The sequence below is a fragment of the Labedaea rhizosphaerae genome (assembly GCF_004362825.1).
Classification (GTDB): domain Bacteria; phylum Actinomycetota; class Actinomycetes; order Mycobacteriales; family Pseudonocardiaceae; genus Labedaea; species Labedaea rhizosphaerae.
Genome location: NZ_SNXZ01000002.1, coordinates 1017568 through 1074925 on the forward strand (window position 1 = coordinate 1017568; position 57358 = coordinate 1074925).

General features: G+C 71.0%; 55 protein-coding genes and 1 pseudogene (2 of these 56 running past the window's edge). 29 read left to right on the plus strand and 27 right to left on the minus strand.

Translation table 11 applies throughout. The features are described from left to right. Both EV186_RS13935 and EV186_RS13940 read right to left on the minus strand, forming a co-directional pair. Positions 1-93, minus strand: partial view of a class I SAM-dependent methyltransferase gene (locus tag EV186_RS13935; protein WP_133849638.1) — the 5' portion only. The gene continues 483 nt to the left of window position 1, outside the view; the window shows 93 of its 576 coding nt (coding positions 1-93); it begins with the start codon at positions 91-93; the stop codon falls past the left edge of the window. Further along, entirely contained in the window at positions 90-491 is a 402-nt protein-coding gene (locus EV186_RS13940) for a DUF6069 family protein (protein WP_133849639.1), read from the minus strand. Before EV186_RS13940 ends, EV186_RS13935 begins: the two co-directional genes overlap by 4 nt. A 159-nt stretch (positions 492-650) precedes the next feature. Between EV186_RS13940 and EV186_RS13945 the strand changes: the two genes are divergently transcribed. Beyond that, positions 651-1262 (plus strand): hypothetical protein, encoded by a 612-nt coding sequence (locus EV186_RS13945; RefSeq protein WP_133849640.1) that lies wholly within the window; start codon positions 651-653, stop codon positions 1260-1262. A gap of 7 nt (positions 1263-1269) precedes the next feature. On the opposite strand, the gene EV186_RS38895 is transcribed toward EV186_RS13945, so the two are convergent. Further along, positions 1270-1443, minus strand: a complete 174-nt coding sequence (locus EV186_RS38895) for a hypothetical protein (protein WP_166659166.1) — start codon at positions 1441-1443, stop codon at positions 1270-1272. 155 nt (positions 1444-1598) lie between these two features. Here EV186_RS38895 and EV186_RS38900 point away from each other — a divergent pair, with 155 nt between their 5' ends. Next, positions 1599-1751 (plus strand): hypothetical protein, encoded by a 153-nt coding sequence (locus tag EV186_RS38900; protein ID WP_166659167.1) that lies wholly within the window; start codon positions 1599-1601, stop codon positions 1749-1751. Positions 1752-1768: 17 nt separating this feature from the next. On the opposite strand, the gene EV186_RS13950 is transcribed toward EV186_RS38900, so the two are convergent. After that, the gene (locus EV186_RS13950; RefSeq protein WP_133849641.1) at positions 1769-4015 is read right to left on the minus strand and encodes a terpene synthase family protein; all 2247 of its coding nucleotides are present in this window, start codon (positions 4013-4015) and stop codon (positions 1769-1771) included. A gap of 200 nt (positions 4016-4215) precedes the next feature. On the opposite strand from EV186_RS13950, the gene EV186_RS13955 reads away from it, so the two are divergent. Next, positions 4216-4731, plus strand: a complete 516-nt coding sequence (locus tag EV186_RS13955) for a hypothetical protein (protein WP_133849642.1) — start codon at positions 4216-4218, stop codon at positions 4729-4731. Position 4732: 1 nt separating this feature from the next. Here EV186_RS13955 and EV186_RS13960 read toward each other — a convergent pair whose 3' ends face one another. From EV186_RS13960 to EV186_RS13975, 4 genes are all read right to left on the minus strand, one after another. Next, on the minus strand, positions 4733-5635 hold the full coding sequence (locus tag EV186_RS13960; protein ID WP_133849643.1) for an SDR family NAD(P)-dependent oxidoreductase: 903 nt from the start codon (positions 5633-5635) through the stop codon (positions 4733-4735). Positions 5636-5703: 68 nt separating this feature from the next. Further along, positions 5704-6330 carry a helix-turn-helix transcriptional regulator gene (locus tag EV186_RS13965; RefSeq protein WP_133849644.1) on the minus strand — a complete coding sequence of 209 codons (627 nt, stop codon included), beginning with the start codon at positions 6328-6330 and terminating at the stop codon, positions 5704-5706. A gap of 89 nt (positions 6331-6419) precedes the next feature. Further along, positions 6420-9281, minus strand: coding sequence for a helix-turn-helix transcriptional regulator (locus EV186_RS13970; protein WP_166659168.1), 2862 nt, complete (start codon positions 9279-9281; stop codon positions 6420-6422). An 80-nt stretch (positions 9282-9361) separates the two neighbouring features. Beyond that, complete coding sequence (locus EV186_RS13975; protein WP_133849646.1) at positions 9362-11482, minus strand: glucan 1,4-alpha-glucosidase; 2121 nt, start codon at positions 11480-11482, stop codon at positions 9362-9364. 126 nt (positions 11483-11608) lie between these two features. On the opposite strand from EV186_RS13975, the gene EV186_RS13980 reads away from it, so the two are divergent. Continuing rightward, positions 11609-12577: a zinc-binding dehydrogenase gene (locus EV186_RS13980; RefSeq protein ID WP_133849647.1), complete on the plus strand. Its 969-nt coding sequence runs from the start codon at positions 11609-11611 to the stop codon at positions 12575-12577. 9 nt (positions 12578-12586) lie between these two features. Then, positions 12587-13384, plus strand: coding sequence for a hypothetical protein (locus EV186_RS13985; protein ID WP_133849648.1), 798 nt, complete (start codon positions 12587-12589; stop codon positions 13382-13384). Here EV186_RS13985 and EV186_RS13990 read toward each other — a convergent pair. After that, complete coding sequence (locus EV186_RS13990; protein ID WP_133849649.1) at positions 13326-14159, minus strand: enoyl-CoA hydratase-related protein; 834 nt, start codon at positions 14157-14159, stop codon at positions 13326-13328. The genes EV186_RS13985 and EV186_RS13990 overlap by 59 nt on opposite strands. A gap of 184 nt (positions 14160-14343) precedes the next feature. Between EV186_RS13990 and EV186_RS13995 the strand changes: the two genes are divergently transcribed. Then, a complete protein-coding gene (locus EV186_RS13995) occupies positions 14344-15723 on the plus strand; it encodes a methionine--tRNA ligase (RefSeq protein ID WP_133849650.1) in 1380 nt (459 codons plus the stop codon). A 4-nt stretch (positions 15724-15727) separates the two neighbouring features. Here EV186_RS13995 and EV186_RS14000 read toward each other — a convergent pair whose 3' ends face one another. The 6 genes from EV186_RS14000 to EV186_RS14025 form a co-directional block, all read right to left on the minus strand. Next, the gene (locus EV186_RS14000) at positions 15728-16435 is read right to left on the minus strand and encodes a hypothetical protein (protein WP_133849651.1); all 708 of its coding nucleotides are present in this window, start codon (positions 16433-16435) and stop codon (positions 15728-15730) included. Between the two features lie 29 nt (positions 16436-16464). After that, positions 16465-16815, minus strand: coding sequence for a hypothetical protein (locus EV186_RS14005; RefSeq protein ID WP_133849652.1), 351 nt, complete (start codon positions 16813-16815; stop codon positions 16465-16467). 27 nt (positions 16816-16842) lie between these two features. Continuing rightward, positions 16843-17154 (minus strand): YbaB/EbfC family nucleoid-associated protein, encoded by a 312-nt coding sequence (locus EV186_RS14010; protein WP_133849653.1) that lies wholly within the window; start codon positions 17152-17154, stop codon positions 16843-16845. After that, entirely contained in the window at positions 17151-17678 is a 528-nt protein-coding gene (locus EV186_RS14015) for a YbaB/EbfC family nucleoid-associated protein (protein ID WP_133849654.1), read from the minus strand. Before EV186_RS14015 ends, EV186_RS14010 begins: the two co-directional genes overlap by 4 nt. Positions 17679-17769: 91 nt before the next feature. Beyond that, on the minus strand, positions 17770-20154 hold the full coding sequence (locus EV186_RS14020) for a helix-turn-helix transcriptional regulator (RefSeq protein ID WP_133849655.1): 2385 nt from the start codon (positions 20152-20154) through the stop codon (positions 17770-17772). After that, positions 20151-21788, minus strand: a complete 1638-nt coding sequence (locus EV186_RS14025; protein WP_133849656.1) for an Hsp70 family protein — start codon at positions 21786-21788, stop codon at positions 20151-20153. Before EV186_RS14025 ends, EV186_RS14020 begins: the two co-directional genes overlap by 4 nt. 214 nt (positions 21789-22002) lie before the next feature. Between EV186_RS14025 and EV186_RS14030 the strand changes: the two genes are divergently transcribed. From EV186_RS14030 to EV186_RS14050, 5 genes and pseudogenes are all read left to right on the plus strand, one after another. Next, positions 22003-24264 carry an IniB N-terminal domain-containing protein gene (locus tag EV186_RS14030; protein ID WP_133849657.1) on the plus strand — a complete coding sequence of 754 codons (2262 nt, stop codon included), beginning with the start codon at positions 22003-22005 and terminating at the stop codon, positions 24262-24264. Between the two features lie 95 nt (positions 24265-24359). Next, positions 24360-26171 (plus strand): dynamin family protein, encoded by a 1812-nt coding sequence (locus EV186_RS14035; protein ID WP_133849658.1) that lies wholly within the window; start codon positions 24360-24362, stop codon positions 26169-26171. Next, complete coding sequence (locus EV186_RS14040) at positions 26168-27574, plus strand: GTPase family protein (protein ID WP_133849659.1); 1407 nt, start codon at positions 26168-26170, stop codon at positions 27572-27574. The genes EV186_RS14035 and EV186_RS14040 overlap by 4 nt, the downstream gene beginning before the upstream one ends. Before the next feature lie 363 nt (positions 27575-27937). After that, positions 27938-28817, plus strand: a pseudogene (locus EV186_RS14045) (IS5 family transposase). Between the two features lie 99 nt (positions 28818-28916). Next, complete coding sequence (locus tag EV186_RS14050) at positions 28917-29660, plus strand: DinB family protein (RefSeq protein WP_243754089.1); 744 nt, start codon at positions 28917-28919, stop codon at positions 29658-29660. On the opposite strand, the gene EV186_RS14055 is transcribed toward EV186_RS14050, so the two are convergent. Continuing rightward, positions 29653-29802 (minus strand): hypothetical protein, encoded by a 150-nt coding sequence (locus tag EV186_RS14055; protein WP_243754090.1) that lies wholly within the window; start codon positions 29800-29802, stop codon positions 29653-29655. The two genes, EV186_RS14050 and EV186_RS14055, sit on opposite strands and share 8 nt — an antisense overlap. Before the next feature lie 48 nt (positions 29803-29850). Between EV186_RS14055 and EV186_RS14060 the strand changes: the two genes are divergently transcribed. Beyond that, positions 29851-30249, plus strand: coding sequence for an MmcQ/YjbR family DNA-binding protein (locus EV186_RS14060; RefSeq protein WP_133849660.1), 399 nt, complete (start codon positions 29851-29853; stop codon positions 30247-30249). On the opposite strand, the gene EV186_RS14065 is transcribed toward EV186_RS14060, so the two are convergent. Next, positions 30197-30628: a hypothetical protein gene (locus tag EV186_RS14065; RefSeq protein ID WP_133849661.1), complete on the minus strand. Its 432-nt coding sequence runs from the start codon at positions 30626-30628 to the stop codon at positions 30197-30199. The genes EV186_RS14060 and EV186_RS14065 overlap by 53 nt on opposite strands. 247 nt (positions 30629-30875) lie before the next feature. Beyond that, positions 30876-33152 (minus strand): AbfB domain-containing protein, encoded by a 2277-nt coding sequence (locus tag EV186_RS14075; RefSeq protein WP_133849662.1) that lies wholly within the window; start codon positions 33150-33152, stop codon positions 30876-30878. A 211-nt stretch (positions 33153-33363) separates the two neighbouring features. Here EV186_RS14075 and EV186_RS39420 point away from each other — a divergent pair, with 211 nt between their 5' ends. The 6 genes from EV186_RS39420 (at position 33364) to EV186_RS14100 (ending at position 38866) form a co-directional block, all read left to right on the plus strand. Continuing rightward, positions 33364-33654 (plus strand): DeoR family transcriptional regulator, encoded by a 291-nt coding sequence (locus EV186_RS39420; protein ID WP_208115597.1) that lies wholly within the window; start codon positions 33364-33366, stop codon positions 33652-33654. Further along, positions 33630-34148: a DeoR/GlpR family DNA-binding transcription regulator gene (locus tag EV186_RS14080; RefSeq protein WP_243754028.1), complete on the plus strand. Its 519-nt coding sequence runs from the start codon at positions 33630-33632 to the stop codon at positions 34146-34148. Before EV186_RS39420 ends, EV186_RS14080 begins: the two co-directional genes overlap by 25 nt. 121 nt (positions 34149-34269) lie before the next feature. Beyond that, positions 34270-35370: an ABC transporter substrate-binding protein gene (locus EV186_RS14085; RefSeq protein WP_133849663.1), complete on the plus strand. Its 1101-nt coding sequence runs from the start codon at positions 34270-34272 to the stop codon at positions 35368-35370. A 12-nt stretch (positions 35371-35382) separates the two neighbouring features. Further along, the gene (locus EV186_RS14090; protein ID WP_243754029.1) at positions 35383-36909 is read left to right on the plus strand and encodes a sugar ABC transporter ATP-binding protein; all 1527 of its coding nucleotides are present in this window, start codon (positions 35383-35385) and stop codon (positions 36907-36909) included. Then, entirely contained in the window at positions 36906-37853 is a 948-nt protein-coding gene (locus EV186_RS14095; RefSeq protein ID WP_133849665.1) for an ABC transporter permease, read from the plus strand. Before EV186_RS14090 ends, EV186_RS14095 begins: the two co-directional genes overlap by 4 nt. Continuing rightward, the gene (locus EV186_RS14100; protein ID WP_133849666.1) at positions 37850-38866 is read left to right on the plus strand and encodes an ABC transporter permease; all 1017 of its coding nucleotides are present in this window, start codon (positions 37850-37852) and stop codon (positions 38864-38866) included. The genes EV186_RS14095 and EV186_RS14100 overlap by 4 nt, the downstream gene beginning before the upstream one ends. A 4-nt stretch (positions 38867-38870) precedes the next feature. On the opposite strand, the gene EV186_RS14105 is transcribed toward EV186_RS14100, so the two are convergent. Next, entirely contained in the window at positions 38871-39875 is a 1005-nt protein-coding gene (locus EV186_RS14105; protein ID WP_133849667.1) for a hypothetical protein, read from the minus strand. Positions 39876-39949: 74 nt separating this feature from the next. On the opposite strand from EV186_RS14105, the gene EV186_RS14110 reads away from it, so the two are divergent. Next, positions 39950-40552, plus strand: coding sequence for a TetR/AcrR family transcriptional regulator (locus tag EV186_RS14110; RefSeq protein ID WP_133849668.1), 603 nt, complete (start codon positions 39950-39952; stop codon positions 40550-40552). A gap of 124 nt (positions 40553-40676) precedes the next feature. Next, positions 40677-42530 carry a hypothetical protein gene (locus tag EV186_RS14115; RefSeq protein WP_133849669.1) on the plus strand — a complete coding sequence of 618 codons (1854 nt, stop codon included), beginning with the start codon at positions 40677-40679 and terminating at the stop codon, positions 42528-42530. Here the strand turns inward: EV186_RS14115 and EV186_RS14120 are convergent. From EV186_RS14120 to EV186_RS14130, 3 genes are read right to left on the minus strand one after another with little or no spacing between them, the layout of a single operon-like run. Further along, entirely contained in the window at positions 42514-43698 is a 1185-nt protein-coding gene (locus tag EV186_RS14120) for an MFS transporter (RefSeq protein ID WP_166659169.1), read from the minus strand. The two genes, EV186_RS14115 and EV186_RS14120, sit on opposite strands and share 17 nt — an antisense overlap. A 9-nt stretch (positions 43699-43707) precedes the next feature. Further along, complete coding sequence (locus EV186_RS14125; protein WP_208115598.1) at positions 43708-44058, minus strand: hypothetical protein; 351 nt, start codon at positions 44056-44058, stop codon at positions 43708-43710. 9 nt (positions 44059-44067) lie between these two features. Then, positions 44068-44988, minus strand: coding sequence for an oxygenase MpaB family protein (locus tag EV186_RS14130; protein ID WP_243754030.1), 921 nt, complete (start codon positions 44986-44988; stop codon positions 44068-44070). A gap of 77 nt (positions 44989-45065) precedes the next feature. Between EV186_RS14130 and EV186_RS14135 the strand changes: the two genes are divergently transcribed. Then, positions 45066-45662: a TetR/AcrR family transcriptional regulator gene (locus tag EV186_RS14135; protein WP_133849672.1), complete on the plus strand. Its 597-nt coding sequence runs from the start codon at positions 45066-45068 to the stop codon at positions 45660-45662. Here the strand turns inward: EV186_RS14135 and EV186_RS14140 are convergent. Genes EV186_RS14140 through EV186_RS14150 form a run of 3 tightly spaced genes read right to left on the minus strand, consistent with a single transcriptional unit; the run spans position 45602 to position 48326 of the window. Next, positions 45602-46759, minus strand: coding sequence for a kynureninase/PvdN C-terminal domain-containing protein (locus EV186_RS14140; RefSeq protein WP_424982811.1), 1158 nt, complete (start codon positions 46757-46759; stop codon positions 45602-45604). The genes EV186_RS14135 and EV186_RS14140 overlap by 61 nt on opposite strands. Beyond that, positions 46759-47556: a tryptophan 2,3-dioxygenase gene (locus tag EV186_RS14145; RefSeq protein WP_133849673.1), complete on the minus strand. Its 798-nt coding sequence runs from the start codon at positions 47554-47556 to the stop codon at positions 46759-46761. Before EV186_RS14145 ends, EV186_RS14140 begins: the two co-directional genes overlap by 1 nt. Then, positions 47553-48326 carry a PaaX family transcriptional regulator gene (locus tag EV186_RS14150; protein WP_133850248.1) on the minus strand — a complete coding sequence of 258 codons (774 nt, stop codon included), beginning with the start codon at positions 48324-48326 and terminating at the stop codon, positions 47553-47555. The genes EV186_RS14145 and EV186_RS14150 overlap by 4 nt, the downstream gene beginning before the upstream one ends. Before the next feature lie 93 nt (positions 48327-48419). Here EV186_RS14150 and EV186_RS14155 point away from each other — a divergent pair, with 93 nt between their 5' ends. From EV186_RS14155 to EV186_RS14190, 8 genes are all read left to right on the plus strand, one after another. Further along, positions 48420-49229 carry an LLM class flavin-dependent oxidoreductase gene (locus tag EV186_RS14155; RefSeq protein ID WP_133849674.1) on the plus strand — a complete coding sequence of 270 codons (810 nt, stop codon included), beginning with the start codon at positions 48420-48422 and terminating at the stop codon, positions 49227-49229. After that, a complete protein-coding gene (locus tag EV186_RS14160; protein WP_243754032.1) occupies positions 49229-51283 on the plus strand; it encodes an oxidoreductase in 2055 nt (684 codons plus the stop codon). The genes EV186_RS14155 and EV186_RS14160 overlap by 1 nt, the downstream gene beginning before the upstream one ends. A 163-nt stretch (positions 51284-51446) precedes the next feature. Then, entirely contained in the window at positions 51447-52166 is a 720-nt protein-coding gene (locus EV186_RS14165) for a creatininase family protein (RefSeq protein ID WP_133849675.1), read from the plus strand. A gap of 23 nt (positions 52167-52189) precedes the next feature. Beyond that, a complete protein-coding gene (locus EV186_RS14170; protein WP_424982813.1) occupies positions 52190-53710 on the plus strand; it encodes a benzoate-CoA ligase family protein in 1521 nt (506 codons plus the stop codon). After that, positions 53707-54384 carry an SDR family NAD(P)-dependent oxidoreductase gene (locus tag EV186_RS14175; RefSeq protein WP_133849676.1) on the plus strand — a complete coding sequence of 226 codons (678 nt, stop codon included), beginning with the start codon at positions 53707-53709 and terminating at the stop codon, positions 54382-54384. Before EV186_RS14170 ends, EV186_RS14175 begins: the two co-directional genes overlap by 4 nt. Continuing rightward, the gene (locus tag EV186_RS14180) at positions 54381-55199 is read left to right on the plus strand and encodes an enoyl-CoA hydratase family protein (RefSeq protein ID WP_133849677.1); all 819 of its coding nucleotides are present in this window, start codon (positions 54381-54383) and stop codon (positions 55197-55199) included. The genes EV186_RS14175 and EV186_RS14180 overlap by 4 nt, the downstream gene beginning before the upstream one ends. After that, a complete protein-coding gene (locus EV186_RS14185) occupies positions 55196-55591 on the plus strand; it encodes a RidA family protein (protein ID WP_133849678.1) in 396 nt (131 codons plus the stop codon). Before EV186_RS14180 ends, EV186_RS14185 begins: the two co-directional genes overlap by 4 nt. Next, positions 55588-56652 (plus strand): acyl-CoA dehydrogenase family protein, encoded by a 1065-nt coding sequence (locus tag EV186_RS14190; protein WP_133849679.1) that lies wholly within the window; start codon positions 55588-55590, stop codon positions 56650-56652. The genes EV186_RS14185 and EV186_RS14190 overlap by 4 nt, the downstream gene beginning before the upstream one ends. On the opposite strand, the gene EV186_RS14195 is transcribed toward EV186_RS14190, so the two are convergent. Further along, positions 56599-57252, minus strand: coding sequence for an SMI1/KNR4 family protein (locus tag EV186_RS14195; RefSeq protein WP_133849680.1), 654 nt, complete (start codon positions 57250-57252; stop codon positions 56599-56601). The two genes, EV186_RS14190 and EV186_RS14195, sit on opposite strands and share 54 nt — an antisense overlap. A 12-nt stretch (positions 57253-57264) precedes the next feature. Next, positions 57265-57358 carry the 3' portion of an EAL domain-containing protein gene (locus tag EV186_RS14200; protein WP_133849681.1) on the minus strand. It continues 1997 nt past the right edge of the window, so the window shows 94 of its 2091 coding nt (coding positions 1998-2091); its start codon lies off the right edge, out of view; the stop codon is at positions 57265-57267.

Sequence of the window (57358 nt, forward strand, 5' to 3'; positions counted from 1 at the left end):
GGTGCCCGCGCCGATCTCGAGCACGTCCCCGCTCAGCGACCCGAGCAGCGCGGCCTTGCGGACCCGGTAGGCGTCGACGTCGTCGGGGATCATCGGGCGGCCGCGGCCACTCGGCTGGGCCGGGCCGCGCCGGCCCGGAAGCCGGCGATCAACACCGCGCCGACGACCAGGTGCATGGCGGTGAGCGACAGCTTCGCGCCCAGGGACTCGCCGCCCATCGGGCTGGCGAGCGACAGGACGAGCACGACCGCCGCGGTGCTCGTCCAGTTGCGCAAACCCTTGGCGCTGCGGCGTTCCAGCAGGGTCAGCAGCCCGAGCCCGGCCAGCCCCACCACCAGGCTGGAGACGAGCACGGCGAGCAGTGTGACGTGCATCGTGCTGCCGCCCATCGGCGTGGCCACCAAGTCGACGCCTGCCACGGGCACGGCGATCAGCCAGACCAGCACCGCCCCGGCCACGGCACCCGCGACACTCAACCATCGAACCGGCATTTCCTTCTCCCCACGTCGGACTGGAACTTGCGATGTCCCGAACGTAGGAGTCGCCGCGCGCCCGCGGCAGAGATGGATGTGTCCAGATGGGCAGGACAAATGTCCTTGGTGTGCACTGACTGGCCCACCGGTGCCCGGTCGGCCAGTACGGTCCTGGCCGTGGCAATCGTGTGGTGTCCCCTGGGGAGCAGGACGATCGACTCCGTGCTCGCCCTCGCCGAGGGCTCGTGGGCACGCGACGGCATCGACGAGACCTGGCGGGCCGCGGGCTGGCTGCAGCCGGGTCGGCCGGGTCCGGCGAAGCTGGTCTTCGACGAGATGACCTACGTGCTCGACGCGGGCGAGCGGCCGGCGACCATCGGGATGGAGTTCGACCCCGACCGGATCACCAGCATCGCCCTGTCCTTCGCCACGTTCCACGACGCCACCGACCCCGCGGACCCCGATGTGGCGGACCTCGTCGATTCGGTCTACTCCGCGCACTGGCAGGCGGATCCCGGCGCCGACCGGCGGCGCTTCGATGCCTTGTGGCGCATCGGGTACCGGGAGCTCGAGGCGCGCCTGGACGCGCCCGAGGCGGCCGGGTACCACGACGAGCAGTGGCAGTACGGCGTGTGGCGGGTGGACGACACCCTGATCACCGTCTACCAGGGTGAGGATTTCGAGTCCTACAGCACGATGGATTCCGCGTCGGTGGGACTGCTTCGCTTTCCCCGCACCGAAAAGGTGCCCGACGGCAAGTGGTTGTACGAACTGATGTGCGGCGTCTGAGAACCGGTCACTCGCGGCCGCGGACGATGTTCGGCTCGAAGTCGTCGTCCTCGGTGCTGCGCGGCTGTTGCCACGTCGACGCGCGGCCGCAGATCACCGACGGCTGCCGCTGCTCGACCCCGAACCCGAAAAACGCGAAGCCGCTGGGGCGGACGCGCTCACGAACCATTTCCTGACCCATGTTGGGGCTCCTTCCGGTTGCCTCGACCATTGCTCGACCCCAAACCAACCACTACTGACTATGAAACTCCCATCACTTTTCCTAAACCCCTAGGCGTTTGAATAGGGGTCGGCCAGGTAACCCCGTGGTGACGATCTCGAGACGAGGAGAACGCCATGGTCCAGCCTGTGCCGCCGGAGCCGGTGCCGTTCCCGACTCCGCCGCCCAACCCCGGCCCGGCGCAGCCCTCACCCGTGCCGCCGCCGCCGCAGCCCCCGCAACCGCCGGAGCCGACCCCGACGCCGGACCCGATGCCCGGGCCCCAGTAACGCTCACGAGGTAACGCTCACGAGGTCGCAGGCACCGGTTGTCCGATGTGGACTGATCCGGTGCCGAGGCCGGACGGACCGGCGAGCACCCGCGCGCCCACGCCGGGTGGGCTGTCACGCAGCGCGAGGATGTCCGCTTCCCGGTAGCGGTGGCAGCCCTCGTGCCAGACCTCGATGCCACTCATCCAGTCCTGCAATTCGACCGCGTACCCGAGGAGCTGGTCGCGTGCTTGCTCGTCGAGTCCGAAGTCGGCGAACAACGCGGGCAGGCCGACGTCCACGGCGTGTTCGAACTCCCGCATCCGGGCGTTCATGAGGTCGGCGACCACGCCGAGCGCGGCGTCGCGGTCGCAGTCGAAGAACGCCTGCACGACGCGGATCGCGTTGTGGAACTCGCCCTCGAACTGGATTTCCTTCTGGTAGGAGTGCACGTCGTTGAGCAGGCACGCCCAGTCCTGCGCGGAGTGCTCCAGCGCCTGGATCGTGCGGCTGCCGTAGACCTCTGCCGGGATGGCGGCGCCGTGCCCGAGCCGCCGCAAGCTCATCGTCAGGTCCGAGCCGAACGTCCGGCGCCGCATCTCCAGGTAGTCCACGGGATCGGGAATCCGGTTGGTGACCTGGTTGGCCAGCTCCCAGAGCCAGCTCTCGGTCATGGTGTCCACGGCCTGCTTGAGGGTCCGCCGGTCGGCCACCGCCATGGACACCGTGGTCCGGCGCCACAGGTCGACCAGACCGCGTTCCAGCGCTGACAGCGGGAGCGGCGCGGGCTCGCCGTCGACCACCATGAGCCGCGAGAGCCGCTCGGTGGCCACCTTGGCCGAGGCGAGGTCACGCGTCTGCCCGAACACGGCCGGGTAGAGGTCGTCGGCGTAGGTGCCCCACGCCAGCCAGTCCGAGGAAAGGTCCAGCTCGTCCGGGCTGGCCGACGGGTGGATGCCGGCCGCGCACAACGGCAGGTCGTAGGCGCGCAGCTTGCGTTCGTCCCAGACGCTGCCCGGGTCGAGGATGCCCACCCGGCGCGACCAGGTGACGACGTGCTCGCGGGAGCGGGCCAGGTGCGGGCTCTGCTTCGGCTTGTACGGCTGGCGCAGCTCCGGGATCGGCGTCGGACCGACCTGCTCGTACGGCACGTGCCCGAACGCCCGCGCGCGCTGCGGCATGGTCGCGAGCACCGACGTGACGATGCGGGTCGCGGCCGTGCCGAGCCCGGTCGGCCCGCCGAGCGGCTGACCGGCGTGCGTGGTCGCGGCGGCGTCGGCGGCAGCGCCGTTCATGTAGCGGCTGGAGCGCATGTGCCACTCGTGGCCGCCGGATTGCCAGTCCTGCAAGCCTTTCACGTACGCGAGCACCGAAGTCCGGCCGGCCGGACCGATCCCGTGCTCCTCCAGCACCGGCGGCAGCTCGGTCAGCGCGGTGTGCTCGAACTGGTGCAGCCGGGAGGTGAGCAGGTCGTTCACCCGGTCGGCCGCCTCCTGGGTGGGGATGCCGAGGAACTCCTCGAAGACCAGCACGCCGTTGGACAGCTCGCCCTCGTCGAGCACCTCGCGTTCGTAGGAGAACAGGTCGTTGCGCAGGTGCACGCCGTCGGCGAACGTGTCGCGCAGGACGTGCATCGGGCGCGAGTGCGCGATCTCGGCGGGCACCTCGGCGTGCGCGGCGTACTCCACCAGGTTCGCCGACCACGGCGCGCCACCCACCTTGCGGCGCATCTCGATGTACTCCACCGGGTTCGCGACGCGGCCCTCGTTGATGTTGGCCAGCTCCCACAGCGACTCGTCGAGCAGGTTCTTCGTGCTCTCGGCGAAGCGCTCGCGCCACCGCGCCGACATGCTCGGCGTGGTCCGCTGCCACAGGTCCGCCAGGCCGGCCTCGACCGGGTTGGTCGGTTCCTCGGTCACCACCGTGCTGTCGACGGGCATGAACAGCGGCAGCCGGTCGAGGTAGGCGCGGGCGCCCGCCGTGTCACGGGTGCGCTTGAACAACTCCAGGAAGTGGTCGTCGAAGTAGAAGACCCAGACGTACCAGTCGGTGACCAGGTCGAGTTCGGGGCCGCCGCAGTCGGGGTGGGTGTACGCGCAGAGCAGCGCGTAGTCGTGCCGGTCGAAGTCACGCTCGTCCCAGATCACCGTGCCGTGCTGCGGCACGTCGAGCATGTCCATGCCCCGCGCCCACGCCTTGCTGTGCGTACGGGCTGCCTCGAGGTTGCGGTTCAACCGGGCCGGGTAGGGCATGTAGAACTCGGGCAACTCGAAGGGCTGCGACATCCGGGGCGACCTTTCGCGTGGGGCTCTCCCTTGGCACACAACCAAGAGCCCGCACCGCCGCCAACCCGTGCGGCACCATTCCACACGATCGGGTCCGCCGAATCCCCCTGGCGGTCCAGCAGGCCCTACTGAGCCGAGTCGGCATACCGCCACTCGTGCGGACCGTGTAACGCCCCGCGCCGAATTGCTATTTTTCGAACGTGATCACCGACTTGCCTGCGGGCGAACACGCCTTGTGGACCGGCTCGCCGGTTCGCTACCCGTTGTTCGATCGCCAGGATGCGGTCCTCGTGCCATTCAGCCTCGTCTGGTGCGGTCTCGTCGTCTACTGGACGATCTCGGCGCTGAAGGCGTCGCACGGGTGGTTCTTCGCCGCCTGGGGCATGCTGCTCGTGGCCCTCGGCTTGTACATGGTCGTGGGTCGGCTGATCGTCCGCCAGGTCAAGCTGCGCAAGGTCGTGTACACGGTCACGAACCTGCGGGTCATCATCCGCTCGAGCGCGCGGCAGGAAGAAAGCCGCTACCTCGGCCAGTTGCCACCGCCCACCGTCACCGAGAGCAGTGACGGGAGCGGGACCATCCGGTTCGGATCGACGAGCCTGTTCCACAGTCTCCGGTCACGGCGCGGCACGGCGTGGGAGGACCAGTTCGTGCTGTACGCGATCCCCCAAGCCCGACGGGTTCGCGACCTCATCCTCACCGCGACGACCCGCTAGGTCAGCCGGCCGCGACCATTTCCTCCGAGACCTCCCAGAGTCGTTCGGCGTTCGCCGGGTCGATGGCGTAGCGCGCGACGCCGGACATGTCACCCGAACGGCGGTCGAGCACCTCGGCCTCGTTGCAGTCGACGAAGTAGCGGCCGCCGATCCCCTCCAGCAAGGGGGACGCCGCGAGCAGCACGGAGGTGGCCGCGCCCTGCTCGACGGTCTTCGCCTCCTCGGGTGGGTTCTGGAAACCACCCGAATGCCGCTGCAGCCCGGTGGCGATCGCACCGGGCATCAGCGAGTTCGCGGTGATTCCGTCGGCAGCCCAGCGCGCGCCGGCGCCGACCGCGAAGAGCACGTTGGCCGTCTTCGCCTGCGCGTACGCGAGGCCCGGGTCGTAGTGGCGGAACGCGAAGTGCAGGTCGTCGAAGATCACCGGCGAGCCCTGGTGCGCGCTGGAGCTCACCGACACGACGCGGGCCGCGCCGGCCGCGGCGAGGTAGCGGTGCAGCCCGGTCGCCAGCGCGTGGTGCCCGAGGTGGTTGACCGCGAACTGCAACTCCCAGCCCTGGGCCGTGTGCTGCTCGGGCGTGGCCATGATCCCGGCGTTGTTGACCAGGATGTCCAACGGGCCGTCCCACGCGCGGACGAACGCCCGCACCGAGTCGAGGTCGGCGAGGTCGAGCACCGCGGCCGAGGCCCGCGGCCCGATGGTGGATGCGGTGCGCTCCCCCGCGGCCAGGTCGCGCACGGCCAGGACGACCTCGGCGCCCGCGGCCGCGAGGGCCCGGGCCGTCTCGACCCCGATGCCCGACGACGCGCCGGTGACCACGGCACGCTTGCCGCTCAGGTCGACGCCGTCGAGCACCTCGGACGCGGTGGAGTGGAAACCGAATGGGGTCTTGATCGCGCTCACCGGCCCGGTCTAGCACGAATCAGCCCGGCTTGCCGCTCCGATGAGAGCCCGAGGTTGGGGCAGCACCGTCAAATGAGCCCCTCGCGCAACGCATAAGCAACAGCATGCGACCGGTTGCGCAGGCAGAAGCGGGTCGTGACGCCGTGCAGGATGTTCTTGACGGTGCGCGGCGAGTAGCTGAGCTGACCGGCGATCTCGTCGGTGTCCAGCCCGTCGGCGACCAGGCGCAGCACGCTGGTCTCCCGAGGCGTGAGCCCGACGATGGTGAGCCCGCGCGGGGCGAGCACGTTGTGCTGCAACTGCGACACCTGCTTGAGCAGCCGCGCGAGCATGTCCGAGGGCAGGGCCGCTTCCCCGTGCGCGGCCTTCACCACCAGACGTGCCAAGCGCGACGACGTCGCTTCCTGCCTGCGTACCAGGGCACACACGCCGACTTCCACGGCGGCGAGCAGCCCGGCGTCGTCCAGTGTTCCGGCGACCAGCACCGAGTGCCGGCAGCCGAGGCGGTTCAGCTCGCGCAGTTCGTGCAGCGTGTCGTCATCCATGGCGTCGGCGGCGATGACCGCGACGGTGTCCGGCCCCACCTCCTCCCGGTCGACGATCGCGAGCTGCGGCTCCTGGCGCAGCTGGGATCGCAGACCGTGCAAGGTGATCGCGTCGGATGCATGCACGTGCACGGGGATGCGTGTGCTCATCGGTCCTCCCTCATGGCGGAGTGAGTAAGGGGTCGAGCAACCGCACAAACTCTCCTTGAGAGCAGGTCCGAGCGCCCTGGGGAATGCCCCTAGGTGCTGCGGGGGCTGTCCCTAGGGACAGTCGAGTGAGGTCTTTCGGCCAACAGGTCGCGCAGTTGGCGCCTGGAGGTGATGCCGAGCTTCGCGTAGATGTTGCCCAGGTGGTATTCCACGGTCTTCGTGGTCACGTACAGCTCGGCGCCGATCTCCCGGTTGGTCAGGCTGCGGCCGACGAGGTGGGCAACTTCCCCTTCCCGGTCGGTCAGCCCCGCGAGCACGTCCGGGCGTCGCGGCGCGGGCACGCCGACCGGTTCCGGGGCGGCCTCCAGGCGCGCCAGGTCCTCGTCCACGCGTTGCTCGAACGGGAGCGCGCCGAGCCGGGCGAAGCGCTGCTTGGCCGAGCGCAGCACGCGGCCCGCCTCGCCCGGCCGGCCCACCATCAGCAGCCGGCGGCCGTGGTCGTGTTCCAGCAACCCGTCGGCGAGCGGGGTGCTCGGCCCGCGCGGACGGTCGAAGAACGCCTCGACGGCCTCGACCGCGCCCGGCACGTCGCCGCTCGCCGCCATGTGCCACGAGCTCAGGCGCATCACCGTGCTCGCCATGTAACGCACCCCGGATGCGCTGACGCGCAGCGCGGTCAGCTCGGTCTCGGCCGCGTCGAGCTCGCCCACGCCGATCAGCCCCTCGGTGAGCAGCGGGCGCCACCAGAGGCTCCACCACTCGTGCACGCCCGCGTCGTCGTGCTCGGCCGGGTCGGCCTCGGTGATGCCCGGTACCCGGGTCAGGGCGGCCACCATGCCGCGGCGATCGGCCATGGCCTGGCGCAGGATCGCCTCGGCCAGCGCGGCGTAGCGCAGGTCCTGCGGGCCGCCGATCTGCTGGGCGAACCGGGTGGCGAGGCCGGACTGCTCCGTCGCGGTCGCCCAGTCGCCGCGCCCGGCGGGCACCAGGGTCGCGGCGAAGCGGCGCAGGGTCTGGTTCTGCGCCTGTTCCTCCAGGTCCTCGAAGGACAGGGCCTGGCGGACCACAATGGACGCGTCGTCCCACTCCCCCAGCTGGTAGTGCGTCGCGGCGAGGTAGCAGTACGGCACCGTGCCGGACATCAGGTAGGTGCCCGTGCGGTGGCGCTGCACCACAGTGGACAGGTCGCGTTTGGCCTCGACGAACCGGCCGAGCATGGCGCGGATCGCGCCGCGGCAGGCGAGGCTTTCCAGGTGCTCGACCGACGCGGCGCTCGGGATGCGGGGCAGGTGGTCGAGCTCGTCCAGGGCCGCCGCCATGCCGTCGATCCGGCTGCGGGCCACGGCCATGAGCACGCGCGTGTAGTCGCGCATCAGCACGGGGATGTCGCCCGCGTCCAGCGCGTCCTTGGCCACGCGCACGGTGCGCTTCGCGTCGCCGCCCCAGGTGTAGGCGGCGGCGAGCCCGGCGGCCGCGGTGCCCCGGACCCAGCGCGGCACGTGCTCGCCGTCTTGTTCGGCCAGCCGCATGACCGTGGTGAGCGAGCGCTGCGCCGCGCCCCACTCGCCGAGCGCGAGCAGCGAGGTGAGGCCCAGGCACAGCGAACGCAGGGCCGACGGGGCGCACTGCAACACCTTCGGCCGCAACCGCAACGCCCACGCGTGATCACTGCTGAACAACACCTGTACGCAGGAGGTCTCGATGCGCCGTTCGTAGTCGGCCCGCTCCGGGGACAGATCCGCGGCCCAGCGCAGGTAGCGGGCGGCCGAGTCGTGGCGGCCGGCCTTCGACTCCTCCTCGGCTGCGGCCTCGAGCCGGTCGGCGAGGTCGGCGTCGGTCGCGGTGGCCGCCGCGACCCGGTGCCCCCACGCGCCGGCCGGGTCCACGACCTCGGCCGCCTTGGCGTGCAGGCTGCTGCGCTGCGAAGGCGGCAACGCGTTGTAGATCGCCTCGCGCTGCAGGTCGTGCGCGATCGCGACCGGGCTGGAGAGCTCGTTGGGCCACCACGTGACCAGGCCCGCGTCCAGCGCGGGCTGCAGCGCCACGCTCGGCTCACGCACCCCGGCCACCTGGGCGACCCGGGCCAGCGGGCTGCGGGTGCCGAGCACCGCCAGCCCGTCGAGCAGCCGCCGGCTCGGCTCCGGCAGGCGCTCGAGCGACGCCCGCACGGCCGTCACCACCGACCGGGGCAGCGCGAGGCGGCTGTGCCGGTCGGCGAGCTGGTCGAGCGGGACGTCGGCGAGCAGCGTGCGCAGGTGCAGCGGGTGCCCGCCGGTGTAGTCGCGCAGCCGCTCTGCGGCCGGGACCGGCAGGCGGCGCCCGGTCATCGCCAACGCCAGGCCGCTGACCTCGCCCGCGCCGAGTCCGGTCAGCTCGAGCGACACCGCGCCGCCGCCGGAGTGGTTCAGCTTGCCGAGCAGGTCCGCGGAGTGGGAGTCCTCGGCCGGGCGGGCGAGCAGCACCACGAGCACCTGGTCGGCCCAGACCCGGCGCAACACGAAACCCAGCGCGTGCGCCGAGGGCGCGTCGATCCACTGGACGTCGTCGACGACCAGCGCGACCGAGCCGCCGGCCTGGATGAGGCCGAGCAGGTCGAGCAGCCGCGCACCGACCGCGAGCGGGTTCGCCTCGTCGGGGATGCCCGACGCGAGCAGCGGCACCTGGGCGCGCTGGGGCACCCGTCGCACCAACTGGTCGACGATCCCGTACGGCACCACCGACTCGCTGGGGTCGGCGGCCGCGTGCAGCACCGCGAAGCCCGTCAGGTCGGACAGGAACCGGCGCACCATCGTCGTCTTGCCGATGCCTGCCGGGCCGTGCACCCAGATCACCTGGGGCGCGCCCGTGCGCACCTTCTCGGCCAACTCGGACAGCTTGGCCAGTTCTGCTGTACGACCGACGAACCCGTCGGCTCCGTGTCCGTCAAGTGTCTCGTTCGAACCGATTCTCACCGCGCGTCGGCCCCCTCGGTCCTGCCCCGACCCGAAGGGACAAACGCTTGAGCCACCGCGAGAGTTACGCCCGAATCGTCTCAACCGCCCACATAGCGGTGCGCGACCACTGAGGGTGTCTCGATGTCGTGACCGGCGGTGATCGAGACAGCCAGACGGACGAACTGCGCCTGGGCCCAGGCAAGGGGCGCGGCCGACCCCGTCGCCTTGCCGAAGGTGAAGCCGTTGGCCCCTTGCCGGTCCCAAACCTGTTCTGGCACAAGGCCACCGGCGTTCGCCGAGCCCCCCATCGTCACTAGGTAACCCTGCGCGGCGTCTTGGTGGCCGGTGGCGACGGCGTACTCGCCGCGCTCGCCGGTGAGCACCGGCCACAGCCTTCCCACGCCCTGCCCGGTGAACGGTGCGCCCGCCTGCGTCTCGCCGTAGCCGTCGTGGTTGTAGCGGTACCAGACGTCGCCTTCCGGGGTGGTCACGCGGATGGTCTGGTCGACCACCGCGACCGAATCGGTGATGTGCTGGTCACCCGGCGCTTTCACGCCGAGCCTTGCCAGCTCGAGGAAGCCCGCGTCGACCACGTCGCGCTCGTCCCAGCTGCCGCCACCGTTGGCGATGCCCACCTGGTGGCCGTCGTTGGGGTTGCCGTTGTCGTCGATGCGTTCGTAGTACCCGTGTCCGGCAAGGGATCCCGACGTCGTGTACACCCAATTGTCCACCTGGGACTGCCAGGAGTCGGCGGTCCGCAGGTAGAAGTCGGCGGCGCCGGGGTCGTTGTCGGCGTTCGCCAGGTCGGCGGCGCAGACCAGCGCGGCGATCTCGGCGGCGATGGTCGACGGCGAGTAGCCGCCCGCTTCCTCCCAGCGCTCCTCCGGGGTGGACGGGCCGTGGTGGGAGATGAACTCGGCCGAGGCCTTGATCTTGCCGTAGCTCGCCGGGTCGGTGCGGCCCAGCTGCCAGGCCAGGATGATCGGGAACGACACCTCGTCCATTTGCAGGCTGCCGAACACCGGCGTGCCGTCGAGCCGGGTGTTCTGCGGGTAGGAACCGTCCGAACGCCACTGGACGGTGAACAGGTAGTCCAGCGCGCGGTTCGCGGCGGCGCTGTCGCCGATGGCGATCTCGGCCGTCGCCATCTGGTAAAGATCACGCGCCCACACCGCGTGGTACCCGGCCACGCAACAGGAATCGCCGTTCTGGGCGTTGCCCCACGGCACGGAGAGCGACGCGACGAACGCGCCGCGGTAGGTCTTGTCCTCGTGCGCCTTGATCGTCATCACGGCGGTCAGGTACTGCTGGGTCAGCGCCGGGTCGGCCACGCTGGCCGGCGGCGGGTTCACCGAGCCCAGGTAGTCGTGCCAGCCCGATTGGTACGACCCGGCGACCGCGTCCCAGCCCTGGGCCAGCGACGCGCCGGCGGTGCTCGCGGCGTCGGCCCGGCTGCCGCCGAAGCCGAGCGCGAGGGTGAACGTCGTGTCGGTGCCCACCGGGACCTGGGCGGTCTGCACGAGGTTGCCCGCGGAGTCCGCGCTGTCGTAGGTGTTCGTGAGCGCGTGGTGCGCGGTCAGGTCCTGGAACCCGTCGCTCGCGGTGCCCGAGTAGCCGTTGGTCATCGCCGAGAAGCCGATGGAGCTGGCCAACGCGTCGGCCACGCCGCCGTCGCTGGCGACCAGCTTGCCGTCGGACGTGGCACCGGTGTCGCCCATCCCGCTGTTGCCCAACGAGGGGTTGTAGAGCACGTAGAGGTTCAACGGGCCGCCGGTGAGCACCTGGAACCGGGTCCGGATCAGCACGGTGGCCCGCGCCGGATCGGTGACGTAGGTCTTGGTGATCCTGTAGCGGCCGTTGGTCGCGGTGTTCACCTGCTGGTAGGTCAGCGAGCGGCTGTCGGCCAGGCGCACCTCGTGGGAGGTCGCGACCTTCTCCTCGTCGGTGAACGTGCTGCCGTCGCTGACCATGTACTGCAGGTCCTGCACGTCCGGCGTGTCGGCCTGCGGGTAGTAGACCTCGTTGAGGATGCCGCCGCCGAGGGTGTACCAGACCTTCGAGCCGGTGGTGGTCGACGTGCCGAGGCCGTCCTTGGCGCCGGACGTCCACGCCGAGTCGATGCCTGGGGCACCGGGCGCGGTCTGCGCGCTGGCCGGCATCGCGAACGCGAGGATCGCCACCACGCACGCGAGCAGGACCAGCCACCGTGAACGCCGCATGGGTCCAACCCTGGTGAGCCGCGTCCGACCCTGTCAACGGTTTGCCGACAAGTCCAGACGAAGTGTGGGGAGTTTTCCCCACACACGTCTTGACCTCCAGTTAGCTCGAAGTCGGATCGTTGGGCCATGCGGGCGATCAGGCAGTACGAGTTCGGGCCGCCGCAGCGGCTGCGCTACGAGCGGGTCGACGACCCGGCACCGGGGCCGGGGCAGGTGCGGATCGCGGTGGCCGCGGCCGGGGTGCACTTCATCGACACGGCGATCCGGGCCGGCCGGCGGTTCGGGCCGCCGCTGCCGTCGCTGCCGATGACACCGGGGCGCGAGGTCGCCGGCTTGGTCGAGTCCATTGGCGACGGCGTGGATCCCGCCTGGCTGGGCGTGGACGTGGTGGCGCACTTGGGCATGGCGAGCGGGGGCTACGCCGAGCTTGCGGTCGCCGACGTGGCGGCGCTGCACCGGCGCTCCGGCCTGGACCCGTCGGCCGCGGTCGCCATGGTCGGCACCGGGCGCACCACCATGGGCCTGCTCGGGCTGGCCGCCCTGCGACCGGACGACGTCGTGTTGGTGACCTCCGCGGCGGGCGGGATCGGGACGTTGCTCGTGCAGGCCGCGCGGGCCGTCGGGGCGACGGTGATCGGCGTGGCCGGTGGCGCGGAGAAGATCCGCCGGGTGCTGCTGAACGGGGCGTCGATCGTGGCCGACTACACCGGGAGCGGGTGGTACGGCGCGGTGCGCGAGCAGTTGTACGGGCGGCGGGTGAGCGTGGTGTTCGACGGCGTCGGCGGCTCCGTGGCGACCTCGGCGCTGCGCCTGCTCGGCGACGGCGGGCGGATGCTGACCTTCGGCTGGTCCAGCGGCGCGAGCATGGAGTACGACGCGGACGAGGTGGCGGCGCGGGGGATCAAGGTGGTGAACGCGCTCGCCGCTCCGATGCCGCCGGCGCGGGAACTGGCCGCCCAGGCCCTGGCCGAGGCGACCGCCGGCCGGTGGGTGCCCGCGGTGCAGGCCTTCCCGCTCGCTTCGGCGGCCGAGGCGCACCAGGCCCTGGAGGAGCGGCGGACCAGCGGGAAGGTCGTGCTGCTGCCCGCTCACTAGGGTGGAGCCATGACGTACGAGTCCGGGCCGTGGCGGCTGGTCCGCCAGTTGGGTGCGTGGGCGTCGGACACGCCGTGGGTCCGGTGGCTGGAGCTCGGCGGCTCGCTGGGCCGGGGCGCGGGCGACGAGATGTCCGATGTGGACGCGGGCATCGGGATCTCGCTGGCGCCCGCCGAGGCGCGTGCTGCGGCGCTGGCCGCGGCACGCGGGTTCGCGCCCGTGGCGGCTTCGTTCGTGCAACAGCTCGACGGCCTCGACCACCTCATGGTGCAGTACCGCGACGGCCGTCAGCTCAGCCTCGTGCTCGACCCGCGGCCCGACCGCGGCGGCCTGCCGCCCGGCTCGAAGGCGATGTTCGACCGCACCGGCGAGCTCGCCGCGCCGGGGCAGCCAGGCCCCCTCACCGCGTCGGCGGACGACGTGCGGGAGTGGGCGTTCCTGGCGTGGTGGGACCTGGCCGACGTCGCCAAGCACGCCAAGCGCGGCTCGGCCTGGCGCGCGATCGAGGCCCTGCACGAGGCACGCACGATGGCGTGGCGCCTGCACGCGGCGGCACTCGACCTCGACTACCCGGTGTTCGGCGCGGTCACGGTGGTCAACGCCAAGCGCCCCGCGCCCGAGGGCCTCGACCGGACCTTGGCGGGCACGCCGGAGCAGGCGCTCCCGGCCGCGATCGCGCTGGCCGACGTGCTCGACCGGCTGACCGATCGCGACGACCCGGACATCGCGGGCATCCGCGACCACGCACTCAGCTCTTTTCGTTCCACGGCAACCACTCCGGCAGGTCCGCCGACACCGTCTCGGTGAACACCGGCGGGCGCCGCTGCAAGAACGAGACGACGCCCTCGACCGCGTCACGGCTCGTCGTGCAGCCGGCGATCAGCCGCGAGTCGACCTCGTGCGCCACCGCGGGGCTGTCGAAGGCGCTCAGCCGGAAGAGCATCTGCCGGATCACCGCGACCGGGACCGGCGCCGTGGTCGCGACCAGCTCCGCCGCCAGCGCGTAGGCCGCGTCCAGCACGGCCGCCGGCTCGTGCAGGCTGTGCACCAGCCCGGCGTCCAGCGCCTCGGCGGCGTCGAACACCCGGCCGCTGACCATCCAGTCCATCGCGACGCCGAGGCCGACCAGCCGCGGCAGGAACCACGTCGAGCCGCCCTCCGGGTACAACCCGCGCCTGCTGAAGACGAACCCGAAGCGCGAGTCCGTCGCGGCCAGGCGGTAGTCGGCGGGCAGGACGATCGTCGAGCCGGCGCCGACCGCAGCGCCGCGCAGGGCCGCGATCACCGGCTTGGCGCAGGTGTAGATCGCCTTCACCACTCGGCCCGCAGGTTCCTGCCAGCCGGGCTCGGACGCCGACGCGTTGAGCGGGCCGCCGGACAGGTCCGCGCCCACGCAGAAGTCGGCGCCCCGGCCGGTCAGCACGATCACGCGCACGTCGTCGTCGACGCTGGCCGCCGTGATCGCCGCGGCCAACTCGTCGGACATCCGCTCGGTGAAGCCGTTGCGCGCCCCCGGCCGGTTCAGCGCGACCGTGGCCACGCGGTCGGCCATCGAGCACTCGATCTCCTGGTACACGGTCATCGCGCAACCGTAAGCCGAAACTCGGGTGCGTTCGCGGCGAGCCACGCCCACACTGGGCCCATGACCACGCTCGCCAGCCCGATGATGCGCCCCACCACGGGGCGCCACTGCGGCTTGCGCTGAGCAACCACCGGACCCCGCCACGTGCGGGATCCGGTGCGTGGTGGGGAGCAAAGGACCTCCCATGACCAACCGCCTCTACCTCACCACCGCACTCCCCTACGTCAACGCGGCGCCGCACCTCGGGCACGCGCTCGAACTCGTGCAAGCCGACGTGCTCGCCCGCCACCACCGGCTCCGCGGCGCCGAGGTGCGCCTGTTCACCGGCACCGACGACAACGCGGCCAAGAACGTCACCGCCGCGGCCGCCGCGGGCCAACCGGTCGCGGAGTTCGTCGCCGAGAACGCCGCCCGCTTCACCGCGCTGGCCGCCCCGCTGGACATCGCCGTCGACGTCCACGCCGCGACCAGCTCGGCCCGTCACCGCGAAGTGGTGCAACGGTTGTGGCGTGCTTGCGCCGCGGACCTCTACGCGGGTGAGTACACCGGCCGCTACTGCCCGGGCTGCGAGGCATTCGTCGCCGAGTCGTCCTGCGCCGAGCACGGGACCACCACGGAAGTGTCCGAACGCAACTGGTTCTTCCGCTTGTCGCGCTACCAGGACCAGATCCGCGACGCACTCGAGTCCGGCCGCGTGCGGGTGTTACCGGAGGCGCGGCGGGCCGAAGTGCTCGCCTTCGTCCACTCCGGACTGGCGGACTTCAGCGCCTCACGGCCCGCGGCCCGTTCGGACGGTTGGGGCGTGCCGGTGCCGGGCGACCCGGACCAGGTCGTCTACGTGTGGTGGGACGCGTTGACGGCCTACCTGGACCCGCGGTGGTGGTACGACGCCACCAGGATCCACCTGGTGGGAAAGGGAATCCTGCGCTTCCACGCCGTCCACTGGCTCGGCCTGCTGCTGTCCGCGGGCGAACCCCTGCCCGACGCCGTCTACGTGCACGACTACGTGACGGTGAACGGCGCCAAGGTGTCCAAATCGGCCGGCCCGAGCCTCGACCCGCTCGACCTGGTCACGACATACGGCGTGGACGCCCTGCGCTGGTGGGTGATCCGGGAGGTCACGCCGGTCGGCGACACGGATTTCACCACCGAGCGGCTGATCACCCGCGCCGATCACGAGCTGGCCAACGGGATCGGCAACCTCGTCGCCCGCACCTTGGGACTGCTCGACGGATACCGGCCGCGCACGGTCGAGAACCCATTGGGGCTGGGCGACTTGCCGAAGACCATCGACGACGCCGTCGACCGGTTCGACCTGCGCGCGGCCGGCGGTGCCCTGGTCGCGGCGGCCGAGACGGCGAACCGGTTCGTCGCCGAGCGGCAACCGTGGCGGCTGGCCGGCGCCGAGCGCGCGGCCGTGCTGGACATCGCCCACAGCGCGTGCCGGCTGATCGGCACCGAGCTGGCGCCGTTCTTGCCCAGTGGGGCGGCCAGGATCGAAACGGCACTGGACAGTGTCCACACAGGACACCGTCCAGCGCCGCTCTTCCCGCGCCTCCGGTAAAGGCTTACTTGTTGGGGTGCACGTGCCACTCACCCACGTGCTTGGGTGCCTCGGGCAGCGGTTCCGGGTTCTGGAACTGCTGGCCGAGGTTGGCGAACGAGATGCCCTGCGACTTGTACTGGCCGATCTGCGTGGTGGCCGACGAGATCAGCGTGGTCACGTTCTTGACGAAGCTCGACAACGCGTCGATCACCTTGTCGGCCGCGACCCCCGCGGTGATGACGTCGACGAAGGGGATCTCGATCGTGCCCGCGGCGAGCAGCACGTACAGACCCGCCTTGCCGAGGTCGGCGGCGCAGTTGCCGATGAACGTGATCGCCGAGGCGTAGGTCTGGTAGACCGTGCTGACGGACTGGCCGAGGGTGGTCGCGATGCTGCCCATCGTGGCCAGGTCCTTGTCCATCACGCCGACGGTGTTGCTCGCGTAGGAGTTGAAGGCGTTGTAGGCCGGGCCTTCCCAGTACGCGGCCAGGTTGTCCTTCGCGGTGTTGATCTCCGTCTTGGAGTCGTTCATCACCGTGTCCTGGCCCCAGTTGTTGGCGATCTGCTCGGCCTTCTCGGAGCTGCCGAACAACTGGGTCTTGATCATGTCCAGCGTCTGGATCGGCGCGTCGTAGAACACGATCTTGGCGGCCTTGCGGATCTTCTCGTCCGCGTCCTGCGGGTACGGCGGCTTGCCCTGGTGCTGCACTGGTGTGTACGGCGGAGCCATAGCGATATCCCCTGTCGATCTGGAACCGGTCAGTTGACCTGCGGCGGCGGCGGCACGTGGTCGAGGTCTTCTTCCTTGTAACCGAACGCCTCGAAGTACGCCTCGTCCTGCTTCTCGTACTCGGCGGCGACCCCGTTCAGCGCCGTGCTCGCGTCGTTCAGGCTCTGGTAACCCGTGCCGAGCTTGGTGTGGATCTGGTCGACCGAACCGTTGTAGTCACCGATGATCCCGGCCGCGCGGCCGAGCAGCCCGAGGTCACCGTCGCCCAGCTTCCAGCCCGCGACCGAGGTCTGCAGGTTCTGCCACCGGTTCGCGGTGTCGTCGAACGACTTCTGCGTGTCGCGCAACGCCTGCGGGACAACCCGCCAGCCATCACCCATGGTTCTGCTCTCCCCTGTTCGTGTCCGTCATGTCTCGCTGATCTGCTGGGTCGCGGCCGCCATCTGCTGCTGGTACCGCGTCGCGGCAAGCACTTCGGCCGCGCGCACGGCCCTGGTCACCGCCGCGCCGACGGCCGCGCCGCGGACGCCGACGATGGCCCGCGGGTCGAGGTCGACGGCGAGCAGCTTGCCGCCACCGGTCACCGTCACGGTGCCGTACCCGCCCTCGATCTCGTGGGTGAGCGGCCGGGCGAGTGCCTCGGCGTTGGCCTGGTCCATGGCGGCGACGTTCGACTCGATCTCCGACACGAGCGCGTACATCCGGTCGTAAAAACTCACCAGGAACCCCCGTCTCGATGCCCCTGGAACGGGTCGTACTCCTCTTCCTCGTCCACCGGCGCCGCCGCGCGCGGCCGCCGCGGGGGCGGTGGCGGGGCACTCGGCCCGTCGTCCTCGACGACGCCGATCCGCTGCTCTTGCACCATCTCGGCGGCCGGCGCGGGCGTGAAGGCCTGCGCAGCCGGCTCGGGGTGGATCGTGAGGTCCGGGTTCGGCAGGTCCGGATCGAGGGTCTGGGCCAGGAACTCGCCGGAGAGCTGGGCCGCCATGGTCCGCGCGGCGGTCACCGCCTCCACAATGGACCGGCCGACCGACTCGGGGTGGCCGCGGCGCAGCGCGCTGTCGTGGATGTCGATGTCCAACAGCGCCGTGTGCCCGTCCACCGTGGCCGTCACGGCGCGGTCACCGGAGGCCGCGGTGAACCTGCGCTCGGCCATGTTCTGGTCTAGTTCGGACAGGGCGGTCCGCACTCCGGGATCCGGCGGCTCGTACACCGGGATCGTGTCGAGGTCGTCGTCTGCCATAGAAGCCTCTCTCTGGAACGCGTCATTAGACGGGAGGCCACCGTAAACGGTTCCGGTTATTTTCCCCCCGGTGGTCGGGTCGCCGACCCGGTCACTTGGCGATCAGCTCGCGCAGCTGCGACAGCAGGTCGCTGCGCGAGGTCGCGCCGATCCGCTGGCGCATGCGGGCCATGTGGTGCTCGACGGTCTTGGCCGAGATGAAGAGCTGGTCGCCGACCTGCTTGTACGTCATGCCCGCGACCACGAGCTCGGCCACCTGGACCTCGCGTTCGGACAACCGCACCCCGCCCTGGCTCTGTCCCTGGGCCTGCTCCTCGGCCGGCTCGGGCCCGCCGCCCTGCAGCCCGCGCGCGCATTCCAGCAGCCGCACCATGTCCTTGCGGTCGGTGGTGCGGATCGCGGCCTGCCCGGCCAGGCGCGCCGCGTCCCAGTGCAGGCCGGTGGCGTGCAGGCCGCGCGCGGCGGTCTCCACCTCCTCGGCGTCCACCCGGCCGCCGAGCACGGCCAGCCACACGTCGGCCCCCGAGGACAACGCGGCGTGGTGCGGACCGGCCTCAGCCATGTCGCCCAAGGCATCCGCGTGCACCGCCGCCTCGTCCCGCTCCCCCGCGACGATCGCCGCGTGCAGGGCGTTCCACCGCAGCGCGCCCGACCAGAACGGCGGGTCGCCGAGGTCGGCGAGCAGGCGCCAGGCCTGGTCGAGGTGCGGGCGCACCCGCTCGCGGTCGTCGAGGCGGGCCGCCGCAACCGCGAACTCGCCCAGCGGCAGCAAGGTGAAGAGGTCGACCGGGTGCCGGATGATCACCTCACCGGCTTGACCCCAGATCCGGCGCATGGCCGCGAGGTCGCTCGCCCGGCGCGCGACACCGAGCTCGATCGCCAGCGCGAACAGCAGGTCCCGCGCTTCGAGACCGGCCAGGTCCGGCACCGTGGCCTCGCCGTGCAGCATCGTCAGCCAGTTGCCGAGCAACGTGAGCCGGGGCGTCGGGGTGGCCCGGTCCAGCAGGGCCGACGCGACCGCGGGCTCACCGCAGTGGACGGCCATGAGCACGCCGATCGCCGCCGGGTGGTCCGGCAGCACCACCGACGGCGCGACCGCGGCCGCGAGCTCCGCCGCGCTGACCACTGTGGACAGTGCGACGGTCGGCTCGCCGGTCACCGACTCCAGCAGCCCGCGTGCGGTCGAGCCCAGCGCGTCGGACAGCAACGAGTCGGTCGGCGCCTTCGCCAGCGCCGCGCGCGCCTCGTCCACCCGGCCGGTGCCCAGCAGGCCGATGGCCGCGAACGCGGTGGCGATCCCCGAGGGCGAGCGGCGCAGCAACGCCGTGGCCGCGGCGAGCTGGCCGCGCTGGGCCAGCGCGGCGGCCGCGACCTCGATGCCGGTGTCCCGTGCGGCTTGGTCGGCCGACGCCATCGCCTTGTCCGCCAAGCGGAGCGCGGCGTCCACAGCGCCGGAGCGCATGGCCGCGACGGCCCAGTCCGCCACCACGGCCTCGACCGGCCGGCCGGCCTTCACCGCGGCGTCGAAGAGCAGCACCGCCAGCGCCGGGTCGTGCCCCGCGGCCTCCCGCGCGCCGGCCTCGATCGCCTCGGCCAGCGCCTGGCCACGCACGCCGCTGGCGATCAGCGGGCTCACCAGGTCGAGCACCGGTCCGCCGCGCCCGAGCTGGGCCTCGGCCAGGCTCGAGTGCAACGCCGTGCGCCGCTGCTGGGAGATCAGCGAGTCGAGCGCGCGGGCGCCGATGGGCAACAACGTGCCGTCAGCGGCCAGGAGGCCGGTGGCCCGGGCGAGGTCGACGACCTCCTCGGGATCGCGGTCCAGCACGGCCCGCAGCAGGCCGATGTCGCGAGCCACCCCGGCCTGTGCGGCCAGCAGGTAGGCGACCGTGTCCGGGTCGGCGGTGTCGAGTTCGTGGCTGGCGGCAGCGAGCGCGGTGTCGGGCAGCTGCGCCGGGGGCGGCGCGGTGAGGTCGAGCGCGGCGGCCGTGTGGCCCACGAGTCCTGGCACGCCACCGGTTTGCTCGGCGACGAAGGCGACCAGCTCGTCGCTGGCCTTGCCGCCCAACACCTCCCGGACGCTCGCGCGATCGAGCGGGCGCAGCACGAGCTGGCCGCGCAAGGCCGCGGTCAGCTTCCCGAACCCGGCCGGCCGCGGCGCGGGGCGAGCGGTGACCACCATGCCGACCCGCGGGTCGGCGCCGAGCTTGGTCAGCTCGTCGAAGGCGGAGTCGGGCAGCTGGTGGGCGTCGTCGACGAGCAGCAGGACGGGGCCGTCCGGGACGTCGACCGCCCCGTACGGGACGGCCTTCGTGCCCGCCTCGGCGCACCGGTCCATGAGGTGGGCGAGCAGGGCCGTCTTGCCGTAGCCGGCCGGCGCGACCACGGCGAGGCGCACGACGCCGAGCCCGCCGGTGGCGATCTGCTCGCACACCCGCGCGGTCGGCTCGTCGAGCACCAACCCGGACCGGCTCGTCACGCCCCCTCCCGACCATCGCGACGGCCGCGAAGCTCACCGAGATCAAGCTCCCCGCGTTCCCGGTCCAGCAGGTCCGCGCTGTCCACCGAGCCACCCCGGTCCCGGCTCCTCCGCACGCCCCGCCCGTCGCGACGCCGGCGAAGCTCACCGAGATCGAGCTCCCCGCGTTCCCGATCCAGCAGGTCCGCGCTGTCCACCGAGCCACCCCGGTCCCGGCTCCTCCGCGCGCCTCGACGGTCCCCCATCTGCGGGCCTGCGGCGCGGCTGCCTCGGGCCGGCCGGTCGTCGTGCTCCGGGAAACCGTCGTGGTCCAGGAAGTCCTCCTCGTCCGCGAAACGGTCCTGGTCGAGCGAGTCGCCTCGGGTCGGGCGCCCGGCACGGCCCGGCCGGTCCTCCAGCTCCAGGAACTCGTCCCGGTCCAGCGAGTCCCGGTCCAGCGAGCCGGAACGGTCGAGGCGACCGTCCTCATCGGACCGGTCGCGGCGGCGGGTCGGCAGCTGCAGGCGGCGGCGCTTCGGCGGTTCCAGTGGGGTCAGCGAGATCGGCGGGCGCGGTGGCGGGTCGGCGGGGACCCGGTCGCGTGCTCGTGCGGCGCCCGCGGTGACGAGTTCGCGGCCCGGCGCGCGGTGCGGCGCGACCATCTGCACGACGCCACGGCAGATCGCGGTGGCCGGATCGGGATCGACCTCAGCCGGGCAGCCCAGCGCCGCGGCCGCCAGCTCCGCCAGCACCGGCACCCGCGCGGTGCCGCCGACCAGCTCGACCGCGACCGGACGCGGCCCCTGCGCCGCGTCGATCAGCCGGCGCAGCCGGTCGAGCACGGGCGTGAGCACCGGGCGCGCGATCCGGTCGAACTCGGCCCGGGTCAACCGGACGCCGTGCCTGCCGACCGGGACGACGACCTCCTCGTTGACCGACAACCGCTCCTTGGCCACGACACAGGCCGACCGCAGCCGCGCCGGCGACGGCGGGTCCGACACCTGCTCACGCACCCACTCGACGAGCGCGTCGTCTAGCGCCGCCCCGGCGGCACCGCGCGGACCGTCCACGTGGGCGAGCAGGTCGAACCCGTCGGGCGTGCGACGCAGCACGGTGCCATCCGCGCGCTCGCCACCGATCCGGCACACCGCGAGCAAGGCGCCGACATCAACGGGCTTGCGGGCCGCGTGGCGGTGGGCGGCCGCGATCGGCGCGGGGACCAAAGCCATCGACGGCATGCCTGCGTCGGCCAGCGCGTCGTGCAGGACGGCACGGCGGTGGGCACCCCAGCCGGGTGGGTGGGCGAGCACGATCCGGCCCGGCTCCGCACGCTCGGCCGCCGCCACCCGATCGGTGACCCAGCCCGCGAGCGCGGCCGTCAACACCTCGCCTGAGTAGCGGTCGCCACCGAGCAGGACACCGACCTCGTCGCCGACCTGGGCGACGAAGCCCGAGACGACCCCGTCCGGATCGTGCTCGACCATCGCCCGGGCGTGCTGACCAGCGGAGACGGCCGCGTCCTGGTCGAGGTAGACCACCGAGTCGACCCAGCGCGACGAACCGTCGAGCGCCACCGCCTCGGGCTCGGCATCCGGCCTGCTCACAGCCGCTTTCGTGCGAGTGGCACCGAGGTCGATGCCCAGCACGTACGACATGCAGGTAGCTCCTCGGGAACGAGACACGGCGAGTGTTCGGTCGGGTGCACCTTGGTACCAAACCCCAGGGTGAGGGAGTAAGCCCCTAATCCCCTAATCGGTGAGTCGCTGTCACACGATCAGGTTAGGTGACAACACCGGGTGTAACCCCCGATGCCCATGGGGCCCGTGATCCCTAGCTTTCTCTCGTCCGTCCCCACTACGAGGAGATCGCGTGTCTTTGGATCCGACCACCCTGCAGAGCTTCGTGACGAACCTGCTGACCGATGACGCCGCCCGCTCGGCGTTCGCCGCCGACCCGACCGCGGTCCTGCAAGGCGCCGGTCTTGGCGACATCACGCCCCAGGACGTCCAGCAGGTGATCCCCCTGGTGACCGACCAGCTCCCCGGCCTCGACGGCGGCCTGCCGACCCTGCCCGCCCTGCCCACCGAGCAGGTCAACGACGCGGTGGCCCAGCTGCAGGCGATCGCCGACGCCGCCCAGGCCAACAGCGGCCTCCCGCTCCCCCACGTCGGCTTCGCGAGCACCAGCGACCAGGGCAACCTCGCCGGCGCGGTGACCGTGACCGGCGATGGCGTCACCGGCGGCGGCGCCGCTTCCGCGGGTGTCGACGGCGTCGGTGTGACCGGCGGGGTCGACTCGGCGTACGGCACGGCCCACGGCAGCGGTGTCGTCGGCCTGGACGGCGGCGAAGGCAACCTGACCGCCGCCAGCCACCAGCTGCACACCTGGTCGGCGAGCGACGCGTCCGTCGGCCTCGACGGTGCGGCGGCCGCCACCTCGACCCACGTCTACGACAACGCCGTTTCCGGCGCGGCGACCGTCACCCCCGACGGCAACTTCACCGCTGTGGGCGGCGCGCACTCCGACCTCGGTGACGTGCACGGCGCGGTCGCCGGCGGCCTCGACGGCGTCTACGGGAACGGCGGTGTCCACACCGACGACCTGGCCACCAACACCGACTTCCACGCCACGCAGGACGGCTTCGGCGTCGTCACCAACGGCTATGGCAGCCAGCTGGGCAGCTTCCAGTCGGCCGCGGCGGGCTCCACCGACCGCGTCGCCACCCACAACGAGTTCCAGACCGCCAACGCCCAGGGCAGCAACGACTTCTCGGTCGGCAAGGACGGGCTGGCCACCAGCTCCACGCTGCAGACCGACCAGGTCAGCGCCGCGAGCGACGCGACCGTCGGCACCGACGGCACCTTCACCAGCACCACCGCCGCCGACTCGCAGTTCGGTGGCTTCAGCGCCACCGCGAGCGGCTCCACCCAGGGCTTCGCGGGGGCGACCGAGTTCCACGGCGCCGGCGTGAACGGTGGCGGCGGCGTGGCGGCCGGCCTGGACGGCGTGACCGGCAAGGCGGGCCTCGACTCGCAGTTCGGCCACGTCGACGTCGCGGGCGCGGTGTCCACCAGCGGTGGCGCGGGCGCGCTCGCCGTGGGCAACGACATGCTCGGCGTCGAGGGCGACGTCGCCGCGACGACCGACTCCGTCAGCCTGGGCGGCGACCTGCACACCCCGGCGGGCGACCTGCCGCTGACCCCGGTCAACATCCCCGTCGGCCTGCCCGGCGTGGACGGCCTCCCGGGTGTCGGCGGCCTGACCGGCGCGCTCCCCGGCGTCGGCGCTCTCCCCGGCGTCGATGGCTTGACCGGCGCCCTCCCGGGTGTCGACGGCCTGACCGGCGCGCTTCCGGTGGACGGTCTCGAGCACGGCCTGCCGGACGTTGACGGCCTGACCGGCGCCGTTCCCGGGGTCGACGGCCTCACCGGCGCCCTGCCGCTCGACGGCCTGACCAACGGCGGCTTGCCGGGTGTCGACGGCCTCACCGGCGCGCTCCCGGTGGACGCCCTGTCCGGCGCCCTCCCGCTGGCCGACCAGTTCGGCGGCCTGGGCGACCCGGCGCACATCCTCGACTCGATCGAGCCCGCCCGCGGTGGCGAGGCGGCCGTGGCCGACTACGTGTCCAACGGCGGCCAGGTGCTGACCGACGGCCTGGCGACCGGCACCAACACGCTGGGCCAGTACCTGACCGGCACCCCGGCCGCCCCGGTGGCCGACGTCGTCGAGACCGGTAGCAACACCGTGTCGGGCATCGTCTCGCAGGGCGCGGACGTCGCTTCGCACGTGCCCGCCCTCCCGGCCGTGTCGGACCTGCCGTCGCACCTGCCGGTGGGCGACCTGCCGGCCGCGTCGGATCTGCCCAACCTGTCCGATCTGCCGTCGCACCTGCCGGTGGACCTGCCCAACCTGCCGGTGGCGAACCCGCTGCCGGAGGTCACGCAGCACGTTACGGATCTGACCTCGCATGTGACGGATGTCACCAGCACGGTCGGAAACGTGACCGACGTGGTCACCCACAACCCCGTGACCGACGTCGTCAGCCACAGCCCGCTGGGCAACGTGACCGGCGGCGATCACGGCCTGCTGGGTGGCGACGGGCTGCTTCCCGACCTGCACCTCGGTCACTGACCCCTGGACCGGGATGCCCTCCTGGATGGGCCCGCCACGCGCACGGCGGGCCCATCCGCTTTCCCCCGCACGGGTTAGACGGCACACTCTTTCGGGTGACGACAGCAGCACCCTTGGTCGACGTCCTCGACGACACCATCCGTGCCTGCGCCGGTTACGGGAGACCGGATCTCGCCGACGACCTGCGCGTTCGCCGATCGGCGCTGGCCGCGTCGGCCGTGCGCGTGGTCGTCGTCGGCGGCACCAACCAGGGCAAGAGCCAGCTGATCAACGCGCTGGTGAACGCCCCCGTGTGCGCGATCGGTGACGACCTCACCACCACCGCCACCGCTCAGGTGGCGCACGCGGCCACCCCGTCGGCCGCGATCGTCACCGCGGGTGTGCGGGCCCTCGATCCGGCGGGCGACCGCACCCCGGTCCCGATCGACCGCGTGTCGGCCATGGCCAACGAACAGGCCAGGACCACCGATGTCACCGTGCGCTGCGAGATCGGCCTCCCTCGCGAACTGCTGGCGGCCGGCCTGGTCCTCGTCGACACCCCGAGCCTGGCCGACAGCGCGGATCCGGCGGTCAACGCCACCGCGCGCCAAGCCGACGCGGTGCTGCTGGCCAGCGACGCCACCCGCGCCCTCTCCCAGCAGGAACTCGACCTGCTGCGCGTGATCGTCAGCCGCTGCCCGACCGCGGCCGTGGTGCTCACCAAGATCGACATGGCGCCGCGCTGGCGGGCCGTGGCCCAGCAGGACCGCGACAAGCTCGCCGCCGCGGGCCTGTCCGCCCCGGTCATCCCGGTCTCCGCCGACCTGCGCCTCGCGGCGGCCGGCGCGGGCGACCGCCAGCTCGGCGAGGAATCCGGCTTCGGGCGGCTGATCCAGTGGCTGCGCACCGACGTGCAGGCCAACGCCGCGACCATCGTCCGCCGCTCGGTCACCGCCACCGCCGCCACCGCCGTCGACGAACTGCTCCGCCCGATGGTCGCCGAGTACACCAAGGCGCAGGCGACGCCGACCGGCGGCGCGGTCGCCCGCTGGCACGCGGCCGGGCGCCGGCTCGAAGAGCTGCAACGGGAATCGGCGCGGTGGCAGACGATGCTCTCCGACGAGGTCGCCGACCTGATCTCCGACGTCGAGTACGACCTGCGCGAGCGGACCCGGCGGATCCTGCGCGAGGTCGACGACTACTTCGAGGTCGCCGACCCGGCCAAGGACTGGGACGAGTTCACCGAGTGGTTGCAGGACAACCTGTCCGCGGTGGCCGAGGACAACTTCGGCTGGCAGCTCGACCGGTTCGAACACATCGCGCAGCAGCTGGCCGCACGGGTCGACGGGATCGTGCCCGGCGCGTTCCCGACGGCGTTCCCGGCCGAGTTCGACGACGCCCTGAAGCTGCCGGGCATCGAGAACTTCGGGGTGGCGCAGAAGATGTTCGTCGGCATGCGCGGCGGCTACAGCGGCCTGCTGATGTTCGGCCTCGCCACCACGCTGGCCGGGATGCCGCTGATCAACGCGATCTCCCTGGGCGCCGGTGCGGCGTTCGGCGCGAAGAGCGTGTTCGAGGAGCGCGGCGTGCGGCTCAAGCGCCGCCAGGCGGCGGCGAAGACCGCGGCGCAACGCCACGTCGACGACTTCTTCCTGCGCTACAGCAAGGCGAGCAAGGACGCCGCCCGCGCCATCCACCGGGTGCTGCGCGATCACTTCTCCGACCTCGCCCGCAGGCGCCAGGCCGAGATCACCGAGTCGGCCAAGGCGATCAAGCGCACCGTGGACACCGAAGCCGCCGAGCAGGCGCGGCACGCAACCGAGTTGCGCGCGCGGCTCGCCGAGCTCGGCAGCCTGCGCGAGCGGGTTCGGTTGCTGGCCCAGCAAACCGCGCAGCAATCCCTGCAGCCACGGGGGCTGACCGCGTGACCCTGGCCCGCCGCACCCGGTCGATGCTGACCGCCGCGTTGGAGCTCTACCGCGACAGCCCGCGGGCCACCGGCTGGCTGCACCGCCACCTCGCCCGCTTCGACGAACCGGTCCGCCTCGCGGTGGTCGGCGAGGCCGGCACCGGCAAGTCCACGCTCGTCAACGCCCTCGCCGGGGCCGAACTCGCGCCGCTGCTGCTCGCCGACGGGCAGAGCGTGACCTGGTACCGCGCCGGACGCGAAGTCGTCGTGCTCGGTCACCCGCCGTCGGGGCCGCCGTGGCAGCTGCCCGCGGCCGAGGCTGATGGCGGCCTGGACGTCGACGGCAGCGGCCTGGAGACCACGCAGGTCGAGCGGGTCGTCGTCGACTGGCCGAGCCGCTCGCTGCACGACCTCACCCTGATCGACACCCCGCCGCTGGAGGGGGACGCCGCGGTCGAGCGGGTCGCGATGGACGCCGACGCCGTGCTCTACCTCGTGCCGCAACCCGATCCCGGCCTGCTCGGCCCGCTGCGCGCCATGCACGACCACCCGATCGCGCTGGCCGCGCCGATCGGTTCGCTCGTGGTGCTCGCCCGCGCCGACGAACTCGGGGCCGGGCGCCCGGACGCGCTGGAGTCGGCCCGGAAGGTGGCCCAGCGGTTCCGCCAGGAGCCGGGCGTGCGGGAGCTGGCCCAGGACGTCCTGCCGGTGGCCGGGCTGCTCGGGCACGCGGCGAGCACGTTGCGGGACAACGAATACGCGGTGCTCGCCACGCTCGCCCGCGCCGAGATCGACCCGTGGCTGCGCAGCGCGGACCGGTTCACCGCCGGATCGGATCTGGCCGGCCTGACCGGGCCGGAACGCACCAAGGTCCTCGCCCGCTTCGGCCTGCACGGCGTGCGCCTCGCGGTGGCGCTCCTGCGCGAAGGGGTGAGCGGGCGGGCCGCGCTCGCCGCCGAGCTGTCGGCGCGCAGCGGCCTGGACGACCTCGCCGAGGCCATCACGCTCTACCTGGTCGCCAGGCGCCCGGTGCTCAAGGCGCGGTCGGCCATGATCGCGCTGGAAGTGTTGCTGCGCATGGAACCCCGGCCCGGCGCGGCCGGCCTGCTGGCCGACCTGGACCGGACGCTGGCCGGTGCGCACGAGTTCGCCGAGCTGCGGCTGTTGTCGTCGGTCCGATCCGGACGGACGACGTTGCCGGACGACCTGCTCGAACCCGCGCTGCGGTTGATCGGCGCACTCGGTGAGCACGGCAGCACCCGCCTCGGGCTGCCCGAGGACGCCCAGCCGACCGACGTGGGCGAGCGGGCGGCGTGGGAGTTGCGCCGCTGGCACGCCCGCGCCGAGGATCCCGCGCTGTCCACTGAGGACCGCTGGGCGGCCCGCGTGGTCCGCCGCAGCTGCGCCGCTCTGATCAGCTGACCCCCACCCACCAGGGGAGTCGCGTTTGGTTGGCCCGCAAGGGCTCCGTCGCCAGCCCGAGGCCAGGCCGCACACCACGTTGGCTGTGGGTTCGGTTTTACACGGGGCACGACGGCCCTAAACTCGCGCGGTGCGGGCGCCTCACCCCTGCCCGTTTTAGCGCACGCAAGGGCCGTCGTGGGGGTCCCCGTGTCAAACCGAACCCACCCCACTAGGCCGTGTCTCAAAGTGCTGACCGGCCAATGTGTCTGAGGTGATCGTCGTGTTGGCGTGTCGTGGATCGGGTAGGCGAGGTCTCCGGTAGATCGATCATCGACCAAGACGATCGTTGATACCGGAGACCTCGTGGCCAGCGTAGCGGCGATGGGGCGGGCAGACCTGACCGATGCGCGGTGGGCGGCGTTGGAACCGCTCCTGCCACAAGGGAAGAAGGCCGGTCGCCCGTCGATGTGGACTAAACGGCAGCTCATTGACGGGATCCGTTGGCGTGTGCGTGCGGGCACGCCGTGGCGGGATATCCCACCGGCTTACGGGTCGTGGCAGGCGATCTACGGGTTGTTTCGCCGCTGGCAGCGGGCAGGAGTCTGGTCGGTCATCTTGGCCCAGTTACAGGCCGGTGCTGATGCCGCCGGGTTGATCGGCTGGGATGTCAGTGTCGACTCGACTATCCCCCGCGCGCAGCAGCATGCCGCTGGAGCGCGAGGGACATCGGATGCCCCGAAGGAACCGCCGGGTGGGGTGGGCGAGGCGGAGCCGGCTGATCATGCTTTGGGGCGGTCCCGAGGTGGCTGGACTACCAAGCTGCATCTGGCCTGCGAGCAGATGCAAAAGCCACTCTCGCTCCTGGTCACCGCCGGCCAGCGTGGTGATTCGCCTCAGTTTCAAGTAGTGCTCGCCCGGATCCGCATCGCGCGGGTGGGCGGTGGCCGACCACGCACCCGACCAGATCGAGTCTTGGTGGATCGGGCCTACGGCTCCCGTGCTAACCGGGCCTACCTGCGCGGTCGTGGTATTCGGTGCACGATCCCACCCAAGGTTGACCAGGCGCGCCACCGCCGGGCCAGGGGCCGCTCTGGTGGCCGACCCCGGGTCTTCGACGCGGAAATCTACAAGCAACGCCACGCAGTGCGGGATCAACCGGTTCAAGCGCAACCGTGCCGTGGCCACGGGATACGACAAACTCGCCGTTCGCTACGAAGCCACGGTCATCATCGCAGCGATCAACGAATGGCTACGACTTTGAGCCACGGCCTAGCCCACTGGCTAGGCCTAGAGCTCGATTTCCGATGAATCACGCCAAGCACCCGGCCCCGGACGCCGCCGTTTAACCACGATCTTGTCGGTGCTCGGACCTAGCATGCGGAGCATGACGCGATATGTCGACGAGGACCTGCACGGTGCGGAGTTCCGCGAGTGCGACCTGACCGGGGCACGGCTGATCGGCGTTGTCATGCAGGATGCCGTGATCGACGGGCTGATCACCAACCTCGTGGTGAACGGCGTCGAGGTCACTGAATATGTCGAGGCGGAGCTCGACCGGCGTCATCCGGTGCGGGTGCTGATCCGCTCCGATGACCCTGCCGATCTGCGTGAGGCGTCGCGTCAGCTCCATGCCGGTTGGGCCGCCACGATCGAGCGGATCCGCCGCACGCCCGGCATCGAGCGCCGCAGCGTCAACGACGAGTGGTCGGCGGTGCAGACGATGCGCCACCTGGTCTTCGTGCACGACTCGTGGTTCCGCCGCTGCTGCTTGGGCTCGACGGAGCTGTTCACGCCTATGGGCATCGGGACGACCGTCGAGCCCTACCGTGAAGCGCACGGGCTTGACCTGTCGCTCGATCCGGCCATCGACGAGATCGTGAGCGTGCGTGACGCACAGGCCGCCGAGCTCGAGGCCTGGCTCGACGAGATCACCGCTGAGCGGCTCGCGGCGCCAGCGCCGGTGCCCGATGACGACGTCTGGCCGCCGTACGCCCGGGGCCGCTCGGTGCGGCAGTGCCTCGGCACGGTGCTCAACGAGACCTTCGAGCACCATGGCTTCTGCGTCCGCGACCTCGACCTGATCGAGGCACAGGAGGTTAACTAGGGCCTACCTCGGCAACCCAGACCCCCGCCAAGCCCCCGCTCCGGGCCGAATCGGCCGCCGAAGCATCGCCCGCACGATCAACCCACGTCGACCGGCGCTCAACACCCCGCGCGGGGTCCACCCGCGTCGCCAACACCGCCACCAAAGCCGCCAACTCCTCACTGTCGGGAGTCCCGGTAGCGTCCTGGGTGTGACCGAACGAGGGGATGTGCCACCGGAGATCCTGGACCGGCTCCGGCCGGTCTGCCTCGGCCTGCCCGAGACCTACGAGGAACCCGCGTGGGTGGGGGTGCGCTGGCGGATCCGTCAGCGCACGTTCGCCCACGTGCTCACCGTCGACCCCGACCACCATCTGGCCTACGCGCGCGCCACCGCCTCCGACGACCCGCTGTGCCTGATCACGTTCCGCTCGCCCGGCGACGAGATCAAAGGCCTGCTCGCCGGCGGCCACCCGTTCTACAAGGCCGACTGGGGCGGCAACGTGGTGATCATGGTGTTCGAGGCCGACGTGGACTGGGACGAGGTGGCCGAGCTGCTCACCGAGAGCTACCGGCTGATGGCGCCGAAGAAGCTCGCAGCTCAGATCTGACCCCGGTGAACTCCAGGCTGTCGATCATCTGGTCGGTCAGCTGGGCGAGAATTCCGTCCAGCGCCAGGTCGGGCGTGGTCACTGTCAGCACGGCCAGCCAGTCGGTGCCCGGAAACGGCGCGAAGCACTGCGTGATCGCGACCATCTGCGGGCGCGGGGTCATCGCCGCCTGCCGGGTGCGCAGCCGCACCGCCTTGCCCTGTGGGGTTTCGCGCAGGCCCACCCGTCGGGCGGTCAGGTCCTCCCCGGGATCGACCTCGGCCCGCGCGTAGAACTCGGCCAGCAGCTCCACTGCCCCTGCGCGCAGTGGCAGCTCCTGCCAGGCCAGGGTCATGCTGCCGGTCAGGATGGTGGCCGGGGTGGCGCCCAGCCCGGGCATCGCGGCACTAACGCCACGCAGTGGAGTGCGGGATCAACCGGCTCAAGCGCAACCGTGCCGTGGCCACGGGATACGACAAACTCGCCGTTCGCTACGAAGCCACGGCCATCATCGCAGCGATCAACGAATGGCTACGACTTTGAGACACGGCCTAGTTGGCCCCAACGTCGAACACACCCGCGCCCAACGTGGGACACACCCGACGCGAACGTGGGACACACCCGGTTGGGCTAGCAGGGGTGGACGGTTAGGAGGCCCAGGGGGCGGCGACCATCCACGTGACGTCGGGCCCGAACGACGTATGCGACTCGTAGGCGTGGGTTCCGCCGTCGGCCGCGAGCCACAGCTCCGAGTTGTAGTGGCGCAGGTACTTGCCCGGGAAGTCCAGTGCTTCCAACGAAATCCCGGCGCTCGTCACGCTCGGCCGGCTGCACCACGTCGCGTCCCGGTTGAACTCCGACGTGCCGTCCTTGGCCGCCAACCGCACCCGCGAGCCGGCGTGCCGCAGGTACTGGCCCGGGTCGTTCACCGACTCGAACGAGTAGCAGCTCTTGTCGCCGAGCCCGGTCCGCACCGTCCACGTCGCGTCCTGCTTGAGCAGGGCCGTGCTCGTCGTGTCCACGTGCGCCGTGTAGCCGAGACCGTTGGCGTGCCGGACATACCGGTCGACGTAGGGGACGGTCGTGACGTTCAACGAGATGCGGTGGTCGACCGGCAACGGCGCCGCCACCCGCACCGGCGTGCCCTCGATCAGCGCCCGGTTGGCCGCCCGCACCTGCGCGGTGTCCACTTTGAGCACTTGGCGGTCGTAGGTGTAGAGGCCGTTGACCTCGTTCTCCACGTCGGTGAGCTGGGTGTAGATCACCGCGGACAGGCCGTTGCGCGACTGCAGCCGTTGCGCACCCCAGTCGAGGCTGACGTAGCGGTCGGTCAGCGCGGCGCCGCCCGGCACCATCTCGTAGCCGGAACCCTTGCCGGGCTGCCATTCGTGCCCGGTGACCCGTAGGCCGAGGCCGCCGAACTCGCCGAGCACCGCGATCCGCGCCCTGGACGGCTTGCTCGTGTTGCCCGGCCCGACATAGCGGTGGTCGTCGATCACGTCGCCGTTGCCGCCGTCGGTGCCACAGCAGTTGGATCCGGAGTTGTTGTTGACGAGCCGGCTGGGGTCGGAGTCCTTGACCATGTCGGCGATCCGCGACGAGTCGTACTCGCCCCAGCCCTCGTTGAACGGGATCCACTGCACGATCGACGTGTCGCTGCGGTGCTGGTCGACCATCTCCCGCAGCTCGGCCTCGAACGTGGCCTTCGCGGCCAGGTCCGGCGCGGGGCTGGTCCGCATGGCCGGCATGTCCTGCCACACCATCAGGCCGAGCTTGTCCGCCCAGTAGTACCAGCGATCGGGCTCGACCTTGATGTGCTTGCGCACGGTGTTGAACCCGAGGTCCTTGTGCGCCTGCAGGTCGAACTTGAGCGCGTCGTCGGTGGGCGCGGTGTAGAGCCCGTCGGGCCAGAAGCCCTGGTCCAGCGTGCCGACGCTCATCACGAACCGGCCGTTGAGGGTCGGGCGGACCACGCCGTCGAGCACGGCCTTGCTGATCGTGCGCATGCCGAAGTAGCTGCCGACCGCGTCGTCACCCAAGGCGACGGTCAGGTCGTAGAGGAACGGGTCGTCCGGCGACCACAGGTGCGCCTTGGGCACGGGCACCTGGATCACCGTGTCGACCGGACCCGACGCCGAACCGATCACCGTGTCCCCGGACTTCACGGTGACCGTCGCCGTCTGCCCGCCGGCCCCCGCGCCGTGCACGGTCACCGCCACCCGGTTGTTCGGCACGTCCGGCGTCACGTCGAGCCGGGTCACGTGCGCGGCCGGGGTCGGCTCGAGCCACACGGTCTGCCAGATGCCCGACGACGCGGTGTAGAAGATCGAGCTGGGCGCCTTGCGCTGCTTGCCGATCGGCTGGCTGCCCGAGTCGACCGGCGCGTACACGCCGACGATCAGCTCGTTGTCCCCGGCCCGCAAGCGATCGGTGACGTCGAAGGAGAACCTGCCGTAGCCGCCCTTGTGCGTGCCGACCTTCGTGCCGTTGACCCAGACGTCGGCCTGCCAGTCCACGGCGCCGAAGTTCAACTGCACGCGCCGGCCCGACCACCCGGCGGGCACGGTGAACGTGCGCCGGTACCACATCCGGTCGCTGTGGGCCTGGATCCCGGAGAGCGCCGACTCGACCGGGTACGGCACGAGGATCGACTGGGCCAGGGTCTGCCCGATCGGCGGCGCGTCGCCCGCCGCGGCCGCCCGGTACTGCCAGACGCCGTTGAGGTTCTGCCAGTCGGGCCGGGTCAGCTGCGGTCGCGGGTACTCGGGCAGCGCGTTGTCCGGACCGACCTGGGTGGACCAGGGCGTGGTCATCGGGAAGGGCTTCGGTTGCCAGGTCTGGAGTTGCGGGGCCGCACCCGCCACGCTCACGCCGAGCACCGGCAGCAGGACGGCGAGCAGCACGAGCAACACGCGACGGACCATGGACGACCTCCGGAACCAGTTCGACACACCTCGTCCACGCCCGGCGGGCCGATGGGGTTGCCTCGAATGTGGGTGAGTGCCCAGAAATTGGACGCAACAGGCAAGAACCTACCGGGATCCGGTCGATAACGGTCGCTGGTTCGAGCGAAACGATCACACCCGATCGAGTTCGGACTCCCCAACGATGCTCGGCTGCACTACCGTCTCGCGCATGTTCGCCGCCGAGCGTCGTCAGGTCATCCTCGAACTGGTCCGGACCACTGGGGCGGTGTCGCTGCGCGAGCTGGCCGCGATCGTGAAGACCAGCGAGGTGACCGTCCGCCGGGATCTGCGGTTCCTGGAGCAGGAGGGGCTGCTCGCCCGCCGCCACGGCGGCGCGGTCGCCACCGACCGGCCCTCCTACGAGCCGACCTACACCGAGAAGACCCACGTGCGAGCGAGGAGAAGGCCGCCATCGCGCGCCTGGCCGCGACCCTCGTGCGGCCCGGCGACGCCGTGGTGATCGGCGCGGGCACCACCACGCAAGCGCTCGCCCGCCAGCTCGTGCGCCTGGCCGAGCTGACCGTCGTGACCAACTCCTTGCTGGTCGCGCAGGTGCTGGCCCGAGCGCACGGCGTGGACGTGATCCTGCCCGGCGGCATGCTCCGCGGCTCGATCTTCGCGCTCGTCGGCAGCGCCGCCGAGCAGGGCATCGCGGGGCTGCGGGTGCAGCGGGCGTTCCTGTCCGGCAACGGCCTGTCCGCCGCGCGCGGGCTCTCCACGCCCAACGCCGCGGTCGCCGCGGTGGACTCGGCGATGGCCGCGATCGCCGACGAGGTCGTGGTGGTCGCCGACCACACCAAGATCGGCGTGGACACCATGATCCAGACCGTCGCGCCGGACCACATCGCGCACGTGGTGACCGACCGCGGCGCCGATCCGGACGAGCTCGCCGGACTGCGGGCGGCGGGGGCCGAGGTGCACGTCGCCACGGAGTCCACGGAGTCCACCGGATGACCGTTTAGCGGAAGCAAACGAACACTTTCGATCAGATATCGGTCATGTTCTTGCCTAACCGGACGTCGCGGGGTTAGGTCTGAAAGCCACACACCGGCGTGCGGGCCCCGAAGGAGTGGCTATGTTCGTTGCGCAGCAAGGTCTTCCGTCACGAGCACAGCGCGCCGCGCTGTTCGCCGCGATCGTCGTCACCGCGGTCTCGGTGACCGCGTGCGCGAAGTCCGAGGACACCGGCAGCGCCCCGGCGGCGGGCGGGAGCGGTGGTCAGCAGGTCACGAAGACCGCCGCACCGACCGGCCCCTCGTGCACCATGCAGCAGTACGGCGCGACCAAGCTGGACCTGAAGAACGCGGTCGTCGGCTTCGCCCAGTCGGAGAAGGAGGCGAACCCGTTCCGGATCGCCGAGACGGCCTCGATCAAGGACGAGGCGAGCAAGCTCGGCGTGAAGAAGCTGCTCACCACCAACGCCAACTCCGACCTGGGCAAGCAGATCTCCGACATCCAGTCCATGATCGCCCAGGGTGCGCAGGCGTTGATCGTGGCGCCGCTGAACTCCGAGGGCCTCGAGCCGGCGCTCAAGGCCGCGCGGGACAAGAACATCCCGGTGATCACGATCGACCGCAAACTCTCCACGGCGACGCTCTGCAAGGACTACGTGACCTTCATCGGGTCCGACTTCGTCGAGCAGGGCAAGCGCGCGGGCGAGAAGCTGAACACGGCCACCGGCGGCACCGGCAAGGTCGCGATCCTGCTCGGGTCGTCGGGCAACAACGTCACCACCGACCGCACCGCCGGGTTCAAGGACTACCTCAAGGCGAGCGCGCCCGGCCTGCAGGTGGTCGCCGAGCAGAGCGGTGACTTCACCCGGGAGAAGGGCCAGTCGGTCACCGAGAACCTGCTGCAGGCCCACCCGGACATCACCGCGATCTACGCGGAGAACGACGAGATGGCGCTCGGCGCGGTCACCGCGATCCGCTCGGCGGGCAAGAAGCCGGGCACCGACGTGAAGATCGTGTCGGTCGACGGCACCCGCAACGTGGTCCAGGCGATCGTCAAGGGCGACATCAACGCCGACATCGAGTCCAATCCACGGTTCGGTCCGCTGGCGTTCTCGACGCTGCAGGACTTCTACGGGGGCAAGCCGATCTCCGGCTCGGTGATCATCCAGGACAAGCAGTACGACAAGGACAACGCGTCGGCCGAAGTCGCCAACGCTTACTAGTCGGGAGTGGCCGTGACCGAACCCGTGCTGGAGGCACTGGGGGTCGAGAAGCGGTTCGCCGGAGTGCGTGCCCTCGCCGGGGTGGACCTCACCGTCCGCCCCGGCGAGGTGCATGCGCTGGTCGGGGAGAACGGCGCCGGGAAGTCCACCCTGATCAAGGTGCTGACCGGCGTGTACCAACCGGACGCCGGCGAGCTGCGTTACCAAGGTGCGCCGGTGCGCTTCGCCGGCCCGCCCGACGCGCAGGCTGCGGGGATCGCGACCGTGTACCAGGAAGTGGCGCTGGTGGGCTCGATGTCCGTGGCCAGCAACCTGTTCCTCGGCCGCGAACCGCGCCGGTTCGGCATGATCGACTTCCCGGCGATGCGCAAGTCGGCCGCGAAGCTCCTGGCCGAACTCGGTATCGACGTGGACCCGGCGCGGGAGCTGCGCACGCTGGGACTCGGCGTGCAGCAGATGATCGCCGTGGCCCGCGCGCTGCACAGCGACGCACGCGTGGTGATCATGGACGAGCCGACGTCCTCGCTGGAGCCCCGTGAGGTCGACACGCTGCTCGCGCTGGTGCGCACGCTGGCCGAGCGCGACGTGGCCGTGGTCTACGTGAGCCACCGCATGGACGAGCTGTACCGAGTGTGCGACGTGGTGACCGTGCTGCGCGACGGCGCGGTCGTCCACACCGGACCGCTGGCCGAGCTCGACCGGGTCCGGCTGATCGCGACGATGCTCGGCCGCGACATCGCCGAGGTGCGCCGCGAGGGCAGCACCGCGTTCAGCGGCGAACACGAGACCGAGGACGAACCCGTGCTCGCGGCGCACGAACTGCGCCGCTCGACCGTGCTCGACGGCGTGGACCTGGAGGTCCGGCCCGGCGAGGTCGTCGGCCTCGGCGGCCTGCTCGGCTCGGGCCGCAGCGAGACCGTGCAGGCACTGGCCGGGTTGCAGCGCCTGGATTCCGGTGCGGTCGAGGTGAACGGCCAGCCGGTGCGGCCGGGCTCGGCGGCGGCCGCGATCAGGGCCGGGATCGTGCTGGTGCCCGAGGACCGCAAGGTCGAGGGACTGGTGCCGAACCTCTCCGTGCGGGAGAACATCGTGCTGGCCGCCCTCCCCCGCCTCTCGCGCCTCGGTGTCGTGTCCCGCGCGAAGCAGGACGCGGTGGTCCGCACGTTCATGGAACGCTTGCAGATCAAGGCATCCAGCCCGGACCAGCGGGTCAGCGAGCTCTCCGGCGGCAACCAGCAGAAGGTCATGCTGGCCCGCTGGCTCGCGATGAGCCCCAAGGTCCTGCTGCTCGACGAGCCGACCCGGGGCATCGACGTCGGCGTGAAAGCGCAGGTGCAGCAGTTGGTGGACGAGCTCGCCGACCAGGGGCTCGGCATCGTGATGGTGTCCAGCGACCTCGAGGAACTCGTCGAGGGCGCCGATCGGGTGGTGGTGCTGCGGGACGGCAAGTCGATCTCGCAACTGCGCGGCGACGAGGTGAGCGTCGACGCGGTGCTCGCCGAGATCGCCGCCGACGCCGCCGAGGAGGTGGGCTCGTGACGACCGTGGCCTTGCGCAGGGACAACCTGCTCGCGCTCACCCGCGACTACGGCGTCTACGCCGCACTGGTGGTCCTGGTCATCATCAATCTGATCATCACGCCGAACTTCCTGGCCGCGGACAACCTGCGCACCCAGGCCGTGCAGGTGGTGCCCGTGCTGATCGTGGCGCTGGGCATGGCGCTGGTGATCGGCACCGAGGGCATCGACCTGTCGGTCGGGTCGGTGATGGCGGTCAGCGCCGCGATCCTCCCGCTGTACCTGGGTTACGGCGCGTTCCCGGCGATCTTGCTGTGCCTGCTCGCCGGTGCGGTGGCCGGGCTGCTGAGCGGAACGCTGGTCGCGGTGGTGGGCGTGCAGCCGATCGTGGCGACGCTCGCGTTGCTCGTCGGCGGGCGCGGGCTGGCCCTGGTGATCTCCGACGGCCAGCTCAAGGACATCTTCAACCCCACGATCCTCGCTCTCGGCGACGGCTCGGTCGCCGGCATCCCGTACACGGTGCTGGTCGCGGTGGTGCTCGTCGCGCTGGTGGCGTTGCTGGTCGGCAAGACCACGTTCGGCCGGCAACTGGTGGCGATCGGCGGCAACCGGCGGGCGGCGGAGTTCGCGGCCCTGCCGGTCAAACGGGTCCTGCTGGTGGTCTACGTGTTGTCCGGCCTGCTGGCCGCGATCGCCGGCATCCTCGGCACGGCCCGGCTGACCGCGAGCGACCCGTCCAAGCTGGGTGAGCTGATCGAGCTCTCCGCGATCACCGCGGTGGTGGTCGGCGGCACGCCGCTCTCCGGTGGCCGGGTGCGAGTGATCGGCACGGTCGGCGGCGCGCTGCTGATGCAGCTGATCACGGCGACCCTGATCAAGAACGACGTTCCGGTTTCGGTGTCGCAGATGGTGCAGGCCGCGATCATCGTGGCCGCGGTCCTCTTGCAACGGCGGGCAGCGCGATGACGATGACGGAGTCTTTTGTGGACACCTCGGCCGCCACCGGCGCCCGGCCGAGCCGGGGTGCCACCCTGGCCGCCCTGGCCCAACGGCACGGCGCCCTGGTCGTGCTGGTGATCCTGCTCGTGGCGGGCGGGATCGCGTTCGACACGTTCCTGACCTTCTACAACCTGGGCAACCTGGCCGTGCAGGCGTCGTTCCTGGCCGTGGTGACGCTGGGCATGACGCTGGTGATCGTCTCCGGCGGCATCGACCTCTCGGTCGGCTCGGTGTACGCGCTCGCCGGCGTGCTCGCGGCGTACGCGTCGCAGTGGGGCCTGGTGCCCGCGTTGCTGTTGCCGCTCGCGGTGAGTGCGGTGATCGGGCTGGCCCAAGGTGTCCTGATCGGACGGTTCGGGATGGCGCCGTTCATCGTGACGCTGGGCGGGTTGCTCTTCGCCCGGGGGCTGCTGCAGTTCATCACCGACGAGGGCGCGTCGACCTACCTGATGCCCGGGGACTCCCCCGTGCGCTGGCTCGGGTCCGGCAAGGTGCTCGGCATCGGCGTGCCGGTGCTCATCGTCGTGCTGTTGTTCCTCGTCGGCGGCTTTGTCCTGCAACGCACCCGCTACGGCATGCGGCTGTTCGCGTTGGGCGGCAACGAGGACTCCTCGGCGCTGATGGGCATCCCGGTGGTCCGGACCAAGGTGCTCACCTACGTGCTGTCCGGGCTCGGCGCCGGACTGGCCGGGATCCTCGCCGCCGCCCAGCTCGGGTCCGGCGTGACGGTGGTGGGCGTCGGGCTGGAGCTCAACGCGATCGCCGCCGTGGTGATCGGCGGGACCGTGCTGACCGGTGGCCGCGGCGGGGTGACAGGCACACTCGCCGGCGTGGCGCTCCTGTACGTGATCCAGGACCTGATCAACCAGTCCGGGTCGGTGAACGCGAACATGCAGCAGGTGGTCAGCGGCGGCGTGCTGATCGTCGTCGTGGTGGTCCAGACCGTCCTGTCCCGGGTGCGCCGCGGTCAGTCCAGATAGACAGCTATTTTAGATAGGAGGCAGCGACGGCGTGGAAGGCGGCCTTCGGTTCCCAGCTGTGGCCGTCCTCGCCCACCCGGACGATGCTCGGGCTGGCCAGGTCGAGGTCGTCGCGCGGGTCGCCACCCGGTCGGTGCGGGTAGTTCTCCAGCGCGAACATGAAGACGAAGGTCGCGTCGACGCCCTCGCGGTCGAAGACGTCCAGCACCTCGCGCAGGTACCGGGCTTGGCCGTCCTCATCGCGTTCGTACACCCCGTCGAGCCGGAGCGGTACCCCGTTCTCGTCGTTCTCGACGATGTCCATCGCGGTGGGCGCGACGTCCGGCGCGCCCTTCCAGGCGGCCGAGCCGAACCCGGTGATCGCGACCGGCTTGCCTTGCGCCACAAGCGTTCGCACGCCCTGCTCGAACTGGTCCGCGACCGCCGCCGACCGGATGAGCTCGACGGCGACGAAGTCGAACACCGACCAGTCGACCCGCTCCAGCGGCACGGCGCAGTAGGTGACCTTGCCACCGAACCGCTCGCGGATCGCGGCGACGGCCTTGCCGAGGAACTCGTTGAGCGCGCGGCTCGACGTGGTGATCAGCTCGACCTTCCGCGGCTGCTCGGCACCCAGCAGCCGCGCGACCCGGTCGCCGACGTGGTCGCCCGGTAGGTAGCCGGGGTTCATCAAGGTCATCTCGACACCGGCGACGAAGACCACCTCGGCACCAGTGCGCCGCACGCGCTCGGCGCGGTGCGCGCAGTCGGCGAACAGCTCGAGGATCTCGTCGGGGCTCAGTTCGAGCGGGTACGGCGAGAACCAGACCTCGAGCCCGAGCTCGGCCGCCACCCCCGCCGCGAACTCCAGCCGCTCCGGGTCGCCGCCGATGAGCTGAACGGCGTTGCAGTGCAGCTCGTCGCGGATGACCGTCAACTCCCGCCGGACGACGCCGGGATCGAAGTGCTTGCGCGAGATGTCGCCGTGGCGAACGAACCCGGTGTCGTAGGTCATGCCCTTTGCTCTCATGCATTCCAGGCTAACCACGAAACTTGCGTGCACGCAAGTTTGCGTGAGCGCATGTTATTTGGGATGCTGTCGCCGTGACGGGCCTACGCGAGCGGAAGAAGCAGGCGACCCGGGAGGCATTGCGGGAGGCCGCCCTGCGCCTGGCCCTGGAACGCGGCCCGGACAACGTCCGCGTCGACGACATCGCCGAGGCGGCAGGCGTTTCGCCGAGGACGTACAACAACTACTTCGCCGGCCGCGACCACGCGATAGTCGCCGCGGTCACCGCCGAACGCGAGTCCCGCATCGCCGCCGCCGTCGCTGCTTCGTCCGCGCCGCTGGCGTCCGCTGTGGTCGAGGCCGTGGTGGCCGAGCACCACAACCCCGGCGAACGCGGGCGGGACACCCTCCTGCTGATCACCACTCACCCGTCCCTGCGCGCCGCCTACGCCGACTCGGCCGAGTCCCTGGAAGGCCCCCTGGCCGACGCCATCGCGGCACGGATCGACGACACCTCGACGGCAACGGTGTTGGCGGCATGCGTGGCCGCCGCCGTGCGGGTGGGGTTGCAGCAATGGCTCGGCCAGGCACAGAAGGTCGGCGCGTTGGTCGTGCCACCTGGGCCGCTGGAGGAACCCCTGCGGGCCGCGCTCGCTCCCCTGGCTCCCGCCCTCACCGCAGCTGAGAAGCCGGCCTAGCAGGCGACCGTCCCTTCTCGACCGCTCCACGACCTGCCGGTCCATCTCTGGTGCACGTCTCATGCATCGTCTCGCTTCACGCTGCCTTTGGCGCTGCCGATGGCGTCGGGGAGGACAGCGGACGATGGAGACGATCGACGACGGGACCGTGTCCCGATTGGATGGCCTGGCGGACCTGACACCGACCTTCTCGGTGTGTGTCCTGTGTAGCCATCCGGATGCGGATCCGGCCGCCGCGTTCCGATCACTCGTCGAGTTCCTTCGGACCAACTTGGCGGCGAAGGGCCGGGCGCAGTCGGTTCGCTGTCTCGCCGAGGTCGTGCTCACCGGGTCCGACCAGGTCGACGAGATCGCCTCGATGCTCGACCTCGGATTCGACGACCTGTTCGCCTCGATCCGAGAGCGCCGCGCGACACCGAACTGGTCGGGCGAACGCACCGAACCCATCGACGTGGTCAATCAACTGACCCTGGCTATCCGGCGCGGACGGTTCGTGGTGGTGCACACGCCGGTGAGCGACGAAGCGTTGCGGAAGTGGTTGCGAAGGTTCAACAGGCTCTACAGATACCTGCCCAGCGCCGTTCTCAGAAGCACGTTCCAAGGAAACGGCAGAACCGTGTGGCTGCGCGGTGTGCACCGTCGTCGCTTCACCAAGGCCGACAGCAAGACACTCGTCGGCATGCGCGTGCAGGAGGTGCTTGACGACGACGAGGACGCGAGCTTCGCGATGAGCGCCGCCGCGATCGACTACGTGCCCACCGACGACGGCGCGATCGTGCGCGGCAGGTTGACCGTGTCGCCGCAACGGTCGCGCATCTACTGGAAGGTCCGGGTCGACATGCCGACCTTTCTCGCCGCGACCACCGAGACGGTCGACCTTCTCGACAAGGCGCTCGTCGCCGAGCCGCAGGACGAGCTGTTCCCCCAGCTCGCGATTCCCGAGATCGACTTGTGCAACGTGCGTGGCGCCTACGACATCAGCATTGCCGAGCCGGACGAGCTCTTCGACATGCCTGACCCCGACGGTGACCTGGAGGCGCGAGCCCACCTGTTGCGAAACTCCATCCTCGAGGTTGTCGGGCACCCCGAATCCGCTGCATTCACGGCCGTCGTCGGCCACGACGGCGCCGAAGTCGGGAAGCTGTCGATCAAGCCGGTCCCGCGCGGCGACGGGTTCGACCTGGACGTGCGATTCGCCGAGGTTCCGTCGAGCGAGAAGCACGCTCGGCGGATCCGGGATGCCATTGGCGACGGCGACTTGGTGAGGGTCTACTACGAGTCTGGCCACACGTTCGACGAACACCAGATCAATTGCCAGAACCAGACGGCACCTCCGTTCGCGAACCTGGAGTTCGCGGACTTCGGCCTGCACCTCGTCACCCGAGAGAAGCCTCTCGTGCACGGTGACCAAGCAATTCATGGCGCCATCGCTCGACCCGGAGACCTCTCACTGTTCTCATGGGTCGTCGAGCAGTACTCCACAGGGTGGCTCGTCTGCGACGACGGCGCCGGCGAGGTAGCCGACTTCCTGCACCTCGACGGTGGCACGCTGACCGCCATCCACGTCAAGGGAGCACACAGCGGGTCGCCTGCACGTCATGTGTCCGTGACCGCGTACCAAGAGGTAGTGGGTCAAGCGGTGAAGAACCTCCGATCACTCACCACAGATTCGCTTGTTGACCGGTTCACGGTGCACCGCATCGCCCAACCGGCTGCCTGGCGGAACGGCACGCGCGTCACGGACTTGTCCGAGTTCGTCAGGGCTCTGCGCGATCGGACCACGCGCAACAAGACCCGAGTCGTGATCGTGCAGCCGCACCTGCTGCGTTCCGTGCACGACGCGGCGCGGAAGGCGGCCGAAGACGGAACTCCGACGCGAGAGTCGCGCAGTCTCACGCTGCTGGATGGTTTGCTGCGAAGCGCCCGCAAAGCTGTCATCTCGTTGTGGGACGACCTGACCGTCATCGGCAGCGAGTAGGTCTCGGCCCACTCGCCAGATCAACAGGAGTGTCTTTCCGGCGAGCCGTGTACGACAGGACGACGACCACTACGGCGCAGGCCAGGGTGAGGGCGGCGCACGCCAGGACCGGCACGCCGGCGGCGAACAGCAGCGCACCCGTCGCGTAGACGATGAGGTTCACCAGTTGGGTGGTCTGGTTCGCCCACGCCCAGATGTCCGTTGTGGACACTTCATCTTCGGCGGCACCGGCCACCCGTGCGCGGAGCCGGCCGGAGTACAAGCCGTACGTCAGGCCGGCGACTGCGAAGCCGGCGAAAGCGCCGGCGTGACCGGCGTACACCCACGCGGCCAAGGCGACCGCGTAGATCAGGGCGAGGACGTCCAGGCGCACGGCAAGGTCCTTGCGTACCAAGGAAAGCAGGAACGCCACCAAGCCACCGGTGCCGTAACACGTCAGCGCCACACCGAAACCCGTGACGCCGAAGTGGTGCACGTCGGCGAAGACGGGGAGCTCCACGGCGTTCACCGCCGCGCCGACGACGCCGAACCACACCCACAGCCGCAGGCCGGGGACGAACCGTCCCGCCACACCGCGGGGGCGACCGACCAGGCGGGTCGGCCCGCCGGTAGCGATCCGGCCGTCGGGTGCCTCGCGCGGTGCGCGAGCCAGCACCAGCGCCGCGACCACGAACGTCACCGCGTCGATGACGAACAGGGCCGAGAAGCCGAGCACGCCGCCGATGACGCCGCCGAACGCGGGGCTGATCGCCAGCGTGATCGAGCCGACCGAGCCGATGGCCGTGAACGTCGAACTGCGCCTGCCCTCAGGCGTCCAGTCGGTGGCGACGGACATGAACAGGGTGTTGCCGATGGTGCGGAACAACGATGTCACGCCGAGCAGGCAGAGCACGTAGACCAGGCCCCAGCCGCGGGCCAGCAACGCCAAGGACAACGCCGCCAACGGCAGTTGCACCGCCAACCACGCGAACCGGGTGCGGAACCCGGCCATGCGCGCCGTCGCCCACCGGGCGAGCAGCAGCGGCGGCGCCGCCTGGACCAGAAACGCGCCGATCGTGGCCGACGAACCGAAGGTGTTCTGCAGGTATTGCAGGAGGCCCGTGAAGGTGAGCCAGTTGCCCACCTGCGACACGCCCGCCGCACCGACGAGCCTTGTTTTGGCCCCCACCAACGCTTCTCAGCTGTCCCACGGCTCGGCGCGGGTCAACGCGGCTTCCTCCGGGATCCCCAACCGTTCGGCCGCCGCGCGCCGCTCGCGCACCTGCGCCGAGGTTCGCGGCCGGTAGCCGGGGCCGCTGCATCCGCAGGTGAGGAACTTGATCCCGGCGTTCAGCGTCGCTTCCAACGCCCGCCACCCCGACTCGTCCCGCTTCGGTGGCGCGGCGAAGTCGAAGCCGGCGGTGATCATCGGCGCACCACAGCGCGGGCAGCGGTGCTCACGGGTCGGCAGCCACTCGTACTTGGCCGACACGCGACAGGGCAGGCACACGTAGTGCATCTTGTAGTGGCTCATCCCGTACCGGCACATGCCGACAGGTTACCCAGCCCGGCCCCGAAACTCAGCCGGAATGTAGTGGCTCGGGTCGGACCAGCGGTCTCGTGGCGGCAGGTTGCGGGCTGGTGTCTCCACCCGAGTGTCCACACCGGACTTCTCGCGGTGCCAGCCGGCCCGGGCCCGTGGGTGGAACCGCCGGTCGAACGGCACGAACCGCCAGGCGAACCGGACCAGGCGACCGAATCGTCGCAGCAGCCACTCGTCGCGGCGTGACCACGTGAACCCGAGCAGTTCCCGCACGGGCGGCGGGTAGAGCCCGACGGTCAGCCACACGAACCCCCGCGCGATCGGCACCCGCACCAGCCGCCACACCGGCATCGGCACCCAGCGCAGCGTCGGCGGCCGCGGCAGGTCGCCGAGGTCGAGGACGTCCCGCGTCGCCTTGTTGTCCTCCAGGACGTCGCGGCACATCCGGTCGAAGTAGCGTTCGAAGGCGGCCCAGTCCGGCGGCACCGGTCGCGTGCTCACGCCGTACAACCCGTACCACTCAACGGTTTCCGCGTAATAGCGCTCTTTGTCCGTTGTGGACATCGGCTCGTCGAAGTACTCCGCGACGAGCACCGGCAGCATCAGGAACGTCGCGTGCGCCCAGTAGAACGTCTCCGGGTTGAGCGCGTGGTACGGCCGCCCCTTGCTGTCCACGCCCTTGATCGCGTTGTGGTAGCCGCGGATCTCGTGCGCGGTCTGCTCGGCGCGCGGGCCGTCGTACACCACGCCGCCGATCGGGTAGAGCGAGCGGTACAGGCGCTGCCAGCGCTCCTCGAAGAACTTGGAGTGCTCCTCGACCCCGGCGCCGAGCTGCGGGTGCATGTTCTGCATGGAGCCGGCCCAGAGCGCGAGGAGCAGCGTGCGCCAGTCGCCGAAGTACTTCCAGGTGATCGAGTCCGGCCCGAGCGGTGCCACGCGCCCTCCCAACATCTGATGACGGCTGTCCTCAGAGTATGGTGTGACGACACCCGTCGTCAATCAGGGCAGGGAGCATGGCACGCACGTACGGCGGCACGACGATGGCCGATCGCAAGGCCCACCGCCGCCGCACGCTGCTCGACGTCGGCACCGAACTGTTGGGCACCAAGGGCACCGCGGCGGTGACCGTGCGCTCGGTGTGCCGCGCGGCCAAGCTGACCGACCGCTACTTCTACGAGAGCTTCGCCGGCCGCGAAGAGCTGATCACGGCCGTCTTCGACGAGGTGGCCGAACTGGCCGCGACCGCCCTGCGCGCGGCCGTCGCGATCCAAGCGCCACCCCCGGATCTGGCCCGCGCCGCCGTCGACGCCTTCCTCGGCGTGCTGACCGACGACCCCCGCCGGGGCCGGATCCTGCTGCTCGAACCGCTCACCGACCCCGTCTTGAGCGCCCACGCGGGCGACGCCATGCGCCTGTTCGAAGCCCTGATCGGCAGCCAGCTGCCCACGACGGACCCGGTGCGCGCGCAGCTCACCGCCACCGCGCTGCTGGGCGCGCTGACCCACCTCTTCACCCGCTGGCTGGACGGCTCCCTGCCCGCGACCCGCGCTCAGCTCACCGACTTCTGCGTGGCGATGCTCGCCAACTCGGCCACCGCCGACCGCAGTTGATCGTCGGTCAGGTAGGGCGCGACGCCGAAACGCAGGTGCGGGCCGCGGGCGTCGGTGAGGACTCCACGCTGGGCCAGCGCTTCCTGGAATCGACCGGCGTCCGGGGTGCGCACCGAGACGAACCCGCCGAAGTTCGCGCGATCGGTGGCCACGTCGAGGCCGAGGGCCGCGATCTCGTTGGCCAGCAAGGAAGTCTGCGCGAGGTAGCGTTCACGCAGCGCGGCCGGGGTCATGCCCTGGGCGGCGAAGAAGTCGAACACGCGGGCCGCCCGGTAGTGGCTCGTCGGGTCGTAGGTGGAACCGGCGAAGCGGTCGCCGCCGGTGCCGTAGGCGACCTGACCGGGCTGGGGCGGGGCGGCCAGGGCGCCGAACTCCGCGTACCAGCCGGTGATCACCGGACGCAGGGTGTCGGCGTGCGCGGGCAAGCGCAGGAAGCAGTTGCCCTCCCCCAGCTGCAGGTACTTGTAGCCGCCGCCGACCACCCAGGCATCGGTCAAACCGTGAGCGGCCAAGGGGAATTCCATGACGCCGAGCGCGTGGTAGACGTCCACGACGAACTCGGCGCCGTGCAAGGCGCAGGTCGAAGCCACCTCGGCGAGCCCGGGCACGATACGGCTGGTCTCGAACAGCACCGCGGAAACCAGCACGGCGGCGGTCCGGGAGTCCACAACGGACGCGACCCGCCCGGCCAGGGTGTCCGCGGGTGAAGCCGCCACGCGCACGACCTCGACCCCCGCCTCTTCCAGCCGGGTCAGCTGGCGGCGCAGCGTGTGGAACTCACCGTCGGTGGTGACCAGCCGCGGCCGCGCCCGCAGGTCCACAGCGGACAGCATGCGCAGCACCAGCTCATGGGTGTTGGCGCCCAACGCCATCGCGCCGTCGTCGGCCAGCCACGACCGGAACCCGGCACGCACACGATCGGCTTTGGCGAAGGCCAGCGACCACTTCTCGTCCACCGCACGGGAAGCGTCCTCGAACGCCTCGACCTGACCCTCGAGCGCGACGTCGGGCCACGCCTGGTGCGAGTGCCCGGTGAGCAGCAACCGCTCCCCCACCCGGAACCTGGAGTAGTGCGCGGCCAACGAAGATGCAGGGATCACAACCGGCTCCTGACGGCCCAGAGATCGGGGAAATAGGGGTTGAACAACGTGCCACGCAGGTAGGTGGCGCCGGACGAGCCACCGGTGCCCGCCTTGTCGCCGATGACCCGCTCGACCATCTTCACGTGCCGGTAACGCCACTCCTGCAGGCCCTCGTCGAGGTCGACCAGGCGCTCGCAGACCTGCGCCGGCCCGCCGTCGTCCAGGTAGACCTGCAGCAACACGTCCTGCACGACCTTGTTCGGCTCGACCGGCTTGGTCACGTCGCGCTCCAGCGCCTCGACCGGCACCGGGTACTTGTGCTCGGCCAGGTAGCGCAGGAACGCGTCGAACAGCGACGGTTGTGCCATGGCCGCGGCGATCGCGTCGCGCGCGGCGCCCTCGGGGTAGTGCTGGAACACGCGCTCGTCGCGGCGGCCGAGCGCCGCCTCCAGCCGGCGGAACTGCGCGGACTGGAAGCCGCTGGAGGCGTCGAGCCGCTCGCGGAAGCTGGTGAACTGGCGCGGGGTCATGGTTTCCAGCACGTCGATCTGCGCGACCACCACCTTGAGGATGGTCAGCGACCGCTTCAACGTGTGCAGCGACGGCGTCGTGCGCCCCTCCTCCAGCGTGCGGCGCAGGTGCGTCAGCTCGTGCAGCATCTGCTTGAACCACAGCTCGTACACCTGGTGGATGACGATGAACAGCATCTCGTCGTGCTCTTCCGAGCGCGGCCGCTGCGCGTTCAGCACCTCGTCCAGGGCCAGGTACGAGGTGTAGGTGAGTGATTCGTGGGGCGCGGACGGATCGGTCATGGCGTGATCACCTCATCGAAGTAGCGCTGGGCCGCGGGCGCCAGCGCTGGGTAGAGCTCGTGGAACACGGCCACCGCGTCGGCGCGGGCGGCCGGGGGCGGGACCAGCCGGGCCGGCAACTCGGGGTCGAGCAAGGGGTATTGCCGGAACTCGTGGGTCATGCGGGTGCGGATGCCGAACGCCGCCGCCGGGTCGAGGACGGCAGGCTCGACGCCACGGTAGGTGTGCACGAAGCGCCGGTAGCGCTCGGCGAGTTCGTCGAGGTCCCACGCCCGCGCGACGGCCGCACGCACGTCGACTATCCGCGACGGCTTGCCGGTGAGCAGCCCCGCGTGCCGCTCGACCCGCAGCTCGGCCAGCAGGGCGGCGACCTCGGCCTCGCGGTCGCGCGCGGCCAGCCACAGCCCGTCCTGCACCGAACCGAAGCCGAGGAACCGCAGCCGGACGGCCAGGCGCCTGCGGGCGTCCCGGCGCTCGTCGGGGATGGCGTGCCACAGGACGGTCCAGCAGTCGACGGACTCGGGCTGCTCGCCGAACCGGAAGATCCGCCGGTCGCCCTCGGCGAGCGCGTCGCGGGTGCGCTTGGTCAGCCGGTAGCGCACCAATCGGCCGTCGCGCTCGCGTTCCAGCAGGTCACGCTGCACCATCCGGGACAGGGCGACCCGGGCCGCGTTCTGCGTGCAGCCGAACTCGGTCAGCAACGCGACCAGCCCGCCCGCCCACACGAGCGCCTGCTCGCGGTCGGGGACGTAGGCGCCGAGCAGGGTCATCGCCAGATCCTGAGGCGAGATGTCCTGGGGCGGGATGTCCTCCACAAGCCAACTCTATACACCACACCCGGGTGAGTTGTAATGTCTTGAAGAGTGCGGGTCGGAATCGGATTGCCGAACACCACGCCGGGCACGAGCGGGCGGTTGATCGCCGAGTGGGCGCGGCGCGCCGACGCGGGTCCGTTCGGCACGCTGGGCGTGCTGGACCGGCTGGTCTACGCCAGCGTCGAGCCGTTCAGCGCGTTGTCCGCGGCGGCCGCGGTCACCGAGCGGGTCGGCCTCGCGACGATGATCGCGATCGGGCCGGTGCGGGGCACGGCGATGCTCGCCAAGCAGGCGCAGTCGGTGCAGACGTTGTCGGACGGCCGGTTCACCCTCGGCGTGGCCGTGGGCGCGCGCCGCGACGACTACGAGGCGGCCGGGGTCGAGCACCGCACCCGAGGTGCCGTGTTGTCCGAGCAGCTCGCGCACCTGCGGGCCGAGAACGCGGACGTGCCGATCCTGGTCGGCGGCAACAGCGGGGCCGCGTTCTCCCGGATGGCGCGTTACGCCGACGGGTACGCCCACGGCGGCGGCCCGGCGCGGGCGTTCGCCTCGGCCGCGGCGAAGGCACGCGCGGCCTGGCACGACCTCGGCCGGCCCGGTCGGCCCAAACTGTGGGGCCAGGCCTACTTCGCGCTCGGCGACGCCGACCTCACGGCCAAGGGCGAGGCCTACCTGCTCGACTACTACGCGTTCACCGGGCCGTTCGCGCAGACCGTCGCCGCGGCTAACCTGACCACGCCCCGTGCGGTGAAGGACCTCGTGCGCGGCTACGCCAACGAGGGCTGCGACGAGCTGATCCTGCTGCCCACCGTGTCCTCTGTGGACCAGGTGGACCGGCTCGCCGAGGTGCTGGGCTGATGCGGCCGCTGCGGGTGAGCGTGCTGGGCGCGGGCCCGGCCGGGCTCTACTTGTCGTTGCTGCTCAAGAAGGCGCAGCCGGCGCACGAGATCACCGTGCTGGAGCGCAATCCCGCCGACGCCACCTACGGCTGGGGCGTGGTGTTCTCCGAGGAGACGCTGGGCGCGCTGCGCGACGCCGACCAGGCCAGCTACCTGGAGATCACCGACACGTTCGCGCGCTGGGACGCCATCGACATCCGCTACCGCGACCGCACCCTGCGCTCGCGTGGCCACTCCTTCTCCGCGATCGCCCGCCGCACGCTGCTGGGCATCACGCAGCGCCGGTGCCGTGAGGTCGGCGTGCGCCTGGAGTTCGGCACCGAGGTCACCGATCCGTCCACATTGGATGGTGACCTGGTCGTGGCCGCCGACGGGGTGAACAGCCTCATCCGCCGCGCGCAGGACAAGGTGTTCGGCGGCCGCATCACGCCGCAGGGTTGCAAGTACGTCTGGTACGGCACCGACCTGGTGTTCGACGCGTTCACGTTCCTGTTCAAGGAGACCGAGCACGGCCTGTTCCAGGTGCACGGCTACCCGTTCGACGAGGACACCAGCACGTTCATCGTCGAATGCCCCAGGCACACCTGGGAAAGCGCGGGCCTGGACAAGATGGACGAGGCGCAGAGCATGGCGTTCTGCGCCGACCTCTTCGCCGACGAACTGGGCGGCCACGAGCTCAAGTCCAACAAGTCGCTCTGGCTGGACTTCCCGCGCCTGGTCACCAAGCACTGGCACAGCGCCAACCCGGACGGGAGCCGCACGGTGCTGCTCGGCGACTCGGCACACACCGCGCACTTCACCATCGGCTCGGGCACCAAGCTCGCCATGGAGGACGCGATCGCGCTGGCCGCGGCGGTGGACCGGCACACCGACCTCGGCGCCGCGCTGGTCGACTACGAGCTGGAACGCAAGCCGGTCATCGACCGGTTCCAGCAGGCCGCGGCGAGCAGCGCCGACTACTTCGAACGGGTCAGCAGGCACACCGGGCTCGACCCGCTGCCCTTCGCGTTCAACCTGCTCACCCGCAGCGGCCGGATCGGGCACGCCAGCCTGTCGGTGCGCGACCCGTCGTTCGTGCGGGCGGTCGACTCCTGGTTCGGCACCGCCGGCGAGTCGACCACCGCGGTGTGCCCGCCCCCGCTCTTCACCCCGTTCCGGGTCGGCGAGCTCGTGCTGCGCAACCGGATCGTGCAGGACACCCCCGGTGGCGGCCTGCTGCTGGTGGGTACCGAGCCGGTCACCGAGGACGGCCGGCGCACGCCGTCGGATGGTCTCAAGTGGACAGCGGTGCTGGAGTCCGCGCAGGGCGCGGCGGTCGGCCTGCGGATCGGCCACGCCGGACGCCGCGGCGCCACACGCGAACCCGTGCACGGCGTGGACGTGCCGCTGCCCGCTGAGCAGGCGTGGCCACTGGTCGCCGCATCGCCGATCCCCTACGGCCCGCGGTCGGCCGTGCCGCGCGAACTGGACGCCGAAGGCATGGTCCGCATCCGGGACGCGTTCGTCGCCATGGCCCGCAAGGCCGTCGACTTCGACCTGCTCGAACTCGACATGGCGCACGGGTTCCTGCTCGGCGGGTTCCTCTCGCCGCTGACCAACAAGCGCGCCGACTGCTACGGCGGCGACCTCGACGCCCGGCTCCGTTACCCGCTCGAGGTGCTGCGCGCGGTGCGTGAGGCGTGGTCGAAGCCGTTGTCGGTGCGGTTGAGCGTCACCGACTGGTCGGCCCGCGGCACCACGCCGGACGAGGGCGTGGCCATGGCGCACGCGATGGCGCAGGCGGGCGCGGACCTGATCCACGTCGCCGCCGGGCAGACGGTGCCCGAGGGGATGCCGGACTACCGCCGCGGGTTCCTCACCCCGCTCGCCGACCGGGTGCGCAGCGAGGCCGGCGTGCCGACCATGGTCGGCGGCTACCTGACCACGTTGGACGAGGTGAACACGGTGATCGCCGCCGCCCGCGCCGATCTCTGCGTCCTCGCCCCACCCGACCGCGAGTGGACTACCCCATGACCCCGCGTGTCCCCTCTTCCGACCCGGTGTGTCCCCCCTTCTCACCGGGCGTGTCCCACGTTCCAACCTGGTGTGTCCCCTCTTCCGACCCCGTGTGTCCCTCCTTCCGACAGGGTGTGTCCCACGTTCCGGCACCCCGTGTCCCACGGAACTGGGCGCGGCGATGACCCGCTTCGACGAACTCACCTCACCGGCGGTGGCCGAACTGCGCGACCAGGCCGTCGTCCTGCTGCCGCTGGGTGCGGTCGAGGCGCACGGCCCGCACGGGCCGCTCGGCACGGACACGCTCATCTCCGAAGGCATGTGCCGCCGCGCTGCCGACGCGCTCGCGAACGAACTGCCGGTGCTGGTCATGCCGACCCTCCCCTACGGCGTCACCACCTACGCCGCCGCCTTCCCAGGCACCGTCACCATTTCCGCCGCGGCCCTGCGCGCGATGCTCACCGACATCTGCACCGGCCTGCGCGACCAGGGCCTGCGGCGGATCGTGCTGGTGAACAACCACTTCGAGCCCGAGCACCTGGCCACGGTCCGCGCCGTGGCCGACGAGCTGGGCATCGGGCACCTCGACCTGGTGCGGCGGCGCAACGCGCAGCGGATCGGCGGTGAGTTCGCCACCGGCTCCTGCCACGCCGGGCGCTACGAGACGTCGCTGGTGCTGGCCGACGCACCCGAGCTGGTCGGCGAGCGTGCCGGGCTCCCGGCGGTCACGGTGGACCTGCCCGCGCAGATGTCCGCTGGGCACAAGGACTTCCGGTCCATGGGCATGGCGGACGCCTACTGCGGCGCGCCCGCCGACGCCACGGAGGACGAGGGCGCCGCCACGTTCGCGGTGCTGACCGAGTTGCTGGTCGAGGCGATCCGCGAGGAGGCCACCAAGTGACCGGACCACTCACCCGGGCCGAGCTGCCCGCCGACGTGAACCTCGCGACCTACTTCGTCGACCGCAACGTCACCGAGGGCCGCGGCGACCGGACCGCGCTGGTCTGCGACGGCGCGAGCACCACGTACGCGCAGCTGGCCGTCTTGGTGAACCGCATCGGCAACGTGTTGCGGGAGCTGGGAGTCCGGCCAGGCGACCGGATCCTGATCGCGGCGTCGGACAGCGTGGAATGGGTGGCCACCTGGTACGCCGCGCAGAAGATCGGCGCGGTCACCGCCGAGGTCTACACGTTCCTGCAACCCAAGGACTACGCGTACTTCCTGGACTACGTCGACCCCAAGGTCGTCGTCGTGGACGGCACGACGCTGGCCAACGTGCGCGAAGCGAGCAGCAACCGCAGGCTCCTGGTGCTCGGTGACCACGAACTCGTCGGCGACGACCACTCCTTCGACGCCATGGTCGGTGCCGCGCCGGACACCCTGGACCCGGCGCCGGTCGGCCCGGAGACCGAGGCGGTCTGGAAGTTCACCACCGGCAGCACCGGCGCCCCCAAGGCGTGTGTGCACCCGGCGGGCACGCCGATCGTCAGCTACCACGCCTACGCGCGGGGTGTGCTGGACATCGACGAGAACGACCTCGTGCTGCCGGTTCCCAAGCTGTTCTTCGGTTACGCCCGCGACCTCACCGCGCTGTACCCGTTCGGCGTGGGCGGCGCGGGCATCGTATTCGGTGAGCGCAGCACGCCGGAGCGGCTGTTCGAGCTGATCGCCGCGCACCGGCCGACCATCCTAGTGTCGGTGCCGACGATGATGGCCGCGATGGTCGCGCACCCGAGTGCCGCCGAGCAGGACCTGAGCTGCCTGCGGCTCACCACGTCGGCCGGCGAGGCGTTGCCGGCGGAGTTGCATCGCAAGTGGGACAAGGCGTTCGGGGTGCCGGTGGTGGACGGCATCGGCTCGTCGGAGGCCTACCACATCTACGTCTCGAACCGGCCGGGTCAGGCGCGGCCCGGCACGCTCGGCCGCGTCGTGCCCGGGTACACGGCCCGCGTCGTGGACGACACGGGCGCCGAGCGGCCGGTCGGCGAACTCGGTCCACTCGCCGTCACCGGCCCGACCGTGGCGTTGCGCTACCACGGCGACCCGGAGAAGTCGGCGGCCACCTATCACGGCGACACCGTGCTGAGCAGCGACCTGTTCGAGTGCGACGCCGAGGGCTACCTGAGCTACCGGGGCCGCGCCGACGACCTGCTCAAGGTCGGTGGCATCTGGGTGGCGCCCAGCGAGATCGAGCACTGCCTGATCGGGCACGACGACGTGGTCGACTGCGCGGTGCTCGGGTACGAAGTGGACGGTCTGACCCGGCCCCGCGCGTACGTGGTGGTGCGCGACGGCGCCACGGTGACCCCGAAGGAATTGCAGGACTACGCACGAGCGAAGCTGGCCGGGCACAAGTACCCGCGCGAGGTGGTCTTCGTCGACGAGCTTCCCCGTACCAGCAACGGGAAACTCGACCGCCGGGCGCTTCGCGGACTGGTCTCATGAGGACGGTCGTGATCACCGGCGGCCACGGTGGCATCGGGCGGGCCGTGGCGGCGGCGTTCGCGGGTGACAAAGTACTGGCACCCGGGCGGGACGAGTGCGACGTGACGTCCGAGGAGTCGGTCGCGGCCTACTTCGCCGAGCTCGAAGTCGATGTCCTGGTGAACAACGCCGGGATCTCCTCGAGCGCGCCGCTCGCCCGCACCAGTCTCGCCGATTGGCAAGAACAGATACAGGTCAACGGAACCGGCGCGTTCCTGTGCACGAAAGCGGCGCTGCCCGGCATGCGTTCGCGCGACAGCGGCCGCATCGTCGTCGTCGCGTCCACGGCGGGATTGGTGGGAGCACGCTACACCGCCGCCTACACCGCGTCGAAGCACGCTGCGGTCGGCTTGATGCGCGCCGTGGCCGCCGAGGTAGCCGGAACTGGCGTCACAGCGAACGCGGTGTGCCCGACGTTCGTGCGCACCCCGATGACCCAGCGCTCGATCGACCGGATCGTGTCCACAACGGACCGGAACGTCGCCGAAGCCGAGGCGGCGCTGGCGAAGGTGTCCCCACTGGGCCGGCTGGTCGAGGCGAACGAAGTGGCGTTCGCGGTGAAGTTCCTGGCCGCGCCCGAAGCCGGGGCGATCAACGGGCAGACGCTCGTGTTGGACGGAGGAGGCATTCAGTGAGTCCTTTCAGGGCTTCCGCTGGGATAACCAAGGACTGGGAGCACTTCGGTTTCGAGGTCGCCGACGGCGTCGCCACGGTGACGTTGAACCGGCCGGACAAGCTGAACGCGCTCACCTTCGACGTCTACGCCGACCTGCGCGACCTCGTCACCGAACTGCCGCACCGCGGCGACGCGCGCGTGCTGGTGCTGCGCGGTGAGGGTCGCGGGTTCTGCTCCGGCGGCGACGTCGAGGAGATCATCGGCGAGCTGCAATCCATGGCGCCCAAGGAATTGCTCGAGTTCACCCGGATGACCGGCGCGACCGTGAAGGCCATCCGCGAGTGCCCGCTGCCGGTGATCGCGTCGATCAACGGGATCGCCGCGGGCGCCGGCTCGGTGCTCGCACTGGCGTCGGACTTCCGGTTGCTGGGCGAGAAGGCGGCGTTCGCCTTCCTGTTCACCAAGGTCGGCCTGGCCGGCGCGGACATGGGGTCGGCGTACCTGCTCCCCCGCATCGTCGGCCTCGGCCGGGCGACCGAGCTGCTGATGCTGGGCGACAAGATCAAGGCCGAGCGCGCCGAACGACTGGGCCTGGGAACGCTGGTCGAGGACCTGCCCGCGGCGACCGACGAGCTGGCCAAGCGCCTGGCCAGCGGTCCGGCGCTGGCGTACTCGGCGACGAAGGTGTTGCTGACCCGCGAGCTGGACATGGACCTGGGCGCGTCGATCGAGCTCGAGGCCATCACGCAGGCGTTGCTGATGAAGAGCGACGACCACCAGGAGTTCTACAACGCCTGGACCGCCGGACGCGAGCCGCGCTGGAGTGGTCGATGACGCACGAGATCGTCAACTCGCCGGACCTCGCCGCCCCGGTCGGCTTCTCGCACGCCGTCGTGTCGTCGGGCCGCACGGTCCACCTCGGTGGGCAGACCGCACAGGGCCGCGACGGCGCGATCATCGGCACGACGATGCCGGAGCAGTTCGACGTGGCCGCCGGGAACGTGGTCACTGCGCTGGCCGCGACGGGTGCGACGCCCGACCACCTGGTGTCGTTGATCATCTACGTGACGGACGTGGCCGCGTACAAGGCAGCGCTGCGTGAGCTGGGTGGCTTGTGGCGCAAGCACTTCGGCAAGCACTATCCCGCCGTCGCGCTGCTGGGCGTCCAGGAGTTGTTCGACGCCGAGGCGATGATCGAGCTCGTCGGCACGGCGGTGTTGCCGTGAGGGACGAGCTGATCGCGCTGGCCGCCGCCGGGACCGACGGCGAGATCAACCGCCCGCTCGTGGCCGCGCTCGCTTCGCACGGCCTGCTCGGTCGCGTGTTCGCGGCCGAGGGCGTGTCGGCCCGGACGCTGTGCGAGGTGCGCGAGGAGCTGGCCACGTTCTGCACGGAAGCCGAGACGGCGCTGGCGTTGCAGGGCCTCGGCGGCTACCCGATCGTCTTGTTCGGCAAGCCGGACGTGGCCGCGCAATGGGTGCCGCGCATCGCCTCGGGCGAGGCGGTGGCGGCGTTCGCGTTGACCGAGCCGGACGCGGGCTCGGACGTGGCGTCGCTGTCGTTGCGCGCCGACCGCGTCGACGGCGGCTACCGGCTGACCGGCGAGAAGGCGTACATCTCCAACGCTCCCGGCGCGGACATCCTGTCGGCCTTCGCCCGCACGTCGGACACCGGCGCCAAGGGCATCACGGGGTTCGCGGTGCCCGGCGACAGCCCCGGCCTGTCCGGCGCGCCCATCGAGCTGATCTCCCCGCACCCCATCGGCCGTTTCTTCTTCGACGGCGTGTTCGTGCCGGACTCGCACGTGCTGGGCGAGGTCGACGGCGGCATGGGGGTCGCGATGCGCACGCTCAACCTGTTCCGTCCCAGCGTCGGCGCGTTCGCGGTCGGCATGGCGCAGGCGGCCCTGGACGCGGCGGTCGCGCACGTGGCCGAGCGCCAGGCGTTCGGCAAGCGGCTCAAGGACTTCCAGGGCGTGACCCACCAACTCGCCGACGTGGCCACCGCTGTGCAAGCCGCCCGGCTGCTGGTCCGCGACGCGGCGACCGCGTATGACGAAGGCGCGCACGACGTGGCGTCGAAGGCGGCGATGGCCAAGCTCTTCGCGACCGAGTCCGCGCAGCGAGCGGTGGACGTGGCCGTCCAGGTGCACGGCGCGCGTGCGCTGGAGCGCGGTCACCTGCTCGAACACCTCTACCGCGAGGTGCGCGCGCCGCGGATCTACGAAGGCGCGTCAGAGGTCCAGCGCGAGATCATCGCGCGCGGGTTGTTTCGGGGCCGGGCCTGAGGAGCGGGCCCACGGGCGATCGCGCCACCCGGGCAGCCCGCGGTCGAGCCACTGCACCACCACGTCACGCCAGGGGTTGTACAGGGCCGTCCCCAGCACGCCGGACCACTCGGACTCGGCGGTCTCGTCGTCGATGAACAGCGAGTCCAGGTAGGCATCGAGGTCCGGCGCCAGCTCGACGAACATGTCGTCACGCGAGGAACCGGTCCAGGCAGGCAAGCCGTGCACGAAGGCCACGACGCGGCCGTAGCGCTCGGCGCCGACGTCGAGCATCAGCAGCGAGCCGCAGCCGTCGCGGGCCACCGGGAGCAGCGTCGCCACCGGCAGGTGCACCGCGAGGAAGCTCTCCTGCAGCGAGCGGTATTCGGCACCGAGCCGGTCGGCGGGGATCAGGTCCGGGAAGCTGACCACGTCGCCGGACGGGAGGCGCACGTCGTATTCGACGGTGCCGCCGTTCGCCACCTCGAGCAACTGCCGGTACGGCCGCGGCACGGCCACGCCGATCGCGGCCTCGACGCTCGCCAGCCGGTCCAGGGGCAGGGGTGTGAACGGCCCGAACAGGACCAACTCCCGGTAGTTCCTGGACAGCGGTGGCTGCACCGGTCCAGTTTGTCAGCCGCTCACCCGCGCGCGCAGGACTTCGACGATTTCTGTCGCTCTGACCGATTCGGCGAAGCATTCACCTTGGCCGATGTCCGCCCCGGCG

Coding starts and splice junctions, on each gene's coding strand:
- EV186_RS13940 (WP_133849639.1), bottom strand. CDS start 491: ATGCCGGTTCGATGGTTGAGTGTCGCGGGTGCCGTGGCCGGGGCGGTG.
- EV186_RS38895 (WP_166659166.1), bottom strand. CDS start 1,443: ATGGGTCAGGAAATGGTTCGTGAGCGCGTCCGCCCCAGCGGCTTCGCG.
- EV186_RS38900 (WP_166659167.1), top strand. CDS start 1,599: ATGGTCCAGCCTGTGCCGCCGGAGCCGGTGCCGTTCCCGACTCCGCCG.
- EV186_RS13950 (WP_133849641.1), bottom strand. CDS start 4,015: ATGTCGCAGCCCTTCGAGTTGCCCGAGTTCTACATGCCCTACCCGGCC.
- EV186_RS13965 (WP_133849644.1), bottom strand. CDS start 6,330: ATGAGCACACGCATCCCCGTGCACGTGCATGCATCCGACGCGATCACC.
- EV186_RS13975 (WP_133849646.1), bottom strand. CDS start 11,482: ATGCGGCGTTCACGGTGGCTGGTCCTGCTCGCGTGCGTGGTGGCGATC.
- EV186_RS13980 (WP_133849647.1), top strand. CDS start 11,609: ATGCGGGCGATCAGGCAGTACGAGTTCGGGCCGCCGCAGCGGCTGCGC.
- EV186_RS13985 (WP_133849648.1), top strand. CDS start 12,587: ATGACGTACGAGTCCGGGCCGTGGCGGCTGGTCCGCCAGTTGGGTGCG.
- EV186_RS13990 (WP_133849649.1), bottom strand. CDS start 14,159: ATGACCGTGTACCAGGAGATCGAGTGCTCGATGGCCGACCGCGTGGCC.
- EV186_RS13995 (WP_133849650.1), top strand. CDS start 14,344: ATGACCAACCGCCTCTACCTCACCACCGCACTCCCCTACGTCAACGCG.
- EV186_RS14000 (WP_133849651.1), bottom strand. CDS start 16,435: ATGGCTCCGCCGTACACACCAGTGCAGCACCAGGGCAAGCCGCCGTAC.
- EV186_RS14005 (WP_133849652.1), bottom strand. CDS start 16,815: ATGGGTGATGGCTGGCGGGTTGTCCCGCAGGCGTTGCGCGACACGCAG.
- EV186_RS14015 (WP_133849654.1), bottom strand. CDS start 17,678: ATGGCAGACGACGACCTCGACACGATCCCGGTGTACGAGCCGCCGGAT.
- EV186_RS14025 (WP_133849656.1), bottom strand. CDS start 21,788: ATGTCGTACGTGCTGGGCATCGACCTCGGTGCCACTCGCACGAAAGCG.
- EV186_RS14065 (WP_133849661.1), bottom strand. CDS start 30,628: ATGCCCGGGCTGGGCGCCACCCCGGCCACCATCCTGACCGGCAGCATG.
- EV186_RS14075 (WP_133849662.1), bottom strand. CDS start 33,152: ATGGTCCGTCGCGTGTTGCTCGTGCTGCTCGCCGTCCTGCTGCCGGTG.
- EV186_RS39420 (WP_208115597.1), top strand. CDS start 33,364: ATGTTCGCCGCCGAGCGTCGTCAGGTCATCCTCGAACTGGTCCGGACC.
- EV186_RS14085 (WP_133849663.1), top strand. CDS start 34,270: ATGTTCGTTGCGCAGCAAGGTCTTCCGTCACGAGCACAGCGCGCCGCG.
- EV186_RS14100 (WP_133849666.1), top strand. CDS start 37,850: ATGACGATGACGGAGTCTTTTGTGGACACCTCGGCCGCCACCGGCGCC.
- EV186_RS14105 (WP_133849667.1), bottom strand. CDS start 39,875: ATGAGAGCAAAGGGCATGACCTACGACACCGGGTTCGTTCGCCACGGC.
- EV186_RS14115 (WP_133849669.1), top strand. CDS start 40,677: ATGGAGACGATCGACGACGGGACCGTGTCCCGATTGGATGGCCTGGCG.
- EV186_RS14125 (WP_208115598.1), bottom strand. CDS start 44,058: ATGTGCCGGTACGGGATGAGCCACTACAAGATGCACTACGTGTGCCTG.
- EV186_RS14135 (WP_133849672.1), top strand. CDS start 45,066: ATGGCACGCACGTACGGCGGCACGACGATGGCCGATCGCAAGGCCCAC.
- EV186_RS14145 (WP_133849673.1), bottom strand. CDS start 47,556: ATGACCGATCCGTCCGCGCCCCACGAATCACTCACCTACACCTCGTAC.
- EV186_RS14150 (WP_133850248.1), bottom strand. CDS start 48,326: ATGACCCTGCTCGGCGCCTACGTCCCCGACCGCGAGCAGGCGCTCGTG.
- EV186_RS14160 (WP_243754032.1), top strand. CDS start 49,229: ATGCGGCCGCTGCGGGTGAGCGTGCTGGGCGCGGGCCCGGCCGGGCTC.
- EV186_RS14165 (WP_133849675.1), top strand. CDS start 51,447: ATGACCCGCTTCGACGAACTCACCTCACCGGCGGTGGCCGAACTGCGC.
- EV186_RS14175 (WP_133849676.1), top strand. CDS start 53,707: ATGAGGACGGTCGTGATCACCGGCGGCCACGGTGGCATCGGGCGGGCC.
- EV186_RS14185 (WP_133849678.1), top strand. CDS start 55,196: ATGACGCACGAGATCGTCAACTCGCCGGACCTCGCCGCCCCGGTCGGC.